General features: G+C 68.8%; 55 protein-coding genes, 1 pseudogene and 1 riboswitch (1 of these 57 cut by a window edge). Of the genes and pseudogenes, 30 read left to right on the top strand and 26 right to left on the bottom strand.

What is annotated here, in order from left to right; genetic code table 11:
- The 4 genes from Q9R39_RS09495 to Q9R39_RS09480 all read left to right on the top strand — a co-directional run.
- Window positions 1-56, top strand: partial view of a hypothetical protein gene (locus Q9R39_RS09495; RefSeq protein ID WP_058251584.1) — the 3' end only. 559 nt of this gene lie to the left of the window's left edge; only the last 56 of its 615 coding nucleotides appear in the window; the start codon falls outside the window, past its left edge; its stop codon occupies window positions 54-56.
- The gene (locus Q9R39_RS09490) at window positions 53-949 is read left to right on the top strand and encodes an ABC transporter ATP-binding protein (RefSeq protein ID WP_211540090.1); all 897 of its coding nucleotides are present in this window, start codon (window positions 53-55) and stop codon (window positions 947-949) included. Before Q9R39_RS09495 ends, Q9R39_RS09490 begins: the two co-directional genes overlap by 4 nt.
- Complete coding sequence (locus tag Q9R39_RS09485; protein ID WP_211540088.1) at window positions 946-2,175, top strand: ABC transporter permease; 1,230 nt, start codon at window positions 946-948, stop codon at window positions 2,173-2,175. The genes Q9R39_RS09490 and Q9R39_RS09485 overlap by 4 nt, the downstream gene beginning before the upstream one ends.
- Window positions 2,176-2,708: 533 nt before the next feature.
- Window positions 2,709-4,406, top strand: coding sequence for a DUF222 domain-containing protein (locus tag Q9R39_RS09480; protein ID WP_311277389.1), 1,698 nt, complete (start codon window positions 2,709-2,711; stop codon window positions 4,404-4,406).
- Window positions 4,407-4,428: 22 nt separating this feature from the next.
- Here Q9R39_RS09480 and Q9R39_RS09475 read toward each other — a convergent pair whose 3' ends face one another.
- The 4 genes from Q9R39_RS09475 to Q9R39_RS09460 all read right to left on the bottom strand — a co-directional run bounded on the left by Q9R39_RS09475 (window position 4,429) and on the right by Q9R39_RS09460 (window position 8,492).
- Window positions 4,429-5,718, bottom strand: coding sequence for a deoxyribodipyrimidine photo-lyase (locus Q9R39_RS09475; RefSeq protein WP_311277443.1), 1,290 nt, complete (start codon window positions 5,716-5,718; stop codon window positions 4,429-4,431).
- 14 nt (window positions 5,719-5,732) lie between these two features.
- On the bottom strand, window positions 5,733-6,101 hold the full coding sequence (locus tag Q9R39_RS09470; RefSeq protein ID WP_058251588.1) for an FKBP-type peptidyl-prolyl cis-trans isomerase: 369 nt from the start codon (window positions 6,099-6,101) through the stop codon (window positions 5,733-5,735).
- Window positions 6,102-6,157: 56 nt separating this feature from the next.
- Window positions 6,158-7,480: a citrate synthase gene (locus tag Q9R39_RS09465; RefSeq protein ID WP_078113443.1), complete on the bottom strand. Its 1,323-nt coding sequence runs from the start codon at window positions 7,478-7,480 to the stop codon at window positions 6,158-6,160.
- A gap of 61 nt (window positions 7,481-7,541) precedes the next feature.
- Complete coding sequence (locus Q9R39_RS09460; RefSeq protein ID WP_078113444.1) at window positions 7,542-8,492, bottom strand: carbohydrate kinase; 951 nt, start codon at window positions 8,490-8,492, stop codon at window positions 7,542-7,544.
- 125 nt (window positions 8,493-8,617) lie between these two features.
- Between Q9R39_RS09460 and Q9R39_RS09455 the strand changes: the two genes are divergently transcribed.
- The 6 genes from Q9R39_RS09455 (at window position 8,618) to Q9R39_RS09430 (ending at window position 12,386) form a co-directional block, all read left to right on the top strand.
- Window positions 8,618-9,283 carry an allophanate hydrolase subunit 1 gene (locus Q9R39_RS09455; RefSeq protein WP_265968816.1) on the top strand — a complete coding sequence of 222 codons (666 nt, stop codon included), beginning with the start codon at window positions 8,618-8,620 and terminating at the stop codon, window positions 9,281-9,283.
- Window positions 9,280-10,152 (top strand): biotin-dependent carboxyltransferase family protein, encoded by an 873-nt coding sequence (locus Q9R39_RS09450; protein WP_265968814.1) that lies wholly within the window; start codon window positions 9,280-9,282, stop codon window positions 10,150-10,152. The genes Q9R39_RS09455 and Q9R39_RS09450 overlap by 4 nt, the downstream gene beginning before the upstream one ends.
- A 126-nt stretch (window positions 10,153-10,278) precedes the next feature.
- Window positions 10,279-10,674 carry a phage holin family protein gene (locus Q9R39_RS09445; protein ID WP_035718303.1) on the top strand — a complete coding sequence of 132 codons (396 nt, stop codon included), beginning with the start codon at window positions 10,279-10,281 and terminating at the stop codon, window positions 10,672-10,674.
- Window positions 10,675-10,932, top strand: a complete 258-nt coding sequence (locus Q9R39_RS09440; protein ID WP_058251594.1) for a DUF3618 domain-containing protein — start codon at window positions 10,675-10,677, stop codon at window positions 10,930-10,932.
- Window positions 10,933-10,997: 65 nt separating this feature from the next.
- Entirely contained in the window at window positions 10,998-11,267 is a 270-nt protein-coding gene (locus tag Q9R39_RS09435; protein ID WP_058251595.1) for a DUF4235 domain-containing protein, read from the top strand.
- Window positions 11,268-11,321: 54 nt separating this feature from the next.
- The gene (locus tag Q9R39_RS09430; protein WP_311277388.1) at window positions 11,322-12,386 is read left to right on the top strand and encodes an oxygenase MpaB family protein; all 1,065 of its coding nucleotides are present in this window, start codon (window positions 11,322-11,324) and stop codon (window positions 12,384-12,386) included.
- 18 nt (window positions 12,387-12,404) lie between these two features.
- Here Q9R39_RS09430 and Q9R39_RS09425 read toward each other — a convergent pair whose 3' ends face one another.
- Entirely contained in the window at window positions 12,405-13,481 is a 1,077-nt protein-coding gene (locus Q9R39_RS09425; protein WP_078113448.1) for an isopenicillin N synthase family oxygenase, read from the bottom strand.
- Between the two features lie 44 nt (window positions 13,482-13,525).
- Entirely contained in the window at window positions 13,526-14,794 is a 1,269-nt protein-coding gene (locus tag Q9R39_RS09420) for an MFS transporter (RefSeq protein WP_311277387.1), read from the bottom strand.
- A gap of 158 nt (window positions 14,795-14,952) precedes the next feature.
- On the opposite strand from Q9R39_RS09420, the gene Q9R39_RS09415 reads away from it, so the two are divergent.
- Entirely contained in the window at window positions 14,953-15,399 is a 447-nt protein-coding gene (locus Q9R39_RS09415; protein ID WP_311277386.1) for a hypothetical protein, read from the top strand.
- A gap of 25 nt (window positions 15,400-15,424) precedes the next feature.
- On the opposite strand, the gene pdxH is transcribed toward Q9R39_RS09415, so the two are convergent.
- Window positions 15,425-16,120, bottom strand: coding sequence for a pyridoxamine 5'-phosphate oxidase (gene pdxH, locus Q9R39_RS09410; RefSeq protein ID WP_396275653.1), 696 nt, complete (start codon window positions 16,118-16,120; stop codon window positions 15,425-15,427).
- Between the two features lie 167 nt (window positions 16,121-16,287).
- Between pdxH and Q9R39_RS09405 the strand changes: the two genes are divergently transcribed.
- The 5 genes from Q9R39_RS09405 (at window position 16,288) to Q9R39_RS09385 (ending at window position 21,785) form a co-directional block, all read left to right on the top strand.
- Complete coding sequence (locus Q9R39_RS09405; protein WP_165630399.1) at window positions 16,288-17,415, top strand: citrate synthase 2; 1,128 nt, start codon at window positions 16,288-16,290, stop codon at window positions 17,413-17,415.
- A gap of 175 nt (window positions 17,416-17,590) precedes the next feature.
- Window positions 17,591-18,487, top strand: coding sequence for a hypothetical protein (locus tag Q9R39_RS09400; protein WP_277242606.1), 897 nt, complete (start codon window positions 17,591-17,593; stop codon window positions 18,485-18,487).
- A 185-nt stretch (window positions 18,488-18,672) separates the two neighbouring features.
- The gene (gene serC, locus Q9R39_RS09395) at window positions 18,673-19,818 is read left to right on the top strand and encodes a phosphoserine transaminase (protein ID WP_311277384.1); all 1,146 of its coding nucleotides are present in this window, start codon (window positions 18,673-18,675) and stop codon (window positions 19,816-19,818) included.
- A gap of 233 nt (window positions 19,819-20,051) precedes the next feature.
- A complete protein-coding gene (sepH, locus tag Q9R39_RS09390) occupies window positions 20,052-21,017 on the top strand; it encodes a septation protein SepH (RefSeq protein WP_311277383.1) in 966 nt (321 codons plus the stop codon).
- Window positions 21,018-21,785, top strand: coding sequence for a DUF6928 family protein (locus Q9R39_RS09385; protein WP_311277382.1), 768 nt, complete (start codon window positions 21,018-21,020; stop codon window positions 21,783-21,785).
- Here the strand turns inward: Q9R39_RS09385 and Q9R39_RS09380 are convergent.
- Window positions 21,782-22,081 (bottom strand): DUF2537 domain-containing protein, encoded by a 300-nt coding sequence (locus Q9R39_RS09380; protein WP_058251607.1) that lies wholly within the window; start codon window positions 22,079-22,081, stop codon window positions 21,782-21,784. The two genes, Q9R39_RS09385 and Q9R39_RS09380, sit on opposite strands and share 4 nt — an antisense overlap.
- Window positions 22,078-22,932 carry an RNA methyltransferase gene (locus Q9R39_RS09375; protein ID WP_211540756.1) on the bottom strand — a complete coding sequence of 285 codons (855 nt, stop codon included), beginning with the start codon at window positions 22,930-22,932 and terminating at the stop codon, window positions 22,078-22,080. Before Q9R39_RS09375 ends, Q9R39_RS09380 begins: the two co-directional genes overlap by 4 nt.
- A gap of 80 nt (window positions 22,933-23,012) precedes the next feature.
- Here Q9R39_RS09375 and Q9R39_RS09370 point away from each other — a divergent pair, with 80 nt between their 5' ends.
- Entirely contained in the window at window positions 23,013-24,236 is a 1,224-nt protein-coding gene (locus Q9R39_RS09370) for a GNAT family N-acetyltransferase (RefSeq protein WP_311277442.1), read from the top strand.
- A gap of 175 nt (window positions 24,237-24,411) precedes the next feature.
- Here the strand turns inward: Q9R39_RS09370 and Q9R39_RS09365 are convergent, their stop codons facing one another.
- Both Q9R39_RS09365 and Q9R39_RS09360 read right to left on the bottom strand, forming a co-directional pair.
- The gene (locus tag Q9R39_RS09365; RefSeq protein WP_311277381.1) at window positions 24,412-24,873 is read right to left on the bottom strand and encodes a MarR family transcriptional regulator; all 462 of its coding nucleotides are present in this window, start codon (window positions 24,871-24,873) and stop codon (window positions 24,412-24,414) included.
- Between the two features lie 105 nt (window positions 24,874-24,978).
- Entirely contained in the window at window positions 24,979-26,547 is a 1,569-nt protein-coding gene (locus tag Q9R39_RS09360; protein WP_165630403.1) for an NCS2 family permease, read from the bottom strand.
- 24 nt (window positions 26,548-26,571) lie between these two features.
- Here Q9R39_RS09360 and Q9R39_RS09355 point away from each other — a divergent pair, with 24 nt between their 5' ends.
- A complete protein-coding gene (locus Q9R39_RS09355; RefSeq protein WP_058251612.1) occupies window positions 26,572-26,820 on the top strand; it encodes a DUF2530 domain-containing protein in 249 nt (82 codons plus the stop codon).
- On the opposite strand, the gene Q9R39_RS09350 is transcribed toward Q9R39_RS09355, so the two are convergent.
- The 4 genes from Q9R39_RS09350 to Q9R39_RS09335 all read right to left on the bottom strand — a co-directional run bounded on the left by Q9R39_RS09350 (window position 26,817) and on the right by Q9R39_RS09335 (window position 33,341).
- Window positions 26,817-28,328: an APC family permease gene (locus tag Q9R39_RS09350; RefSeq protein ID WP_165630404.1), complete on the bottom strand. Its 1,512-nt coding sequence runs from the start codon at window positions 28,326-28,328 to the stop codon at window positions 26,817-26,819. The genes Q9R39_RS09355 and Q9R39_RS09350 overlap by 4 nt on opposite strands.
- 22 nt (window positions 28,329-28,350) lie before the next feature.
- Window positions 28,351-29,421: a phosphotransferase family protein gene (locus Q9R39_RS09345; protein WP_165630405.1), complete on the bottom strand. Its 1,071-nt coding sequence runs from the start codon at window positions 29,419-29,421 to the stop codon at window positions 28,351-28,353.
- A gap of 13 nt (window positions 29,422-29,434) precedes the next feature.
- Window positions 29,435-30,685 (bottom strand): acyl-CoA dehydrogenase family protein, encoded by a 1,251-nt coding sequence (locus Q9R39_RS09340; protein ID WP_065631957.1) that lies wholly within the window; start codon window positions 30,683-30,685, stop codon window positions 29,435-29,437.
- Between the two features lie 70 nt (window positions 30,686-30,755).
- Window positions 30,756-33,341 (bottom strand): PQQ-binding-like beta-propeller repeat protein, encoded by a 2,586-nt coding sequence (locus Q9R39_RS09335; protein ID WP_165630406.1) that lies wholly within the window; start codon window positions 33,339-33,341, stop codon window positions 30,756-30,758.
- Window positions 33,342-33,571: 230 nt separating this feature from the next.
- On the opposite strand from Q9R39_RS09335, the gene Q9R39_RS09330 reads away from it, so the two are divergent.
- Window positions 33,572-34,831 carry a DUF222 domain-containing protein gene (locus Q9R39_RS09330; protein ID WP_311277380.1) on the top strand — a complete coding sequence of 420 codons (1,260 nt, stop codon included), beginning with the start codon at window positions 33,572-33,574 and terminating at the stop codon, window positions 34,829-34,831.
- Window positions 34,832-34,987: 156 nt separating this feature from the next.
- On the opposite strand, the pseudogene Q9R39_RS09325 reads toward Q9R39_RS09330, so the two are convergent.
- Both Q9R39_RS09325 and Q9R39_RS09320 read right to left on the bottom strand, forming a co-directional pair.
- Window positions 34,988-35,558: pseudogene (locus Q9R39_RS09325) on the bottom strand (SPASM domain-containing protein); the annotation flags it as partial.
- Between the two features lie 271 nt (window positions 35,559-35,829).
- Window positions 35,830-36,411 (bottom strand): phosphatase PAP2 family protein, encoded by a 582-nt coding sequence (locus tag Q9R39_RS09320; RefSeq protein ID WP_311277379.1) that lies wholly within the window; start codon window positions 36,409-36,411, stop codon window positions 35,830-35,832.
- A gap of 111 nt (window positions 36,412-36,522) precedes the next feature.
- Here Q9R39_RS09320 and Q9R39_RS09315 point away from each other — a divergent pair, with 111 nt between their 5' ends.
- Window positions 36,523-37,254 (top strand): hemerythrin domain-containing protein, encoded by a 732-nt coding sequence (locus Q9R39_RS09315; RefSeq protein ID WP_311277378.1) that lies wholly within the window; start codon window positions 36,523-36,525, stop codon window positions 37,252-37,254.
- A 19-nt stretch (window positions 37,255-37,273) separates the two neighbouring features.
- Here the strand turns inward: Q9R39_RS09315 and Q9R39_RS09310 are convergent, their stop codons facing one another.
- The gene (locus Q9R39_RS09310) at window positions 37,274-38,413 is read right to left on the bottom strand and encodes an acyl-CoA dehydrogenase family protein (RefSeq protein WP_311277377.1); all 1,140 of its coding nucleotides are present in this window, start codon (window positions 38,411-38,413) and stop codon (window positions 37,274-37,276) included.
- Between the two features lie 88 nt (window positions 38,414-38,501).
- Between Q9R39_RS09310 and Q9R39_RS09305 the strand changes: the two genes are divergently transcribed.
- A complete protein-coding gene (locus Q9R39_RS09305; RefSeq protein WP_311277376.1) occupies window positions 38,502-39,098 on the top strand; it encodes a TetR/AcrR family transcriptional regulator in 597 nt (198 codons plus the stop codon).
- On the opposite strand, the gene Q9R39_RS09300 is transcribed toward Q9R39_RS09305, so the two are convergent.
- Window positions 39,055-41,871 (bottom strand): sacsin N-terminal ATP-binding-like domain-containing protein, encoded by a 2,817-nt coding sequence (locus tag Q9R39_RS09300; protein WP_311277375.1) that lies wholly within the window; start codon window positions 41,869-41,871, stop codon window positions 39,055-39,057. The genes Q9R39_RS09305 and Q9R39_RS09300 overlap by 44 nt on opposite strands.
- Before the next feature lie 17 nt (window positions 41,872-41,888).
- Complete coding sequence (locus Q9R39_RS09295) at window positions 41,889-42,695, bottom strand: DUF3027 domain-containing protein (protein ID WP_078113542.1); 807 nt, start codon at window positions 42,693-42,695, stop codon at window positions 41,889-41,891.
- An 87-nt stretch (window positions 42,696-42,782) separates the two neighbouring features.
- Here Q9R39_RS09295 and Q9R39_RS09290 point away from each other — a divergent pair, with 87 nt between their 5' ends.
- A complete protein-coding gene (locus Q9R39_RS09290) occupies window positions 42,783-44,789 on the top strand; it encodes an MFS transporter (protein WP_396275651.1) in 2,007 nt (668 codons plus the stop codon).
- Window positions 44,786-45,298, top strand: coding sequence for a DUF2771 family protein (locus Q9R39_RS09285; RefSeq protein ID WP_058251625.1), 513 nt, complete (start codon window positions 44,786-44,788; stop codon window positions 45,296-45,298). The genes Q9R39_RS09290 and Q9R39_RS09285 overlap by 4 nt, the downstream gene beginning before the upstream one ends.
- Window positions 45,299-45,304: 6 nt before the next feature.
- On the opposite strand, the gene Q9R39_RS09280 is transcribed toward Q9R39_RS09285, so the two are convergent.
- Window positions 45,305-45,718: a cold-shock protein gene (locus Q9R39_RS09280; RefSeq protein ID WP_004020198.1), complete on the bottom strand. Its 414-nt coding sequence runs from the start codon at window positions 45,716-45,718 to the stop codon at window positions 45,305-45,307.
- 230 nt (window positions 45,719-45,948) lie between these two features.
- Here Q9R39_RS09280 and Q9R39_RS09275 point away from each other — a divergent pair, with 230 nt between their 5' ends.
- The 5 genes from Q9R39_RS09275 (at window position 45,949) to Q9R39_RS09255 (ending at window position 49,140) form a co-directional block, all read left to right on the top strand.
- Window positions 45,949-46,158 (top strand): hypothetical protein, encoded by a 210-nt coding sequence (locus Q9R39_RS09275; protein ID WP_058251626.1) that lies wholly within the window; start codon window positions 45,949-45,951, stop codon window positions 46,156-46,158.
- A gap of 5 nt (window positions 46,159-46,163) precedes the next feature.
- Complete coding sequence (locus tag Q9R39_RS09270) at window positions 46,164-46,709, top strand: flavin reductase family protein (RefSeq protein WP_058251687.1); 546 nt, start codon at window positions 46,164-46,166, stop codon at window positions 46,707-46,709.
- Window positions 46,710-46,722: 13 nt separating this feature from the next.
- Window positions 46,723-47,811, top strand: coding sequence for a GTP 3',8-cyclase MoaA (gene moaA / locus Q9R39_RS09265; RefSeq protein ID WP_058251627.1), 1,089 nt, complete (start codon window positions 46,723-46,725; stop codon window positions 47,809-47,811).
- 11 nt (window positions 47,812-47,822) lie between these two features.
- Complete coding sequence (locus Q9R39_RS09260; RefSeq protein WP_058251628.1) at window positions 47,823-48,071, top strand: hypothetical protein; 249 nt, start codon at window positions 47,823-47,825, stop codon at window positions 48,069-48,071.
- Between the two features lie 225 nt (window positions 48,072-48,296).
- A riboswitch (cyclic di-AMP (ydaO/yuaA leader) is annotated at window positions 48,297-48,513 on the top strand.
- Window positions 48,514-48,519: 6 nt separating this feature from the next.
- Window positions 48,520-49,140 (top strand): transglycosylase family protein, encoded by a 621-nt coding sequence (locus tag Q9R39_RS09255; RefSeq protein ID WP_058251629.1) that lies wholly within the window; start codon window positions 48,520-48,522, stop codon window positions 49,138-49,140.
- Between the two features lie 169 nt (window positions 49,141-49,309).
- On the opposite strand, the gene Q9R39_RS09250 is transcribed toward Q9R39_RS09255, so the two are convergent.
- The 4 genes from Q9R39_RS09250 to Q9R39_RS09235 are packed head-to-tail and all read right to left on the bottom strand — an operon-like array spanning window position 49,310 to window position 51,066.
- Window positions 49,310-49,756 carry a molybdenum cofactor biosynthesis protein MoaE gene (locus Q9R39_RS09250; protein WP_058251630.1) on the bottom strand — a complete coding sequence of 149 codons (447 nt, stop codon included), beginning with the start codon at window positions 49,754-49,756 and terminating at the stop codon, window positions 49,310-49,312.
- Window positions 49,753-50,244, bottom strand: a complete 492-nt coding sequence (locus Q9R39_RS09245) for a molybdenum cofactor biosynthesis protein B (protein ID WP_058251631.1) — start codon at window positions 50,242-50,244, stop codon at window positions 49,753-49,755. Before Q9R39_RS09245 ends, Q9R39_RS09250 begins: the two co-directional genes overlap by 4 nt.
- On the bottom strand, window positions 50,237-50,788 hold the full coding sequence (gene moaC / locus Q9R39_RS09240) for a cyclic pyranopterin monophosphate synthase MoaC (protein WP_058251632.1): 552 nt from the start codon (window positions 50,786-50,788) through the stop codon (window positions 50,237-50,239). The genes Q9R39_RS09245 and moaC overlap by 8 nt, the downstream gene beginning before the upstream one ends.
- 5 nt (window positions 50,789-50,793) lie before the next feature.
- Window positions 50,794-51,066, bottom strand: a complete 273-nt coding sequence (locus tag Q9R39_RS09235; protein WP_058251633.1) for a hypothetical protein — start codon at window positions 51,064-51,066, stop codon at window positions 50,794-50,796.
- A 100-nt stretch (window positions 51,067-51,166) separates the two neighbouring features.
- Here Q9R39_RS09235 and Q9R39_RS09230 point away from each other — a divergent pair, with 100 nt between their 5' ends.
- Both Q9R39_RS09230 and Q9R39_RS09225 read left to right on the top strand, forming a co-directional pair.
- Entirely contained in the window at window positions 51,167-53,281 is a 2,115-nt protein-coding gene (locus Q9R39_RS09230) for a protein kinase domain-containing protein (RefSeq protein ID WP_311277374.1), read from the top strand.
- A 126-nt stretch (window positions 53,282-53,407) separates the two neighbouring features.
- Entirely contained in the window at window positions 53,408-55,780 is a 2,373-nt protein-coding gene (locus tag Q9R39_RS09225) for a protein kinase domain-containing protein (RefSeq protein WP_311277373.1), read from the top strand.
- A gap of 11 nt (window positions 55,781-55,791) precedes the next feature.
- Here the strand turns inward: Q9R39_RS09225 and Q9R39_RS09220 are convergent, their stop codons facing one another.
- Window positions 55,792-56,553 carry an IclR family transcriptional regulator gene (locus tag Q9R39_RS09220; protein ID WP_058251688.1) on the bottom strand — a complete coding sequence of 254 codons (762 nt, stop codon included), beginning with the start codon at window positions 56,551-56,553 and terminating at the stop codon, window positions 55,792-55,794.
- Window positions 56,554-56,592 lie beyond the last annotated feature (39 nt).

Raw genomic sequence — 56,592 nt, 5'->3', positions numbered from 1 at the left:
TCGAAGCACTGCCATCGGATACGACAACCATTCCCAGTGAGGAGAGTGCGCAATGACCGCACCACTGATCGTCGACGGGCTCCACAAACGGTATGGAGACCTCATCGCGCTGCGCGACATGACCTTTTCCGTCGACCCGGGTGAGATCTTCGGGTTCGTCGGCAGCAACGGCGCCGGCAAGTCCACCACCATGCGCATAATCCTCGGCGTGCTGGCCGCCGATGCCGGAGAGGTTCGCCTCGGCACCCAGCCGATCGACCTCGATCTGCGTCGTCGAATCGGGTACATGCCCGAGGAGCGAGGCCTGTACCCCAAGATGAAAGTCGGCGAACAGCTGACCTTTCTCGCACGGCTGCACGGGATGTCGGCGGCCGAGGCGCAGGACTCCGTCAAGCGGTGGACCGACCGCCTCGGCGTGGGCGCCCGCCACGACGACAACGTCGCCGACCTGAGCCTCGGCAACCAGCAGCGGGTCCAGCTCGCCGCCGCCCTGGTCCACGATCCCAGCGTCCTGGTACTCGACGAGCCCTTCTCCGGCCTGGACCCCGTCGCGGTCGACGTGATGAGCGACGTGCTCAAAGAGAAGGCAGCCGAGGGCATCCCGGTGATCTTCTCCTCGCACCAACTCGACCTCGTCCAGCGGCTCTGCAACCGTGTCGGCATCATCGCGCGCGGTGAGATGCGCGCCCTCGGCACGGTCGACGACCTGCGTGCACGCGAGGGCATCACCCTCGAGATCACCGGGCCGCGTGCCGATGTCGCGTGGGCCGACTCCCTGCCCGGTGTCCGCGGCGTCGACTACGGCGAGACGACCCGCCTGCTGATCGACCCGGATATCGCCGACGATCAGCTGATCCTGGCGACCGCCCTCCGGAACGGGCCGGTGCACCGGTTCGCGACCTCGACCCCGTCCCTGACCGACCTGTTCCGAGAGGTGGTTTCCGCATGACCACGCTACCCGACACCCCGGTGGCAACCACCGGTTCCGATCCGAGAGCATCTGCCGCACAGGCGATCCGACTCGTCGCCGGCCGCGAGATCACCACGCGCGCCAAGACCAAGTCCTTCGTCGTCAGTACCGCGCTGCTGATGATCGTGATCGTCGCCGGGTCCATCATCATCAACCTGTTCTCCGGCGGCGACGACGTCGAGAAGGTCGCCGTCGTGGGTCAGCCGGCCGCCGTCACCGAATCCATCGTCTCCATCGGTGAGGCCTCCGGCACGACGATCGCCACCGAGCCGGCCGACACCGTCGAACAGGCACGCGATCGGGTCAACAGCGGCGACGTGAAGGCCGCGCTGGTGCCCGGAGAGACGCCGGGATCGTATGTGATCATCACCAAGGACAGCCTCGAACCGGCTGTGGAGGGCCCGATCCGCACCGCGGTGTCGCAGGCGAATCTCTCTGCGGCACTGGCCGAACGCGGTGTCGATTCCGCCACCCTGCCGACCGTGGACATCTCGGTCTCGCAGACCGAACCGGACAACCCCGACGAGGGACAGCGCCTGCTCATCGCGATGGTCGGGGTGGTGCTGCTCGTCACCGCGATCATGATGGGCGGCACGATGGTCGCCGTCGGCGTCGTCGAGGAGAAGACGTCGCGCGTCGTGGAACTGCTCCTGGCGACCATCAAGCCGCTGCATCTGCTGTGGGGCAAGATCATCGGCATCGGTGTGGTCGCCCTCGGGCAGGTGGTGCTGCTCGGTGCCACCGCGCTGATCGCGGGCACCGCGACCGGAATCCTCACCCTTCCGGGCGCCGCCATCGGGATGTTCGCGGCGGTGATCGCCTGGTTCCTCCTCGGCTTCCTGTTCTTCTCCTCGCTCTACGCGGCAACCGGGGCCATCGTCTCCCGGCAGGAGGAGCTGAACTCGTCGTCCGCGCCGCTGACATTCCTCGCGGTCGCGGTGCTGTACTCCGGCATCTTCGGTGTGCAGGCAATGGATTCGACGTTGATCGAGGTGCTCAGCTGGATACCGCCGTTCAGCGCGGCACTCATGCCGATGCGCATCGCGACCGGTGACACCGATGCCGTCCAGATCATCGTCACCTTCGGCCTGATGGGCGCCGCGTGCGCGGCCGCCACCTGGATCGCCGCGCGGATCTACCAGCGGTCCATCCTGCGCACCGGCTCGCGGATCGGCTGGGGCGAGGTACTCAAGCTCGCCCGCTGAGCCTGAGGAGCGAGCTTGCGAGCGTCACCCTCCGATCCCTGAGGAGCGAGCTTGCGAGCGTCACCCTCCGATCCCTGAGGAGCGAGCTTGCGAGCGTCACCCTCCGATCCCTGAGGAGCGAGCTTGCGAGCGTCACGAAGGGTCCTGTTGCGATGCGTGACAGGACCCTTCGCCGCGCCCTCCGCTGGTCGAGCCGATACCCCCCCTGCGCTGGTTGAGCCGGCAACGAGCCGCTAGGCGAGTCGCCCCCCGCTGGTTGAGCCGGCAACGAGCCGCTAGGCGAGTCGCCCACCCCCGCTGGTTGAGCCGGCAACGAGCCGCTAGGCGAGTCGCCGTGTCGAAACCACTCGGCGACCCGACGATCTCAGCCATCGACAACCCGGGCGGCACCATACCGCAACGCCCAGAATCTATTTCGTCGACAACGATGTCACTCCTGTGGAGACTCATCCGGAATTGTCGGTGGTCGGGTTTACATTGTTTTTCAACGGATCACCTGGTCGCAGCGGGTGGGTGGACAGGCGTCGGGGGGCGTGGTGAAGGCGTGGATCGATCTACCGGGCGAGTTCGTCGCCGGGGTCGATCCTGCCCACGCCGCCGAGTCCGACATGGTCATGTTGATGGCCGGCCTCGACGCCACCCGGCGCGGCGAGTCCTACCTCGCCTGGCACCAGTATCAGACGATCGCAGCGATGACCGACCGCCTGATCACCACCAGCGCGTCCGGGTTCGTGATGGACGGCCATGCCGATTGCGCGGCCCGCATCGCCCGCCAGGCCGGGGTGTCGCGACGGCATGCCGAAACCCTGATCGATGAGGCGATCGCGCTGCGGGATCGGCTCCCCGAGGTTGCCGACACCCTGCGTGACGGGGTCCTGTCGCAGTGGCAGATCCGGTTGGTCATCTCCCGCACCGAACTGATCCCTACCGATGACCCGATCACCCCCGCGTTGGATGCCGAGATCGCCGACACTGTGCGTCGCCGAACAGGTGTGTGGGATCGGGCGCGCCTGCGGGACATGGTCGACCGCCTCGTGTTCCGCCACGACCCCGACGCGGTACGCCAACGCCGCCAAGACGCGATGGATCAACGTGGGGTGTGGACCCACGAACTGCCCGACGGCACCGCCGAACTCACCGCCGTGATGTCGGCGGAAAACGTGCGGATCTCGGCCAAAGCCGTCGCCATCCTCGCCGACACGGTCTGCAAGCGGGATGCCCGCACCCAGGGGATACGACGATCCGATGCGATGTTCGCGCTGTTGACCCGCACCAGCTTCGACTGCCAGTGCGACGATGAACAGCCGTGCACTGCCGACATCCCGGACCCACAGAGCGTCCTCGACGCGGTCCGCGCCGAGATCGTGATCCACGTGGTCACCGATGCCGCCACCCTGGCCGGGGCACCCGGGGTCGGGTTCCTCGACGAACACGGCATCATCAGCGACGAACACGTCCGTGACCTCGCCGCCCGCCCGGACGCCACCCTGACCCCGGTCACCCCCGCCCGCACCCAACCCACCTACGTCGCCCCCAGCACCAACGACGATGACCAGCGGCGGAGCGCGCAACGCCCGGCACCAGCCGACGACACCCGAGCCGACAGCGAGAATCATTCCACCGCAACGCACTTCGGCGACTCGACCGATGCCACCGCCGCATCGGTCGCAGTGGTCTACCCGGCGACCCATCCCGGCAACGGGTACCGGCCCACCACGTCGTGCGCCGATTTCGTGCGGGTGCGGGACGGGTATTGCACCGAACCCGGCTGTACTCGTTCAGCGTTCGCGTGCGATCTCGACCACGTCACCGAGTACGACCACACCGACCCCGCCCGCGGTGGGGCGACGTCGAGTGAGAACCTCAACGCCAAATGCCGTCCCGGTCACCTGATGAAGACCCACGGGGACTGGGTTGATGTGCAGTACCGCGACGACGACGGCCGCCTGGTCACCGACTACGAGACCCCCGAAGGGGTCACCCTGCCCGGGGATGCCGAAACGCTGGAAGACACCTTCCCGAACCTGCGGCGGATCCGGTTCGAGCAAGCCGCCCAAGCCCCACCCACACCACACGTCATCACCTCCGACGACAACCCGGAGCGCACGCACAGCCGACTGGACGCCAAACTGGCCCGCCGGCGACAAGAACGCGCCCGAAACAAGAAACGACGCGAGGCCGAACTCGAAGCCGACCGTCGCGACTTCCTCGAGAACCCGCCACCATTCTGACGGACTTGTCCTCTGAGGTCAGCTAGATCTGGCCGAAACGCCGGAGCGCTTCCTCACGCTCGGCCTTGTGATCGACCATCGGCTCGGGATAGTCGTCGGCGTCGACGTCACCGACCCAGCGTCGGATGTACTCGCCGTCGGGATCGAACTTTTTGGCCTGCGCCTCGGGGTTGAACACCCGGAAGTACGGCGCCGCATCGGTTCCCGTACCGGCGGCCCACTGCCAGCCGTGGTTGTTCGACGCCATGTCACCGTCGATGAGCTGCTCGAGGAACCATTCCGCTCCCCACCACCACGGCAGGTGCAGGTCCTTGACGAGGAAGGACGCGGTCACCATGCGCACCCGATTGTGCATGTACCCGGTCTCCGCGAGCTGACGCATCCCGGCGTCGACGAGCGGAAAACCGGTACGCCCTGCCTTCCACGCGTCGAAACGCTCGTAGGCCTTCTTGTCGGTGTCGAGGTCGATGCCGTCGAACTGTCGATTCCAGTTGTGCCACAAGCTATGTGGCCAGTGGAACAGCACGTCGGCGTAGAAGTCGCGGAAGGCGAGTTCGCGTAGATACGCTTGCGGCCCCTTGCCCTTGCCGAGATCGGCGGCCATCGTGCGGGGATGGATGTTGCCGTATTTGAGATACGCCGACATCCGGCTGGTGCTGTCACCCGCGGGATCGTTGCGGCCGGAGTCGTAGTCGGCGAGACCGTTGTCGACGTACTCGGCCCACCGCTCGAGCGCCGCGTCTTCACCGGCGGGCAACGACAAACCGGTCGGCGACTTCGGTACCTTGATGCGCCCGGTCTTCGTCAGGTCCGACGGGTCGACGATCTTCTTCGCAGGCACCGACGAGTCGGCGGGCGCACGCCAGCCGTGGTCACGCCACCGCTTGAAGTACGGGGTGAACACCTTGTACGGCTCCCCGTCGTCTTTGGTGACGCGACCGGGTGAGACGAGGTACGGCGACCCGGTCGCCACGAGCTCGATGTCGCCGAGCGCGTCGGCGACGGCCTCGTCGCGTCGGCGGCCGAACGGGGCGAAGTCCTCGGAGATGTGCACCCGTTCGGCGTCGACCGCCCGGGCCAGCTTCGGGATCTCGACCTCGGGTCGGCCCCGCACGACCAGCAGCTTGCCGTCGAGCTTGTCGTCCAGTTCCCGCAGGGAGTCGAACAGGAACGCGAGCCGCCGCTCGCCCGCGGACTTCTCCAGCCGCGGGTCCACCACAAAGCACACGAGGACCGACGAATCGGTCCTCGAGGCGGCCGCGGCGAGCGGCGGGAGGTCACTCAGGCGTAGATCGCGCCTGAGCCAGACCAGTTCGGTGGCGGACGTCAGCCCACTCCGAGCAGGTCGATGACGAACACGAGGGTCCGTCCCGAGAGACGGTGTCCGGCACCGGCGGAGCCGTAGGCCAGCTCGGGCGGAACCGTCAGCTGGCGGCGTCCGCCGACCTTCATCCCGGGGATGCCCTCCTGCCAGCCCGGGATCAACCGGTCCAGCGGGAAGTTGGCCGACTGGCCGCGATCCCACGACGAATCGAACTCTTCGCCCGTCTCGTAGTCGACCCCGACGTAGTGGACGTCGACGATGCCGCCGCGAGCGGCTTCCTCGCCCTCGCCGACGATGAGGTCGGAGATGGTGAGGTCGGCCGGCGGGGGTCCCGCCTGGAACTCGACCACTGGCTTCTCGGTGCTGGTCACTGGACTCTCCTTTGAGTCGGGTGTTCGGCGGTCAGGCGGTGCGTCGGAACGGTCGCTCAGCGATCGCCCATCTGCACGTAGTCGCGTTCGGTGTAGCCGGTGTAGAGCTGACGCGGACGGCCGATCTTGGTGGTCGGGTCCTCGTGCATCTCGCGCCAGTGCGCGATCCATCCCGGCAGGCGTCCCAGCGCGAACAGCACGGTGAACATGCGCGTCGGGAAGCCCATCGCACGGTAGATGACACCGGTGTAGAAATCCACGTTCGGGTACAGCTTGCGCTCGATGAAGTAGTCGTCGTTGAGGGCGACCTCTTCGAGACCCTTGGCGATGTCGAGCAGGTCGTCCTGCACGCCAAGCGATTCCAGGATCGTGTCGGCGGTCTTCTTCACGATGGCGGCGCGCGGGTCGTAGTTCTTGTAGACGCGGTGACCGAAGCCCATCAGCTTGACGCCGGCCTCCTTGTTCTTCACCCGCTTCATGAAGTCCTTGGTGTCGCCACCGTCGGCCCGGATGTCGTCGAGCATCTCGAGCACGGCCTGGTTGGCGCCGCCGTGCAGCGGGCCCCAGAGCGCGTTGATGCCGCCGGAGATCGACGTGAACAGGTTGGCCTGCGACGAGCCCACCAGGCGGACGGTCGAGGTGGAACAGTTCTGCTCGTGATCGGCATGCAGGATGAACAGCATGTCGAGGGCCTTGGCGACCTCGGGGTTGACCTCGTAGGGCTCCGCGGGGAAGCCGAAGGTCATCCGCAGGAAGTTCTCGACGAGGCTCAGCGAGTTGTCGGGATACAGGAACGGCTGTCCCGCCGACTTCTTGTACGCATACGCCGCGATGGTCGGCAGCTTCGCGAGGAGGCGGATCGTCGACAGCTCGACCTGCTCGTCGTCCTTGGGATCGAGCGAGTCCTGGTAGTAGGCCGACAGCGCGTTGACCGCACTCGACAGCACCGGCATCGGGTGCGCGTTGCGGGGGAATCCGTCGAAGAAGCGCTTGAGGTCCTCGTGCAGGAGGGTGTGGCGCTGGATCTTGGTGGTGAAGTCCTCGAGCTGCGACGGAGTCGGGAGCTCCCCGTAGATGAGCAGGTAGCTCACCTCGATGAAGGTCGACTTCTCGGCCAGCTGGTCGATCGGGATTCCGCGGTAGCGCAGGATGCCGGCGTCACCGTCGATGTAGGTGATGGCCGACTTGGTCGACGCGGTGTTCACGAAGCCACCGTCGAAGGTGGTCAGATTGGTCTCGGCCAGGAATTTGCCGAGCGCGACCGAGTCGGTGCCCTCGGTGGCCTTCAGGATCGGGAGCTCCAGCTGTCCACCGGGGTAGGTGAAGGTCGCTGAGGCCGTGTCGGACGCCTGGTCGGCTGGGACTGTTTCAGCAGACACACGAACCCCTTATTCAGATCAGAGATTTTTACAGTGACCGGGTAGGACACACAGGTACAACCTAGTCGCTTCTCAGCTCGCCCGCCCACGGAGGGTCGGCGCCGGGCCTCGAGACCGTCACCGCAGCCACGTGAGCTGCGAATTCAGCCGCTTCCCGCCACTGCTGGAGGGTCAGGGATCGCACTGCTCCGGGCGTGAGTCGACCACGCCGATCCAGGTGGTTGACAAGGCCCCCGAGCACGCTGTCCCCGGCACCGATCGTGTCGACGACGTCGACGGCCGGCGCCGGCGAACTCACCTCACCGACCGCGGTCCGGACGGTGATGCCCGAGGCTCCCGCCGTGGTGACCACCGCGGCGACGCCGTCGGCCAGCCAGTCTGTCGTCGAACTTCCCGCGGACCCCTTGTTGAGCCAGGCCGCGTCCTCGTCGGACAGTTTGACCACGTCCACCGACGACATCCAGCTCCGGAAGCGCCGACGATAGGCCTCGGGGTCCGCGATGACCGCGGGCCGGATGTTCGGGTCCAACACCACGACTCGGCCCTCGGCCCGGCATCTGCGCATCAGGTTCTCGTACACCGTGGCACCGGGCTCCAGGACCAGAGATAGGGTCCCGAAGGTCACCGCCGCCACCGTCGGCGGCAGTGCGCCGGGATCGCCGATCGCGCGATCCGCGGTGCCCTCCACATAGAAGGAGTAGTGCGCCGAACCGTCGTCGGCGATGGTCGCCAGGGCCAACGAGGTGGGCTCGTCACGACGCTGGACCAACGCGGTTCCCACGCCGGCGGCCCGGAGTGCGTCGAGGACCGCATCGCCATAGGTGTCGGTGGACACCGCGGACAGCAGAGAGACCGCACTCCCCAACCGGCCCAGCGTGATTGCCACATTGAACGGGCCACCCCCGAGGGCGGGCTGCAACGGCGCCAGAGCGCCGGCGGTCGCGTCGTGCCGGCCACCGCCCTGCTGTACGACATCGACGAGCGCCTCACCGCAGACGACGATCTCTCTCACTGTCTCTCCTCACGTTCCGCGTCGGCCATCCCGCGCCCGTCCTCTCTGAGTCTGCCACCGGACGCAGGCCCCTCCGCCCGAGTTCAATCGGTGGGACACCGTGTCGCGCGGGGTAAGTTCGTTGGATGCACGAACTGCCGGCGGGCCCCGACGCGGTGGTCCTCGACTTCTCGGCCGACGACTCACCGTCGGCCGCCGTACTCAGCGCGGTCGCGGCGCTCCGCGAAGCGATCCGGGGTGGTGAACTCCCCGAGGTCACCGACCTCGTGCCCAGCGCGCACACCGTCCTGGTCCAGGCCCGTCCCGGCCGCGGGCTGGACGAACTCGGTGTCCGCCGGGCGCTCCGGCGTCGGAAGCGCGCGGGCGATCCCGACACCCACAGCACCCACGAGATCGTCATCCCGGTCGTCTACGACGGTGCCGACCTCCCGGATGTCGCTGCAACACTGGAGATGACGACCGACGAGGTGATCGGGCTGCACTGTCGCACCCGATGGCGCGTCCAGTTCATGGGCTTCGCACCGGGTTTCGGGTATCTCGTCGCCGACGACGAGGCAGCGCATCCGTTCGACGCCGTCGGCCGACGCCGGGAGGCCCGCACGAATGTCCCGGAGGGGTCGGTCGCGATTGCCGCCGGGTACAGCGCGGTGTACCCGAGGTCGAGTCCCGGCGGTTGGCAGTTGCTGGGCCGCACCGATGTTCGGCTGTGGGATGCCGGTGCCGATCCCCCCGCCCGGCTCACTGCGGGCCGGGTGGTCCGCTTCGTCGACGCCGGACGCGACGGCACATGACCGCGCTGACCGTTCTCGCGACGGGACCCCTCGCGACTGTTCAGGACCACGGCCGACCGGGCTACGCCGATCTCGGTGTCCCCGGTTCCGGCGGAGCTGATCGTGGGGCCCTCGCGCTGGCCAATCGCCTTGTGGGCAACGCGGAGTGGGCGGCAGTCGTCGAGACGACGCTGGGCGGGTTCCGGGCATGCGTCGACGCCGACGTCCTGGTGGCGGTCACCGGGGCGGATACCGTGGTGCGCCACAACGGGGTCCCCGCGGGGCTCGCCGCGGCACTGGTACTGCGCGGCGGTGACGAGCTGGCGCTCGACACCCCTGGCTGGGGGTTGCGCAACTACATCGCCGTGCGGGGTGGGATCGACGTCGAGCCCGCACTGGGTTCCCGGTCGACCGATACGCTGTCCGGGCTCGGACCGCCACCTCTCGGCACGGACGACCGTCTGCCCGTGGGCGATGCGGCCGGCGACTGGCCCACCGCTCTGTCCGCCCCCGCCGACCGCGAGCACCCGCGTGTCGTCGTGCTGGAGTGCCACGAGGGTCCGCGGGCCGGGCATCTCGAGTTGCCGTCCGACCTGTTCGTCGGAACGTGGCTGGTCGGGTCCGACAGCAATCGGGTCGGGGTGCGGATCGACCGCGCGGAGGGATCGGCGCAGCCGCTCCTCGCCCATCGCGCCGGCGCCGCCGAGCTCCGTTCGGAGGGGATCGCCCACGGGTCGGTCCAGGTCCCGCCCAGCGGCCGTCCGGTGATCTTCCTCGCCGATCACCCGGTCACCGGCGGCTACCCCGTGGTGGCGGTCCTCGCCGCGGGCGCGGTGGACCTGGCCGCGCAGCTGGTGCCCGGATCGGAGATCCGATTTCGTCGGAGCTGATCGGAGATCCGATTTCGTCGATGCTGATCGGAGATCCGATTCCGTCGGTGCTGATCGCGCGGACACGACGTTTCGGCTTCGACCGCCGCGGGAATGCATACGAGCGTCCCGATAGGAGGTACGAGCGTGAGTGATCCGTCTGTGAACGACTTGTCGACCGTGCAACTCGTCGAACGTCTGCAACAGCAGACGACGACCCTGGTGAAGACCGAACTGCAGCACGCCGTCGCGGAGATGAAGGGCAAGGGCACCCGGATCGGGGTGGGTGCGGGGATTTCCGGCGCGGGCACGCTGCTGGTGTTGTTCGGCCTCGGCACGCTGGTCGCGGCGGCCGTGCTCGGACTGGCGAACGCCGTGCCGGCGTGGCTGGCAGCGGTGATCGTCGGCGTCGTGCTGCTGGTCATCGGCGGGGCCGCCGCGGCGATCGGCGCCAAGCGCGCGAAATCCGCTGTGCCCCCGGCACCGGAGCGAACCGTCGAGAGTGTCCAGCGTGACGTGGCGACTGTGAAGGAGCACCTGTAGATGAGCGAGACACATCCCGACCAGAATCCGACCGACGATCCGCCACCGATCGAACACCAGCGGGAGGAGCTGGCCGAGACGGTCGACGCTCTCGCGGCCAAGCTGGATGTCCCGGCGCGGGTGAACGAGGCGGCGTCGAAAACCGCGCATACCGCGCAGGTGAAGGCCCAGGAGAACCAGACCGTGTTGATCGGTGCGGCCGTCGCCGCGGTGGTGGCGCTGGGCGCGTTCATCGTGATCCGCCGCCGTCGTCGCTGACCGGCCGTCGTCGCTGAGAGTCCGCCGTAGGGCGGTTGTAGTCGAGCCAAGAGCAAGGAGCTGTCATGAGTGCCGTATCGAAGGCGATGTACAAACCGATGTCCCTCGCGACCAGCGTGCTCGGCGGTATCGCCGCCGGCGCGGTGTTCGGGCAGATCTGGAAGCGGATCTCCGACGACGAGTCGGCGCCCGATCCCAAGGATCTCGAGCGCAGCAACACCGAGGTTCTCGTGGCCGCCGCGCTGCAAGGACTCGTGTTCGGTCTCGTTCGCGCCGCCGTCGACCGCGCCGGAGCGCGCGGGTACCGGGCGGTGACCCACGAGAATCCGGAGTGACTCCCGGTAGACCTCGGTTGACACCCGAGTGAGACGAACCTATCGTTTCGTCTCATGGCCGAGGTTCTGCACGCTTCCCAGGACACCTGTCCCGTCGACGCCGCGTCGGCCGAGGCCACCTGCCCGGCCGGCGCGGCGTCGTCGGCGACACACGGCTACGAACCCCTTGGCCCGGATTCGCTGACCTGGCAGATCTGGGGGACCTGGACGGGGATGTTCCAAGGTCTGTGGGCCGGGTCGATCCAGAACATGCATCCCAAGCTGGGTGCGGCGGTGTGGGACCACTCGGACTTCTTCGGCGAACGGTGGCAGCGCCTGATGCGCTCCCTGTACCCGATCAGCGGCGTCGTCTTCGACTCCGTCATCCCGGGTGCCCGGACGGGGGAAGAGGTGCGCGACTACCACCTCACCGTCAAGGGCACCATGGAGGACGGGTCCCGCTATCACGCATTGGATCCCGACGTCTTCTACTGGGCCCACGCCACGTTCTGGTACGGCAACGTCCGACTGTGCGAACGCTTCGGCCCCTTCCTCACCGAGGACCAGAAGCGTCAGCTCTTCGAGGAGTCCAAAGCATGGTACGCCCAGTACGGCGTCTCCATGCGTCCCGTCCCGGAGACCTACGAGGACTTCCTGGAGTATTGGAACCACATGTGCCGCAACGTGCTTCGTGATCACGTGTCGGTCCGCACGGTCCTCGACATCACCCAGCTGCCGCCCCCGCCGTTCCTGAGCTTCATCCCGACGTGGCTGTGGGACCGGTACCTGGTGCCGCAGAACCAGAAACTGTTCATGTGGCTGACCACCGGGTTCTACGACGAGCCGATCCGCGAGATCCTCGGGCTCGAGTGGACCGACAAGGACGAACGTCGATTCCGTCTGGTGGGTAAGGGCATCAACCTCGTGATGCACAAGCTCCTACCCAAGCGGGCACTGCGCCACCCCCGACCGCGCGATGCGTGGGATCGCGTGCACGGCAAGGTCGCCGTGGATGCACCGATCGTGCACACGCCCAAACGCAATCTTCCGCCGGACACCGAACGCGACAACCCGATGCACTATTGCCCGGTGACAGCCGCGCGGCGAGCGTCGTACCCGGGTGTGCTCACTGCGGACTGAGACGCCCCGACCTGTCGTCTACTGCTGCCCCTGACTCCGGCGCATCGCCTGCCGGACGCGGCCCGCCTCACGACTGGCATGCGGATTGGGACGCCCCGCGCGCGAGCCGGCGAGCTTGGCGCCGATGTGCTCGCCGACGGTGATCGGCGAATAGCGACTGCCGGCTCCGACGCACGACGGCAGCGTCGTGATCATGGCGTCGAGGTTTCCGTCGTGGAAGTAGGCCGCCGATCGACGCCGCTCCACCGTGCCGTCGACAACCGGCGGCTTCACCCGATGCAGGGTCGACGTCCAGCGCTCGTTGGTCCAGCGCGCCATGAGGTCACCGAGGTTGATGAGCAGGGCACCGTCGGCGGGGGTCACGTCGTGCCATACACCGCCCTGGTCGAGGACCTGGAGACCCCTGACCTGGTCGGCCCACAGCACCGTCACGATGCCGTAGTCGGTGTGCTCCCCCATGCCGGTCAGCTCGCCGTCGAGTTCGATCTCGCCCGGGGGCAGGGCGTAGTTGTTCATCCGCAGCACGTCGAGCGAGTGGTCGGTGAATCCCTCGAAGAAGTCCGCGGGCAGGTCGAGGGCGTCGGCGAAGATCCTCGTCAGAGTGTGCGCGACGCGTCTGGCCTCGCCGAAGTACGCCGAGACCGCCGCCTGGAAGTGGGCGACCGCCGGCCAGGTGTTCGTCGCGTACTGGTCGGCCGGCAGGTCGAGTTCGGGGTACTGCGTCGCCTCGACACCGACGTTGAACGCCTCGAAGAAGTCGTTCATACGCCCTGCGGACTCGACGCCCAGCGACAGGGAGAGAGACTCCGACTTCGGTGGTGCGTATCCCCGGTTGATCTCGGGAGGCGTGCGGTAGGTCTTCTTCAGCTCGAGTGGAAGGGCGAAGAAGTCGTCCATGACCGCGGTGAACTCGTCGATCACCGCCGCCGGTATCTCGTGCCCCACGACCTGGATGAAGCCGACCGAACTCGCCGCGTCGTCGAACCTCGCCGCGACCACGGCCCGATCGGCGGGATCGCCGTTCCGCGTATACGGCGAGATGTCGATGAGCGGCACGTCGAATCCGGTGGCAGGGGCGGCGGTCATGGCGTCCATGGTGGCACCGATTGCGAGGCTGCGCTGGTCGGCGGAACCCGTTCTCAGGTCCGCTGACCGGCGCGATAGTGCACGAAGGCCGGGATCAGCAACGCCGCGATGATCGTCGCGATCACGACCGCGATGCCGCCGAATGCTGTCGCGGCGGCGACCCCGATCGAGGCGGCTGCGGCGCCATGGGCGACGTCGGCGATCCGCGGGCCGCCGGCCACCACCACGATGAACACACCCTGCAGCCGGCCACGGACCTCGTCGGTCGCGGCAGCCAGCAGGATGGTCTGGCGGAACGCCGCCGACGCCATGTCGGCCGCGCCGCCGATCATCAGCAGCACGACCGCCACGACGAGCATCGGCATGGCCGTACCGTCGGCGAACGACACCGCGATCCCGGTCCCGGTGATCGCGAGACCCCAGATGATGATGCACACGATGACGGCGAGACCCTGTCGCTGCACGCGCGCGACCCACCCCGAGAAGATCCCGCCGACGACGGCACCCGCGGCGATCGCCGTGAACAGCAGGGCGAAGGCGATCCCGCCGCCCTCGGGACCGCCGAAGTTCTCGTGGGCCATCTGCGGGAACAGTGCCCGCGGCATGCCGAAGATCATGGCGATGAGGTCGACGAGGAAGGACGCCAGGAGGATCTTGTGCCCGGCCAGGTACCGAAGGCCGTCGATGACCGAACGCAGTCCCGCGACCTTGGGCGCGGCGTCACTCTCCGGCCGCAGGGACGGCAGCATGATCACGGCGATGAGCGTCGGCAAGAGAAACAGGGTGTCCACGAAGTACAGCAGCGAGTACCCGAGCACCGGGATCAGCGACCCACCGACCAGCGGCCCGGCGATGGCACCCGCCTGCATGACCGTCATGTTCAACGACAGCGCGGCGGGCAGGTCCTTGGTGTCGAGCAGTCGTGGGAGCACCGCGGTCCGCGTCGGTTGGTTGACGGCGAAAAACGCCTGCTGAACAGCAAAGAGCACCAACACGATCCAGACATTCTGCCCGCCAACCGCGGCCTGGGCCCAGAACAGTGCACTGCAGACGATGAGACCGGTGGTCGTGATGATCAACAGGGTGCGGCGATCGACGACGTCGGCCAGCGCGCCGCCCCACAATCCGAAGACGACGAGCGGGACGAGGCCGAACACACCGGTCAGGCCGACATAGGCCGAACTGCCGGTGACCTCGTAGATCTGTGCCGGCACGGCGACCACGCTCAGCTGTGCGCCGATCACGGTCACGATGTTCGCCAGCCACAGCCGCCGGAAGTACTGGTTGCGCAGGGGCGCGGTGTCGGCGAGGAGGCGGGGCATTTCCATGATGCTAGGACCGCCCGCCGACGTCCGGCCACGCAGGCACTCCACAAGGCCGCCTGTGGACAGTGCCGTCGCATGGTCGCTGCCCTCCGCTATGGTCATTCCGCCCGAGGCGCACCTTGCACCTTGGTCGGGGCTCGGAGAAGGGGATGCACATGGGTGTTCGACGCTGGATGACGGTGGTGACGGTCGCGGTGGCCGTCGTACTCGGCCTCGCGGTTCCGGGGACGGCACAGGCCGGTCCGCGGTATCCGACGGCCGGCGATCGCATCACGGTGCAGGTCGCGTCGGATCAGCAGAGCGCGTACGGCTTCTGGTGGGTCGACGGTCACAACCGGATGTCACCTCGCGGGGGACGCGTGGGCATGAACCTGCGCGACTACGATCCGAAGACCCGGTTGTGGTCGACCACAACCACTTTCACCTCGCACATGCAGCGACAGCAGACAGCCGCGAACATCACGTCGTGGGGCGGTTATGCCCGGTGCACGATCTGGGTGAACGGCGTACGCGTCGCGCACCATGTGTATCGGGCACCGATCTTCGCCCAGGCGCAGTGCGGCATCGCCAGACTCGACCCGAACCGCCTCGACTACCGCTGACGGCCCGCCGAAGGGGTGTCGACACTCAGGGTTGCAGCCGTTCCGCGCGCCAGGAGTGATCGACGTGGGTCAGCCGAACCCGGTTGTGCAGGCGGTTCGCTCGCCCCTGCCAGAACTCGACCTCGACCGGGACGATGCGGTACCCACCCCAATTGGACGGGACCGGGACCTCGGCACCCTCGTCGAACCCGCCGTAGGCCTCGGCGAGTTCGGCGGCCTTCTGCTCGAGTTCGACGCGGCTGCCGATGGGCCGTGATTGCTCGGACGCGGCCGCCGAGAGCTGCGAACCGCGGGGTCGGAGCTCCCAGTACGCCTGGATCTCCAGGGCGCTGACGTGTTCGACCGGTCCGCGGAAGTGGACCTGCCGTTCCAGTGCGATCCAGGGAAACGTCACCGAGGCATACGGATTCGCGGCCAGGTGCCGGCCTTTGTCGGACTCGTACCCGGTGAAGAAGACAACGCCGTTCGCGTCGACCCCCTTGCACAGGACGGTGCGGGTCGACGGCCTGCCCTCGGCGTCGGCGGTGCCGAGGACCATCGCGTTGGGCTCGGCGATCCGGGCGTCGACGGCTTCGCGGAGCCAGACGTGGAAGAGATCGAGCCACGGCGGGTCGCCCCGCAGCCAGCTCGGGTCGAGGTTCTCGCGGATGCCGTCGGCACCGGCGGCGCGGTCGCCCTCGCCGATGTTCGGTGGGATGCCGCCGCCGTATCCGACGCGCATGTTCGGCAGGTCGATGGGGTCGCGCGACTCGTCCAGCACTTTCCTGACGCTACTCCGACCGTGCTCGTTACTCCGGGGTACACGCGGGGCGTCGTGCTGATCTACAGTTCGTCGTGGATTGCATCCCCGTGGATGCACGACACGGACGTCGAGTGAGGTGGGTTGCCATGGCCAACACTGTTCCCGAGGATTTCGTCGCCGGACTCGAGGGCGTGGTGGCCTTCACGACCGACATCGCCGAACCGGACAAGAACGGCGGCAACCTCCGCTACCGCGGCGTCGACATCGAGGACCTGGTCGAGAACAAGGTGACCTTCGCCGACGTGTGGGCCCTCCTGGTCGACGGCAGGTTCGGCGACGGCCTGCCGCCGGCCGAACCGTTCCCGCTGCCGATCCACACCGGTGACGTGCGCGTCGACGTCCAGGCCGCGCTCGCCATGCTCGCCCCGATCTGGGGTTACCAGCCGCTGCTCGACATCGACGACGAAACCGCCCGCGACAACCTCGCCCGCGCGTCGGTGATGGCGTTGTCGTACGTGGCGCAGTCCGCGCGCGGCATCCACCAGCCCGCGGTCCCCCAGCACGTCATCGACGAATGCGACACCGTCACCGCACGTTTCATGACCCGCTGGAAGGGCGACCCCGATCCCCGGCACATCGCCGCGATCGACGCCTACTGGGTCAGCGCCGCCGAGCACGGCATGAACGCGTCGACGTTCACCGCACGGGTGATCGCCTCCACCGGAGCCGATGTCGCGGCCTCGCTGTCGGGCGCGATCGGCGCCATGTCCGGCCCCCTCCACGGCGGCGCCCCCGCGCGCGTGCTGCCGATGATCGAGGAGGTCGAGAACACCGGCGACGCACGAGGACTCGTGAAGGGGATCCTCGACCGCAAGGAGAAGCTCATGGGCTTCGGGCATCGCGTCTACCGCGCCGAGGACCCGCGTGCCCGCGTGCTCCGCCGCACCGCCCAGGAATTGGGCGTCCCCCGCTTCGAGATCGCCGCCGCACTCGAGCAGGCCGCGCTCACCGAACTCCGGGAACGACGCCCCGACCGCGCCATCGAGACCAACGTCGAGTTCTGGGCGGCGGTCATCCTCGACTTCGCCGAGGTGCCGACGCACATGATGCCGGCGATGTTCACCTGCGGCCGGACCGCCGGCTGGTGTGCGCACATCCTCGAGCAGAAGCGCCTCGGCAAGCTGGTCCGCCCGGCCGCGATCTACACCGGCCCGAGCCCCCGTCGCCCCGAGGACGTCGAGGGCTGGGGTGACGTCGTGAAGCCGGGCCTGTAGGTCCGTTCCACCAGAATCGCTACTTCCCCCACAGATTCGCTATTCACAGATAGCGAATCTGTGGTCGAGGTAGCGACCCTGTGGAGGCCAATCGGCTGTGGACAACGTCTGAGTGAATTCCACAGGGACGCCGAGGCACCCGCAATCGGACCGGGGCGGCCTCACCATCGAGCGCATGCCCGACAATCACGTGATCCGACGGTCCGCTCTCGCAGCCCGTCTCGGCGAGGACGAGATCCGGTTGCGTCAGGAGACTGGCGCGCTGCGGAGCGTATGGCGAGGTGCGGTGCACCTCGGACCCGCGCCCGACGACGAGCTCGAACGCTATCGCCTGAAGATCCGCGGCGCCGTGGCCGTCGGCGGGAACGGACGCGTGGTCAGCCACGAGTCCGCCGCCGCGCTCCACGGCATCCCCCTCCTCCGACCGGACATGACCACAGTCCACTTCACCTCGTCCAAGACCGGTCGTACCGGGGACAAGATCCACATACACCGCGACAACCTGCCGGACGAGCAGGTGATGTCCGTCGACAACGTCCGGGTGACGACGCCGGCCCGCACGGTCGCCGACGTGGCCCGCCTGGGGACGTTCGAACAGGCAGTCTGCTGCCTCGACAGTGGTCTCCGCTCCGGCATCACACACGCCGAGATCCAGGCCGTCGTGGCGTCGAGCATCAAGATGAAGGGCATCCGACAACTGCGTCAGGCGCTCTCGATGGCCGACGCACGATCCGAAAGCGTAGGCGAATCCTTCAGCCGCGCAACGATGATCGCCGTCGGACTCCCGCTCCCCGACCTCCAGGTGACCATCCTCGACGGCGACGGCAGGTTCGTTGCCCGCGGCGACTTCGGCTGGGACGACAAGGTCATCGGCGAGTTCGACGGCAAGGTCAAGTACTCGGGACAGTTCGGCACGCCAGCGTCGGAAACGGTGGTCGACGAGAAACGACGTGAAGACGCCATCCGGCGAACGGGGCGGCTCGTCGTGCGGTGGACGTGGCAGGATCTCCTGGACCCGCATCACTTCCGTGGCCTCATCACAGATGCCCTCCGCGATGCGGGACTCGTCTGACGTGCCCGCCCCAGAAGCCCTACTCGACCCAGAGGTGCGCTACTTCCAGGTAGCGCACCTTTCGATGAAACAGCGATTCTGCATGGGGCCACCGGCGCAGAGATCGCCGCTGCACCACCCGGCTGCCGACACCTAACCCGAGGCGCCCCCACAGGTGGCGAGGGCCACTCCCTAGAATTGCCGTCATGAGCGAAGCCGCCACCGCATCCATCACCCTGCCCGCCGAGCTGCTGCCGTCGGACGGCCGCTTCGGTTGCGGGCCGTCGAAGGTTCGCCCCGAGCAGTTGCAGTCCCTCGTCGACACCGGCGCGTCGGTGTTCGGCACCAGCCACCGTCAGGCACCAGTGAAGAACGTCGTCGGCTCGATCCGCGAGGGTCTGTCGAACCTGTTCTCGCTGCCCGAGGGCTACGAGGTCGTGATCTCCAACGGCGGCACCACGGCATTCTGGGACGCCGCGGCGTTCGGCCTGATCAAGCAGCGTTCGCTGCACCTCACCTATGGCGAGTTCTCGTCGAAGTTCGCGACGGTCTCGAAGAAGGCCCCCTTCCTCGACTCCCCCGCAGTCATCTCGACCGACCCCGGCACCGCGCCCGACCCGGCCGCGCTGACCGTCGACGACTTCGGCGGCGTCGACCTCATCGGCTGGGCACACAACGAGACCTCGACGGGCGTCGCGGTGCCCGTCGTCCGTCCCGCCGGTTCGGATGACGCGCTCATCGCCATCGACGCCACCTCGGGTGCGGGCGGCCTGCCCGTCAACGTCGCCGACGCCGACGTCTACTACTTCGCGCCGCAGAAGTGCTTCGCCGCCGACGGCGGGCTCTGGGTCGCGCTGATGAGCCCGCGCGCGCTCGCACGCATCGCCGAGATCGCCGAGACTGATCGCTGGTGCCCGGAGTTCCTGTCGCTGCCGACCGCCGTCGACAACAGCAGCAAGAACCAGACCTACAACACCCCGGCCGTCGGATCGCTGCTGCTGTTCGCCAACCAGATCGAGTGGATGAACAACAACGGCGGCCTCGACTGGTGCGTCTCGCGCACCGCCGATTCCAGCTCGCGTCTCTACCAGTGGGCCGAGGCCAGCGACTTCGCGACGCCGTTCGTCAGCGAGGTGGCCAACCGCAGCCAAGTGGTCGGCACCATCGACTTCAACGACGATGTCGACGCCGCGGCCGTCGCGAAGATCCTTCGCGCGCACGGGGTCGTCGACACCGAGCCGTACCGCAAGCTCGGCCGGAACCAGCTGCGCATCGGCATGTTCCCGGCCATCGAGCCGGAGGACGTCAGCAAGCTCACCCAGTGCATCGACTACATCGTCGAGCGCCTCTGATCGCCTCCTCGACAACTCGTCGCCGGCGCGCCGCACAGATCGTTGCGGCGCGCCGGTGGCGCTTCACCGAACCGGTAGCCTGGTTCCCACAGACCACATACGACGCATCGATCGCTGGCGTCGCTTGCGCCCCACGCGTGCTGAACTGCGGTTTTGCCGCGTGTCCCACAGTGAACCGGCAGATCGGTGAGTTAATGTGACCCCAATGCGTGCACCGACCGGAGGAGGAGCAGATGCGTGAGCTCCGCGTCGTCGGGGTGGAAACCGACGGCTCCCATGTCATCTGCCAGGACCCGCAATCGGGCGAGAAATTCCGCATCGCCTCCGACGAACGCCTCCGCGCCGCCGCCCGCGGCGACATCTCACGACTGGGACAGATCGAGATCGAGATGGAGAGTGCATTGCGGCCACGCGAAATCCAGGCACGAATCCGAGCGGGTGCAACCGTCGCCGAGGTGGCGGCCGCAGCCGGGGTGGGTGTGGACAAGATCGAACGCTTCGCCCACCCGGTCCTCCTCGAGCGCAGCCGCGCCACCGAACTCGCCGGCGCCGCGCATCCCATCCGCCATGACGGCCCGGCAGTGGCGACACTGGTCGAGTCGGTCGCCGAGGGACTCCTCGCCTACGGCCAGAATCCCAACGACGCCGACTGGGACGCATGGAAGGGCGACGACGGGTACTGGGTGGTCCAGGTCGCGTGGAGCGTCGGACGCACCGACAACCTGGCGCACTGGCGCTACCAGCCGGGATCGCACGGTGGCAGCGTCGACCCGCTCGACGACCTGGCCGACGAACTCACCCATCCCGAGACCATCGCGCCCCGTCGTCGGCTGACCCCGGTCGCCACCCCCGAAGTCGCTGTCGAGACGACGCCGGACGGACGCGAAGAGGTCACCATCGACGCGGCCTCGATCATCGGTGCGCAGCGCGCCCGGCACGACCGCCGCACCGCGGCCGAGGACGACGGCGCCGTGCCGTTCGACTTCGGATTCGACGACGAGCCGTCCGCCGCCACCGCCGAAGCCCCGGACACGGACGACACGGCGGCCACGCCCACCGCCGACGACGCCGACGCCGACGAATCGGTGCCCGCACCGTCGTCCGGCCCCGAACGTCCACGCCGCAAGAAGGCACGTAAACCGGCGGTCCCGGCGTGGGAGGATGTCCTGCTCGGCGTGCGCAGCAACGGGAACAGCTGAGTGTCCTCCGCGCGCGCGGCCACGGTCTGGTTCATCGACACCGACGACCCGGCCGCGATTCTCCGCTCGCGTCCGGCCAACGACTCCCAGCACGCCCAGCAGGTCGCGACGACCGTCTTCGGTGACAGCGTCCTGGTCCCGCTCGTCGACACCGATCTCGCGTCCGCTGCCGCGGTCCGCGACACCCACGTCTACGCCGGGTTCTACGGCCCGCTCACCGTCGTGTCGTGTTCGCTGTTCGAGACGACCACGCCGTCGACGCTGACCCGCGCGCTCGCACGGATCCGCCCCAGCGCGACCACGACCCTCCTCTACACCGAGCCCGACTCCTCACTCGGAGTGTTCGCCCGGTGGGAGTCGGGGACGCTCCGACGCTCCTTCGCCGCCGACCCGGTCACCATCCACGAGGACCACGGCCTGCCGTTCACGTTCGAGAAGCCGTTCTGGGGTGGCGAACACCCGCTCAGCCACGCCGAGGGCGTGCCCACCGCACCCATGTCGCTCCCCTTCCATCCCGCGCACCTCGCCGAGGAATCGAACCGTGCGTGGCTCGGGTTCCGCTACACCCACCCGCTCGCGGAGTCCGACCTCGACCCGGCCCAGATCACCGTCACCTGCTTCGCGTTGCACCCGACCGAATACGAACCGACCGCGGCCGACTACGAGAACTACCGCGCCGCAACGGCTTCGCGCGCCCGGGAGCGGACGGGATCGCCCGGTCAAGACGCTCGCAAGCGCGGGCGTATCCGCGAGTACTTCGGGTTCTAGGGTGCGGGGCGTCCCAGCGCCAGCAGCGCGATCGACGACGCGACCCCGGCGAGGAAGCCGAGAAGCAGTCCCCACACGACCCACCGCCACACGGGCCGCGCCCGGAACTCCCAGAGGGTCCATCCGAGTCCGCCCGCGACGACCAATACGGCGGCGATCCCGAGGAACCGCAGGATCTCGCCGATGAGCAGGTAGACGCCGACCAAGACGAATGCGGCGAACAGCGCGCACGAGGCACCGACGATCAGCCCCAGGGCCCACGGCGTCGGTTCGACACCCTCCCGCTCGACGGTCACGATCCCATGGTGCCCGACCGGGCGCGCTCGTAGAACGCAACGGCCGCAGCGGTCGCCACGTTCAGCGAGTCGGTGCCCCGGCTCATCGGGATGCGCGCCTTCACGTCGGTGGCCGCCATCGCCGACGCGGTGAGACCGGGGCCCTCCGCACCGACCAGGAAGCCGACCTTCTCGGCGGTGACGGCTTCGGCCAGGGTCACGGCGGCGGGATCGGGCGTCAACGAGACCAGCTGGAAGTCGCGTTCCCGCACCACGTCCAGGCCGCGCGGCCAGTCGTCGAATCTCGCGAACGGCACGAGCAGTGCATGGCCCATCGACACCCGCACGCATCGGCGGTACAGCGGGTCGGCGCAACCCTGACCGAAAAGCACTGCGTCGACACCCAATCCGGCGGCGTTGCGGAAGATCGACCCGATGTTCTCGTGGTCGTTCACACCTTCGAGGATCGCAACGGTCCGCGCGCTCTCGAGGACCTCCGGCACCGTGAGCACGGGCGGTCGGCGCGACACGGCGAGCACGCCGCGGTTGAGGTGGAAGCCGACGATCTCGGCCATGACCTCGGCGGTGGCGCGGAAGAACGGGACACCGGCCAGCCCGGGATCACGGAGATCGGCGTCGAGCTCGTCGAGGCGTTTCGCGACACCGAGGAAGGCGTGGGTCGCGAACCGTGACGCGATCATCCGCTGGGCGACGAGAACACCTTCGGCGATGACCAGACCGCGGCCCGGGCGCCCGCCGGGCAGAACCGGGAGATCGGGCCGGCGGTCGACGGAGTTGAGGTCGCGGAAGTCGTCGACGCGCGGGTCCTCCGGGTCGTCGATGTCGATCACGTTCACTGCGAGCCCGGGCACCGCAACAGTCTGCCACCCGGACGAAACCGGCAGCGCACGGGTGTGAAACTGTGGAGGGCGTGACCAGCGATTCGACTCCGATGTCACGTCTGTCCCTCGCCCGCGCCACCGACGCGGACTGGGCCGACATCATCACCACCGATGCCCGCGCGTTCGCCATGCGCAACCCGCTGCCCGACGACGAGGTCGCCGATCTACGCGGCAAGGTCGCCGACGACGACGTCGTACTGGTGCGCGACACCGGGTTGGACAGGCGGCCCCTCGTCGGGGTGGCGATGTTCTACCGGATGTCGATGTCACTGCCCGGCGGTGGCGTGTCCGACGCGGCCGGACTGTCGTGGGTCTCGGTGGCGTCGACCCACCGGCGGCGTGGCATCCTCCGCCGCATGCTCACCGAACTCGTCGAGCAGTGGGAATCGGAGAAGTACACCTTCGGAATCCTCACCGCGAGTGAGGGCACCATCTACGAACGCTTCGGCTTCGGACCGGCATGCTTCGCGAACTCGGTGTCGCTGAGCCCGGGCGCGGAGATGCGCGCGGCCCAGCCCGACGATGCCACCGTCCGGTATGCCGACGCCGACGCGGTGGCCGCCGCGATCCCCGACCTCCACGCACGGTGGACGCTGACCACCCCGGGCGCGCTCACCCGCACCCCCGCCTGGTGGAATCCCATCCTGGCCGACCGGGCGTCGGAGCGGCCGCTGTCGGCGAGCGGTCTGCACTACCTGCTGCACGCCGACGGCTACGCGAGCTACCGCATCTACAAGGACGAGACCGGCGCGGTGCGCGGCGAGGTCAACGAGGTCTTCGCGGTCACCGACGACGCACACACCGATCTGTGGCGCGTCCTGATCAGCCTCGACCTCATCCCCTCGCTCACCGCGACCATCCCGGTCGACGACCCGCTGTCGCAGAAACTCGTGAATCCGCGGTCGGTGTCGGTCACCGGGACCGCCGACACGATGTGGCTGCGCATCCTCGACGTCCCAGCCGCCCTCGGCGCCCGTCACTATGCCGCCGACCTGGACGCCGTGATCGAGGTGACCGACGAATTCCGCGGGCACGGAGGCGTTTTCGACATCTCGGTACGCGAGGGCGGGGCGATCGTCGCGCCGGCGAAGTCGGGAGCGACGCCCACCGTCTCGCTCGACATCTCGGTGTTGTCGAGCATCTATCTCGGCGGGATCCGGCCCTCGGCCTTCGCGGCGGCGGGACGCCTGCGCGTCGACTCCCCGGCGACGCTGCGCGCGCTGGACCACGCGTTCATGACCGACCGCGCCCCCTTCTCGGGCACGTTCTTCTGACCCTTCGAGACGTCCCTCCGCAAGCTCCGGGACTCCTCAGGGAGCGGTGAGACGTCCCTCCGCAAGCTCCGGGACTCCTCAGGGAGCGGAGAGACGTCCCTCCGCAAGCTCCGGGACTCCTCAGGGAGCGGAGAGACGTCCCTCCGCAAGCTCCGGGACTCCTCAGGGAGCGGGATCAGATCGCGCGTGAGCGCGGGACGTCGGTGTCGGCCTGCCCGAGGATCTTGTTGGCGATGCGCACGGCCTCGCGCAGGATGTCCCGCTCCTCGGCGGACAGTTCCGCGAGGCGGTCGCTCAACCATGCCTTGCGGGCGAGTTCGTCGGTCACGACTTCGACGCCTTCCGGGGACAACGTCACGATGGCCTGACGGCCGTCGGTGGGATGGGGTTCGCGCTTGATCATCCCGAGATCCGACAGCGAGGCGATGACCCTGGTCATCGACGGCGGGCGAACCCGCTCGGCGGCCGCGAGCGCACCTGGTGTCATCGGGCCCTCGTGGTGCAGCGTGTTGAGGGCGGACAGCTGAGTGAGCGAGACCAGCTTGTTCTCCCGCCGACCTCGGAGTCGGCGCGCCAGGCGCACCACGGCGAGGGACAGGTCGCCGGACAGACTTCCGTCACCATAAGGTGCATGCATTGCCAAATCGTAGGCCAGGAAATCGGCCTCGCTGCCCGTCCGCGACGAAATTGAACCGGGTGGACGACACCGAAACGGGCAAACCCGGACAGACGACCAAGTCCGTCAGCCGATGAGGTCGGAGATCGGTCCGCGCGCGAAGTAGGCGACGAAGATCGCGGCGACGAACCAGAGCAACGGATGCACAGTGCGGGCCTTGCCCGCCGCGGTCGCCATCACGACCCAGCTGATGAAGCCGATGCCGATACCGTTGGCGATCGAGTACGTGAACGGCATCGAGACGACGGTCAGGAAGGCCGGCAGCGCGTAGTCGAGCCGTTTGAAGTCGACGGTCGTGAGCTGGCCGATCATCATGGCGCCGACGACCACCAGCGCGGGGGCGACCGCCTCGAGCGGGATCACCTCGTAGAGCGGCGTCAGGAACATCGCCACCAGGAACAGGATTCCGGTCACCACGTTGGCGAGGCCGGTGCGCGCACCTTCGGCGATACCGGACGCGGACTCCACGAACACCGTGTTCGACGACGCCGAGGCGGCACCGCCGGCGATGGCGCCGGTCCCCTCGACGACGAGCGCTCGGCCGATACCGGGCAGGTTGCCCTTCTCGTCGGCCAGCCCGGCCTCCTTGCCGAGGCCGGTCATCGTGCCCATGGCGTCGAAGAAGTTGGAGAGCACCAGCGCGAAGACCAGCACCGACGCCGCGAGCACACCGATCCGGGTGAACGCGCCGAACAGGTCGACGTCACCGACCAGGCTGAGATCGGGCAGACCACCGAGGGCATCGGGGATGTCGGGCACGCTGAGACCCCAGCCGGAGGGGTTGTCGACGCTGGACCCGTAATCGAAGATCCGCTCCAGCACGATCGACAGCACCGTCGTGATGGCGATACCGATCAACAGGCCGCCGGGGACCCGACGCACCACCAGGACGCCCATCAGCAGCACCCCGACCGCGAAGATCAGTGTGGGGATCGTGGAGATCGAGTTGTCGCTGCCCAGCTGCACCGGGACGGTGGTGCCGGCGGCGTCGGGGATGCGCTTGACGAATCCCGCGTCGACGAAACCGATGAAGGCGATGAACAGACCGATGCCGGCCGCGATCGCGGCTTTCAGTTCCGCGGGCACCGCGTTGAACACCGCGGTGCGGAATCCGGTGACGGCCAGCAGGACGATGATGATGCCGTCGACGACCACCAGACCCATTGCCTCGGGCCAGGTCACCTGCGGCGCGATGGACACCGCCAGCAGGCTGTTGATCCCGAGACCTGCCGCGATCGCGAACGGATAGTTGGCGACCAGGCCGAACAGGATCGACATCACGCCCGCGACGAGCGCGGTGACCGCGGCGACCTGCGCCAGCGGCAGGACGTTGCCCAGGACATCGGTGTTCTTGTCCCCGCCCGGGATACCGCCGATGATGATCGGGTTGAGCACCACGATGTAGGCCATCGTGAAGAACGTGACAAGGCCACCGCGGAACTCGCGGTTGATCGTCGAACCGCGTTCGGAGATCTTGAAGAACCGGTCGAGCGGGCCGCGCGGCACCGCGGAATCCGGCCCCGGGGTGGTCGCGGGGAAGTCGGGCTCCGTGGGGAGGTTCCCTTTCGACATGTCCGCACCCGGGGTGTCGGAGGACCTCAGATCGCGAGACTCACTCGGCTCATCGTGTGGCACGTTCCGAAAGCTACCCTGTTGTCCATGTCCACGACACTCGAGATCCCCGAACTCCCCCGCGCGTTGCGCGCCCCGGAGCCGGTGATCGTGGTCGGGATGATCGGGTGGGTGGTGGCGACCGTGATCGTCGCCCTCACCGATCTCGGTGGCGACCGCGCGCTGCCGGTGTGCCTGGTGGGCCTGGCCGTCGGTCTGCTCGGGACGACGATCGTCCTCGTCCAGCGTGCCGGTGTCCGACGCGGTGATCGGGGCGCGCAGGAAGGCCTCGACTAGTTTCTGTCCGGTTCTGCCCTGTCCGGTTCTGCGGCCGCGGCGAATTCGTCGACCCCGGGTTCGTGTTCGAGGACGCGACCGGGTCCGAACAGCAGGGCGACGAAGTAGAGGCCGCCCGCCGCGATCAGCCCGAGCACGATCAGGGTCGGCACACGCGCGTCGTCGGGCGTGACGAGTACGAACAGGGCGACCCCCACCCAGATCAGCGCGGCGACCGCGACCGGCATCTCGAGGCGTCCGAGACTGAACCCACCGGACTTGCGCTCCAGACGCTTTCGGACGACCAGGTACAGCACGACGGTCCCGCCGTAGATGAGCGCGGGCAGGATCGTCGACGCGATGATCAGCTCGATCAGCGCCGCCCCGGGCAAGGCCACCATCAGCACCACCCCGACGCCGAGGATGAGCAGCGTCGCCGGTACCGGGGTCTGGGTCCGGGGGTTGACCCTGGCCATCAGCCGGTGCGCCGGGAAGCGCCGGTCGCGGGCCATCGCGAAGACCTGCCGGGCGCAGGCCGCCATCACCACCATGCCGGCGCCGAACATCGCGAAGACGATGCAGGCGAGCAGGATTCGTTCGGCGACCGGCCCGAGTTGCTCCCGGATGATGGCGGCGACCGGCGACCCGTCGGCCGTCACCGCCTGGACGTCCTCGATCGCCGTGGTCAGGATGATGAGGAAGACCAGTCCCAGGACCGCGGCGGCCACCACTGATCCGACGATCGCCCGGGGCACGCTGCGGAACGGATCCTTCGCCTCTTCGGCGAGGTTGGCCGCGGAATCGAACCCGACCAGGGTGGTGAGTCCCATGACCATCGCGGCCATCACCCCGCCACCGATCGCCCAGTAGTCCGGCGCACCGGCGGCCATCCCCTCGGACACCAGATTGCCCGGGTGACCGCTTCCGCTGAACACCATCACCGCCGCGAGCACCAGGATCAGGATCGCCACGATCGCCAACTCGACCGCGACCGCGCCGGAGGTGAACAGGCCGAGCAACCGGGTCGAGGCGATCACCAGCACGGCCTGGATGACGAGCACGACAAGGGTGATGACGCGGGCGACGTCCTCGTCCTCGGCCATCCCGGCGAGCGGCATCAGCGCCTGACTGGCCAGCGCGTTGTCCATGGCGACCACGCCGATCGCGAGGTACCAGAAGCTCAGCCAGCCGAAGAACCAGCCGATCTTCGGGTTCGCCAGCCTCGACGCCCACTGATACGACGACCCGCTCAGTGCGATTCGGGCGGCGAACTGGGCGACGACCAGCGCGATCAGGGTCTGGCCGACCGCGGCGACGATCCACAACCAGATCCCGACCGGACCCGCCGTGGCGAGCACGCTGCCGTAGGTGGCGAAGATCCCGACCGCGACGGAGATGAACGCGAAGGAGATCGCGAACACCGCGAACCCGCCGAGCGTCCGGCGCAGCTCCGGACGGTACCCGCTGGTGCGGATCTCGTCGGGTGATCCGCTGCCGGCACCCGCCGGGGTGACCACGTCCTCCGCCATGGCGGTCCCTTTCGTCGGGCGATCACACGAGCAGGTCGTCCAGCCGTTGCGCGATGATCCCGACCGCGTATCCGAGACGTTCGAACGCCTTGTTGGTGGTCTGGCCGTGGTAGTAGCGGTAGTAGATCTGCTGGGCGATCACCCCCGCCCGGAACAGTCCGAACACCTCATACCAGCGCCAGCGTTCCGGTGTCATGTCGAATCCCATGCGCTCGCAATAGTTCTCGACGAACTCGGCACGACTGAGCATGCCGGGCAGGTGCGTCGGGACACGTCGCATGAGCTGCATGGCATCCGGGTCGTCGGCCTGGATCCAGTAGGCCATCGAACCCGCGACATCCATCAGGGGATCGCCGAGGGTTGCCATCTCCCAGTCCAGGATGCCGATCACCCGCGTGGGATCATCCTTGTCGAGGACGACGTTGTCGAGCTTGAAGTCGTTGTGGATGACGCAGTTGGCGACGTCGTCGGGCTGGTTGTCGGCCAGCCACGTCATCGTCGACTCGAAGTCGGGCACGTCATCGGTGTGCGCGTTGCGGAATCGCGCCGACCAGCCCTCGACCTGCCGTCGCACATAACCCGGCCCCTTGCCGAGATCGGCGAGTCCGGTCGTGCTCGGATCGACCGAGTGGACCTCGACCAGGGTGTCGATGAAGTTCAGACAGAGCCGGCGTGCCTGCTCGGCGTCGAGCGGGACGTCGGCGGGCCACTCGGTCCGCGGGATGACACCGTCGATGCGGCCCATCACGTAGAAGTCCGCGCCCAGGACCGACTCGTCGTCGCAGAAGGCGATCATCGGCGCGATGTAGCGGATGGCGGTCGCGAGTTCGGACTGGATCCGGTACTCGCGTGCCATGTCGTGCGCGCCCCGCGCCTTGGTACCCCGGGGCGCCCGGCGCAGGATCAGGTCCCTGGCCGGATAGCGCAGCAGGTACGTGAGATTCGAAGCGCCACCGCCGAATTGACGGACCTCCGGCACGGCGTCGAGACCGGTCGGGTCCGCGGCGTTGGCCTCCAGCCACTTGGCCATCGCCTCGACGTCGAATGCATCCTCGGTGCGGACCTCGCCCGCACCGGCCACCTCGTTGGTCATCCTCGTCCCCCGATCAGCGGTACTTGCCGAACTCGATGCGCGCAACCACGTTGCGGTGCACCTCGTCCGGGCCGTCGGCGAGTCGGAGCGACCGCGCGCCCACCCAGGCCTGCGCGAGCGGGAAGTCGTCGGTGAGACCGGCGCCGCCGTGCAACTGGATGGCGAGGTCGATGACGTCGAGTGCCATGTTGGGCACCTCGACCTTGATCTCGCTGACCGCCGACAGGGCTTCGCGGGACATTCCCTGGTCGAGCAACCAGGCCGCGTGGTGGACGAGGAGTCGCGACCGGTTGATCGCGATGCGAGCGTCGGCGATGCGCTCGCTGTTGCCGCCGAGCCGGGCGAGTTGCTTGCCGAACGCCTCCCGCGAGAGTGCGCGACGCACACCGAGTTCCAGCGCCCGCTCGGCGAGTCCGATCGCCCTCATACAGTGGTGCACACGACCCGGACCGAGCCGGCCCTGGGCGATCTCGAAGGCGCGGCCGGGTCCGAGCAGGATGTTCGACGCCGGGACGCGCACGTTGTCGAAGCTGACCTCGCCGTGGCCGAACGGCTCGTCGAAGTAGCCCATGGTGGTGAGCATCCGGTCGATCGTGACCCCGGGGGCGTCGATCGGGATGAGCACCATCGTGTGCCGCGACTTCCGGTCGGCCTCGGCGTCGGTGACGCCCATGAAGATGAGCACCTTGCAGTCCGGGTGGCCGACGCCGGTGGAGAACCACTTGGTCCCGTTGATGACGACGTCATCGCCGTCGAGTACGGCGGTCGCGGCCATGTTGGTGGCGTCCGACGACGCGACGGCCGGCTCGGTCATGCAGAAGGCGCTGCGGATCTCGGCGGTCAGAAGGGGTTCGAGCCACTGTTTGCGCTGCTCGTCGGTGCCGTAGCGCAGCAACACCTCCATGTTGCCGGTGTCGGGGGCGTTGCAGTTGAAGATCACCGGCGCGAGCCCGGACGATCCCATCGCCTCCGCGATCGGCGCATACTCGGAGTTGGTCAACCCTGCCCCGCCGTCGGTGCCGAAGTCGGCGGCGTAGCGGCCGGCGTGCTCGGCGGGCAGGAAGAGGTTCCACAGACCCTCCGAGCGGGCCTTCTTCTGCAGTTCGGCGATGATCGGCGACGGCGTCCACGGGTTGCCGTTCTCGTCGCGGCGGGTCTTGATGTCCCGATGGATCTCGGGTTCGACCGGCTCGATCTCGGTGGTCACGAAGGTGCGCACGCGTTCGGTGAGTTCGGCCGACCGCGCTGACGGAGAGAAATCCATACCCGACCGTATCGCGATGAACCGATTACCCGTCATCGTTCCGAACAAACCGGCGCGGCGTCGGGCACCGTCACTTCCAGTACAAGGTCGTCCGCTCCGGTCCGGCCGTGGTGCTCACCAGTTTCGCGAAGCAGTTGTCCGGGCCGAATCCCTGGGCGCGACACCAGTTGTTGGCCTCGACCGGGCCCGGGAAGGTCGCCGCGGCCACCGTCACCCACCAGCCGCGGTACGAGAACACCGGCCACTCGTCGCTCCACAGGAGCCGAACGTCGTTGAACCGCAACCGGAGTGCCAGGAACTCGTCGAGGATGGCCTGGTCGGTCCAGGTCCGCCCCTCGGCGACGAGACCCGGCCGTTTGGAGCTCAGCTGCGCCACCCACCGGTTGTTCAGGTTCGCCACGATGAAGGCCCGATCGGCGTCGGCCTGCAGACGGAGGGCGCTGACGCTGCTCGCCGTCACGTCGGCTCCGGCCGGGAACGACACCCCGGTGGCGGTCGACGACGCGGCCGTTCCCGACTGCGGAGTCGCGAGCTTCGGCGCGGCCCCGGAGGTCGGGCCCTTGTCGCAGTCGACGAGGTAGCGGCCGCCGCCGGCCGCGCTCCCCTGGGCACCGAGCGTGTCCGGCAGACGGAAGAAGCTCCCGGGCGGATAGGTGAGTTCCATCGTCAGCGCCTCGCCCGCCCCGTCGAGCGAGGGCACCGCGACCGGCGCCCGCTGGAAGTCGAAGTTCCCCGACGCGACGATGCCGCTGCCGTCGGAGATGGTGATGCGTGTCTGCGGCCCGTACAGGACGTCGCCGCCGGGACACTTCGCGGTGACCTTCATCGTCACGCCCAGCCCACCCGCCGACGTGCGGAACGACTGCGGCGTGAACACCGGGGGCGCCCCGCACGGCGTGACGTACTCGGGTTCGCCGCCGTCGGCGGTGCCGGCCTCGCGAGTCGTGCCCGGGACGATGGCCTCCGGACCGGTGGGCGCGAAGCCGGTGATCGTGGTCGCGGTCATCGTGATCAGGCGGTCGCCGACGGCGAACGTCAACGGCGGACGCGGTTCGGTGACACCCGCAGCGGGGGCATTGCCGATCGTGGACGGGGGCACCGACCACACCGGCGCACCGCCCACCAGATCCAGGGCGGTCACGCCGCCGTCGGCCATGGGCGCGATGAGGCGTTCGCCGTCGGTGACGGCGTGGCCGGTCGACCCGTAGACCGGCCCGGTCGGAGTCGTCCACAACGTCTGGCCGGAGATGGCATCGACTGCGGTGACAGCGTCGTGCGTCGTCCACACGACTTCACGGTCATCGGCCAGCACGACGGTCGGCGAGGTGTGGGCCGGGAGATCAGTCGTCGTCCAGATCCGCGCGCCGTCCGCGACGTCGGTGTATGCACCGTCGATGAGCACACGCCCGCTCTGAGTCGGAGTCATGACAGCAGCGGACTCCACGCTCATACCCGCCAAGTCGCTGGTGGTGCCGTCCGGCCGGACCACGACGACCGGACCATTCGTCGGTGTGCCGCTTGTCATGCTGCCCGTCACCACGAGGATCGATCCGTCCGGGCGTGGCGACATCCCGGTCCGGCCCGGACTCGTGAAGATCTCCCGGCCGTCGTCGGCCGAGATGACGGCGACCACGCCGTCGGCGCTCGCGACGAGCTCGTCGGTGGCGATGAACTGCGAGGCGTCCCCGCTCGGAAGCGCTTCGGGCAGGTCGATCGTTCGCTGCCACTCCACGCCTCCTGGTGTCACCTTGTGGAACACGACCTGGCGTTCGTTGCCACCACTGAAGTCGCGGACGAACGCCGCTCTCCCGTTGAACGCGATCCCGAACGCCTGCGGCGGAGCGGGAGCACGGCCGATCTCGCGACCTGTCCGGACGTCGACGAAATACGCGGCGCCCCGACCCAGGCAGGCGATGGTGCTGTCCACGATGGAGGCCGAGCACCCGGACACGGGTTCGTCGAACGACCACGCCCGGCCGGACTCGGCGTCTATCCCGATGGGCCGCAGTGCCGGGCCGTTCGTGGAGTCACCTACCTGCACGAGCGTCACCAATGTGTGGTCGTCGTGGACCGCACCGAGCGTCATGTAGTTCGACTCGAGCGGTAGCCCGGAGACGTAGGCAGTGCCACCGACTGAACTCGCATCGACGCTCCAGGCGGGACTCGGCGCGGTCGGGAACGAACCGGTGAGCTGACCGGCGACGGGGTCCGGCGCGTCGTCGGAATTGCCACTTGACGAGGACACCTTCCACCACACGACGCCCCCGAGGACCAGCGCGAGGACACAAACCAACGCGACGCCCGTGATCAGGTACGCGCGCCGATTGGACCTGCGCGGGTACCCGGGCTGGGGATATCCGGGCTGGGGGTACCCCGGTGGTGGATAACCCGGCGGTGGGTAGCCCGGCGGCGGGTAGCCGTACTGGGGCTGTCCGGGTGGCGGCGGATAGCCAGTCGGCGGTTGTTGATACGGCGGTGGGTACTGCGGCGTCGGGCCCGTCTGCGTGGCGGCGTAGGGGTCCGGCGCCGGGGCCTTGTTCAGCGACACCCCCGGGACCACCGTCGGGCGGGCAGGTTGGATCGTCGTCGGCGACTCGTCCCGGTCGGCTGGTCCGGGCACGGTCGCGTCACCGTCGGGTGGCCCCGCATTCGACATCCGTCCAGTGAATCCCAGTCCGACGCGGTTCGACTGTCCCCCACCCGGGGGAATTCTCGTCATTCTCGACAGCCCCCGCCGAACCGACCCACCCCTTTTGTGGCCCGGACGCGCAACGGGTGTGACAGGAGTTCATCACTGTCAACGATCAACGCGCATTCAACGAAATCGACTGCACAGTCGACAATTTCGGGATCTCGAGCCTGTGGAGAAACCTCGAAATCGAACGAATGTTCCGGTACCTTGGAGTCATGCCAGAGCTCGCCACTCTCCTCGATCAGCTCATCGAAACCACACCACCCGCCGATGACCCCACGGGCAGAGCGACGTTCGACGCCCTCGAGACGCTGCGTTTGATCCGCAACACCGTCGACCACCAGATCGTCACCCACACATCGCAACTCGACGAACTCCGTATCGCCCAGAAAGCCGGCAGCACCACCAAGAAGCTGCTGATCGAGTCAGGCCATGCGCCGGCCGCCGCTCTTCGCACCATGCGGAGTGTCGATGCCCTGCCGACGTTGCCGGCCCTGGCGCGTCACGCCGCCGACGGGCGGCTGTCAAGCGAGATCGTCGATGCCATCATTCGTGGAATGAACCAGATCGAGAAGTGCTGCGCCGACGGCATTTCCGATGACGAGCGCTCCGAGTACGAGATCGAGCTCATCGCCCAAGCACTGTCGGGCGCGACACCGGCAGAAGTGCTCAAGTTCGCCCGAGCCGTCGCCAACGGCCTTGCCGACGCTTCCGATACCGGAGTCCCCGCCGCCGCCGACCCATCGCTGAACTCGGTGAACGCCCACACCACCGACGACGGCCGCGTCGAAATCCGGGCCGACCTCACCCAGATCGTCGGCGAGAAGTTCCAGGCCATGATCGACGAACGATCGTGTCCACGGCCCGAACCCGACGGCGCCGAAGATCGTCGCACCGCCGAGCAGCGCCGTGCCGACGCTTTCGAGTTGATCCTCGACCAAGCCGCGATCGGCGCGACCATCGATACCGTCGGAAGTCCACGCACGCAACTGATGCTGACCATCCCCGCCACCGGAGAACTCGCAACGCTGCCGTGGACCGGGACGGTCAGCCATGCCACCGCGAAACAGGTCTCCTGCGACGGATCCCTGACCGAGATCGTCCTCGACAGTGAGGGCGTACCGCTGCAGATGGGTCACACCCGTCGGTTGTATCCGGCACACCTCCGCAAGGCAATCATCGTCCGCGACGCCTGCTGCATCAAATGTGGTGCACCACCGTCCCATACCCAGGTCCACCACATCAAGTCGTGGGCCGACGGTGGACCCACCGACCTCGACAACGGCTGTTTGCTGTGTCAGCGCTGCCATACGCAGGTCCACCACCACGGCTGGGACATCGTGATGGGTTTCGACCGTCATCCCTGGCTTGTCCCACCCGCGACCATCGATCCGCGGCGCCGACCACTGCCCGCTTACAACAGACGCACCATGCGACTCGACGACGCCGCCTGACCGCTGCCGCCACAGACCACCAGACTTTCGCGTAGCACCTTCCGCACCCGGGCCACACCCGGGACCGCATCAGTCCCTTGACAACTCCACAGTGGCACCCCAGTCGAATTCACCCCGCTCGCAACCAGGCCGAACCCGGGTCGAAAAGCTAGGCGGGTTGGCGGTCGGTTTCGTGCGGTAGCCGGCGAGGAGTTCCTCGCCATAACCCTGCACGCACTCCGGGTCGGGGTTGGCGAGCGGGAGGCCGGTGAAGAACTTCGCGGCCATGCAGCCGCCGCGGCAGGCGTCGAAATGCGCACACTTAGTGCAGGCGCCGGCGTGCGGTTCGCGCAATTCGGTGAACAGGTCCGCCGTCGGACAGGATGTTCCCGGCGAGGAAGTTCTCGTGGATCGCGAACGGGCACGCGTACACGTCGCCGACCGGGTCGATGAGGCAGACCACGCGTCCCGCACCACACAGATTGAGGCCGGGGAGGCCGCCGCTGGAATCGGAACCGAACGCCGACAGATGGAACGAGATCTCCTCTCCCATCACCGTTGTCGTCATCTCGCGATCGGACTGCGCACCGACGGCATGCGGCGCCCAGCCCAGTTCGGAGAACGCGCGGACGTTGTCGTCGACGGTGACACCGGCCTGCGTGCCGGCGACCAGCGACGAGTACACCGATTTGGGCAGCCGCTTTTTGGCGCGGCGCTGCGCCTCGGTGACGGTCGCGTCCCACCAAATCCTGTGACGAGAACCCGCTCGCCGGGTTCACCCCGCCGCGCGGTAGATCGCCCGCGGAACACCACGGGGCGCGCCGTCGTCAGAACCGGCGCCCCGTCTCCATGAGAGCCAACCGGTCTCCATGTATGGATCAATGAGTAGGAAGAACATGTCTGCCAACCCCTGGGCCCGAAATCCTCGCACAAGCAGGGGGCAATATGAGTCGCATGTCGAACCAAACTGCCCCCGCTTCCGGAGATGTCGCGGCGGATGGTCCGGGTGAACGCGTGACCTATTGCCGGTTCCCGACGAGACCACCGGAGCCGCGGCGTGATTCGTACCGGAGCAGTATCCAGGTACAGAACACCACCCAGATCGCCCCGAACAACCATCCGGCCACGACGTCCGTGGCCCAGTGCACGGCGAGTTGTATTCGGGTGAGGCCGACGAGGATCGACAGCACGGGGGCGATCACGAGGATCCAGCGATGCGCCCGCACCCAGGGCGAGCAGCGAAACGCGGCGACAGCGAACAGCCCGAACACGACCATCGTCATCATCGCGTGCCCGGAGGGGAACGAGAAGGTGTCGATGTTCAGTAGACGGTCTTCGACGGGTGGCCGGTCCCGCGCGAACGAGTACTTGAGTGCCTGCATCAGACCGTATCCGAAAAGCACTCCGGCGCCGACGAAGACCGCGTCGACCCGGTGCCGGGTCACGGCGAGTGTCACCACGACCGCACATGTCAGCACCAACATCGTCACCGTGTTGCCGAGCACCGTCACCACTTCGGCGATCGAGACCCACGGCTCCGAACGGTTCTCGACCACCCAGTTCAGGATGTTCTCGTCGATCGTCGTCGGAGAGGGGAACATCCCGCCACCCTATCCAGGCGTCGCTCAAGTCGCCCTCAAGCACATCGCAAGCGTCACCGCCCACTGTGGTCCTCGAACCCGCCCGACCACGTATCGATGAGGACCCCCGCGATGACGACCCACCCCGCCCACCCCGCCCACACCGCTCACCCGATCCAGCTCCGGCTCCCCGGCCAGGCGGCCGCGCCCGACGGACCGCTCGACCCGTTCATGATGTACGTCCTGCACCACGGATTCCGGCGAGACCTCGCCGACTTCGCCGCCACCGTTCCGGCCACCCCCGTCGACGACGCGGGGACCTGGCGTGCGCTCTCCCGTCGATGGGCGATGTTCGCCCATGCGCTGCACCACCACCACACCGGCGAGGACCTGGAACTGTGGCCGCTGCTGCTCGAGCGGTGCGACAACGCCGAGGCGGAGGTCCTGCAGGCGATGGAGGACGAGCACGACGAGATCGACCCGCTGCTCGAAGAGTGTGCGGCCGGCTTCGCGCGGATGGCCGAACGCGCCGACGAACAGACCCGGGCCACCCTCGCGGACGCGCTGCAACGCGCCCAGGAGGTCCTCGGCAGACACCTGGCCCATGAAGAGACCGACGCGATCGCCATCGTGCAGCGCCGCCTCACGCCGCAGGACTGGGACGCCTTCGAGGAGAAGATGAGCAAGCGCTCCGGTCTGGCCGAGACCCTGCGGACGTGCCCGCTCATGGCGAAAGGGCTGACCGGTCCCGACCGCGAGGCGGTCTACGCCCGCATCCCCGCCATCCTGCGGCTGATGATCAGACTCGGCGGACCGAGATTCCGGCGCCTCGACGACCGCGCGTTCTACTACAACCCGCGCTGAACACCGACGGCCGGCGAACTCACCGCGCCAGCGACCGACCGATCACCAACCGCTGGATCTGGTTGGTGCCCTCGAAGATCTGGGTGATCTTCGCTTCGCGCATGTAGCGCTCGACCGGGAAGTCGCGGGTGTAGCCGTAACCGCCGAACACCTGGACCGCATCGGTGGTGACCTTCATCGCGGCGTCGGTGGCCACCAGTTTGGCGGTCGCCGCCGCTCGCGTGTAGTCGATGCCGGCGTCGCGGCGTCGAGCGGCGTCGAGGTAGGTCGCGCGGGCCGAGTCGACCGCGGCGGCCATGTCGGCGAGCACGAACGACAGCCCCTGGTGGTCGATGATCTTGCGGCCGAACGCGGCTCGTTCCTGCGCGTAGTCGACGGCGGCGTCGAGCGCCGCCTGCGCCAGGCCGGTGGCCACCGCAGCGATGCCCAGGCGTCCGGAATCAAGCGCGGAGAAGGCGATCTGCAGCCCCTGCCCCTCCGCGCCCAGCCGGCGTCCCTCCTCGACGAACGCGTCGTCGTAGGTGGCGCCGGTCGTCGGGACCGCGTGCAGGCCCATCTTGTCCTCCGGCTTGCCGAAGCTGAGCCCCTCGGTGTCCCGGGCGACGAAGAAGCAGGACACCCCCTTGGAACCCTCACCGGTGCGGGCGAAGACGTTGTACACATCGGCGATGCCGCCGTGCGTGATCCACGCCTTCGAGCCCGACATCGAGTAACCGCCGTCGGTCGGTGCGGCGCGGCACGCAAGCGCCGCGGCGTCGGAGCCGGCCTGGGGTTCGCTCAGGCTGTAGGCACCGATCAGCTTGCCGTTCAACAGGTCCGGCAGCCACTGCTGCTTCTGCTCGTCGGTGCCGAAGTTGAACAGCGGATGGCAGGCCAGCCCGTGCACGCTGACCGCCACGGCGACCGCAGCCCAGCGCGCGCCGAGCTCCTCGAGCACCTGCAGGTAGACCTCGTACGGCTGGCCCCCGCCGTCCCACTCCGTCGGGTAGGGCAGCCCGAGCAACCCCGCCTCACCCAGTTCGGCGAACAACCCGTCCGGGTACTGACGGTCCTTCTCGTGCTGATCGACGATCGGCGCCATGCGCTTGTCGGCGATGTCGCGGACCAGCGCGATCAGGTCGCGCGCCTCGTCGTTGGGGAGCAGGCGATCGACCGGCATTCCAGACCTCCAGGGTTACGAAACTAGTACTCAGGTCTTCTGCACAGTACTATTTCGGGCAGCGTTCGTACAGCGGAAGGGAGCACGCATGGCCACCCAGGGTTTCGCCACCCGCCGACGGGCCGCGCTGTTCGACGCCCTTCTCGAGCTGATCCTGCGCGAGGGGTTCGCGCACCTGTCGATCGGTTCCATCGCGGCCGAACTCCGTTGCTCGAAGTCGACGCTGTACACCCTCGCCGCCAGCAAGGAACAACTGGTCACCGCCACCGTGACGCATTTCTTCTGCAGCGCGACCGAACAGGTCGAGTCACGGGTCGCGGCGTCGTCGAGTCCGCGCGAACGGGTCATCGTCTACCTGGTGGCGGTGGGTGAGGCACTCGCACCGGCCTCGGAGGCGTTCATGCGCGATCTCGACGCGTTCGAACCGGCACGCGCACTGTACGAGCGCAACACCGCGGCGGCATCGTCCCGGGTCCAGGCGCTCATCGCCGACGGGGTGTCGGCCGGCGAGTTCCGCAACGTCGACGCCGCGTTCGCCGCCGACCTCGCCTCATCCATGATGACCCGGATCCAGCGTCGCGAGGTGTGGGCCGCGACCGGACTCGACGACGCGGCCGCCTACCGCCAGCTCGCGTCGATCCTCACCGCGGGGATCGACGCCGGCCCGGACGCTCGAGGTGGGTGACACCCGCGTCGTCGACCCACCATTCGACCCGCACTTCCCGTGCGACATCGGGGCCGTCTCCGCCGTCGTTGCTGCGCAACGCGATCCACAGTTCGTCGTGTAGCCGGACATCGCCGTGCGGGATCTCGATCCCCCGCGACGCCCCGAAGCGCACCACCGCGGGGTGCGCCCAGCCGACTGCCTCCCCCGGCGCGGACACCGTCGCCGAATACTCCTCGCTCGCGAGCGGCAGGTCGAGCAGCGTGCCCAGCAGGTCGGCGTCGGCCGAGACCACGGTGGGTCCGGCGAGTACCGCCTCGTCGTCGGCCAGCGTCTGCAGGAACCACGGCCGGTCGACGAGCACCGCGCGGTCGGCGGTTGTGCCGGCGAGGGTGCGCACCCGCTCGGGCACCTCGACGTCGTGCGCATCGACGATGCCGCTCCGGCACGCCGCGACGACGGCGGCATGCACGGACACCGTTGCGCCCGCACTGATCACACGCTCCCGATCGCCCAGCCGGGCCAGCAGCAGCGTCGCGTCGTCGGCGGAGTCGGGTTCCAGCCGGGCGAGGGTGCCGGCGAGCTCGTCGGCATACGGGTGGTCGAGGGGATCGATGATGTTCTCGAGAACCTCATCCGACGGCGACCGGTACTCCCCCAGCAGCAGACCGTCGATCTCCGCATGGCGTCGTAACCACCACGCGGTGTAACCCGTCCGGTCGGCGAGCAGCGGCCGGACCCGTTCGTCGGTGGCCATCATGGTCAACGCCTCCGGCCAGCGCCGGTCCTCGATCAAGTCGAGATCCCGTACTGCACTGAGCTTCTCGGGCGCGTCCGGGAGGGTGGCCCACCAGTCCTCCTCGTCGGGCAGGTCATGCTCGGGCGCGACGGGCAGGTCGTCGTCGACGGTCACGAAACCCCAGCCGACGCCGATCCGCCGCAGTTCCTCGACTCCGCACTCGGCGACCACCTCGGCGTCGACCACACCGAACGGGTGATCGTCGACCAAGACCTCGAGCAGCGGGCTGCCCGGCAGCAGGAGTTCGTCGGCCGGCCGCAACTCGCCGTCGGCGTCGGGGAGGGCGAGCGCCGAGAGCCACGAGGGAACCGGTGCTTCCGGATCGGCTCGCAACACCGCACACACCTCGACGGCGAGCCGGTCATCGTCGGGGCCGGCTGCATCGAAGTCGACATCTTCGACGAGGCTGCGCAACGCCGGGTCCGAGACTGCCTGCGCGACCGTCAGATCCGCGACGCCGAGTCGGGTCAGCAGTTCGTGGCGCGCCTCGGGATGCACGGTGGGGATCCACCGCATGGGGGTCGAGATCCGGTCACTGACAAAGAGTCCACGCACCCCGATCGCCATCCGTCCGTCCGATCTCGGGATCGGCAGGGCGCCGAGTTCTTCCACCTCGCGGCCGGTCGACACCAGGGGCGCAAGGGCGGCGTACAGGTCGTGCCACCACGACGGTTCACGTTCGACGCCGACGAGACGTTCGGCGAGCTCCGCGAGCCCGAGCTCCGACACACCCAGCCGGCCCAGCGTCGGGAGATGTTGTGTCAGCGACAGATCCGGGTGGATCAGGTCACCGAACAGGTCGCCGAGGATCTCCGCGAGCCGATCGGTCAGACCCACAAGGATCACCCCGCGCGGTGGCACCAGGTCGGCACCGGCCGCCGCCGGAAGCCACGCGACATCCCGCAGTTCGCGACGGACCGCCTCGATCAGGCGCGCGTCGTCGGGATTACGCGCGAGATGCAGTTCGGGTACCAGTTCGACCCTGCGCACCGGTTCGACGAGCCGGACGAGATCGACGTAACCCGCTGCTGCGTCGCCGATCTCGGCACGTGGATGGAGGTGCCGTCGATCTGGCGTGAGTGCCAGGTCGGTGATGCACCGGCACGGCAGGCTGAGTTCGATGTCGGTGGGCGTGGGGGCGCGCAGGACCTCGCCGGCCGCCGCGGGCTCACCGTCGGCGTCGACGAGCCAGCGGGTGCCGCCCCGGGCGACCTCGAGCCACCGGCGCGTCGACGGCAGGCCGATCGCGTCCGGCGCACCGACGACGGACACCGTCGTCACGACCGAGCGCGCGGCATCGTCGTCGACGTCCGGCCCCGCCGACCGTTCGGCCGACACCTCGACATCACCGACGCTGATCCGTTGCAGCGCAGTCAGTTCGACGACCAGATCCGGTGCCTGGCCGAGCATGGCGTCGAGGAGCGGGCCGGGTTCCTCGCGGAGGTGCAGGACCACCTCGGTGTCGAAGCCATCGGTCGGCGTCTGATCCGTCGGCCACACCAGCCGCAACACCGGCACGTCCGCGGGCCCGTCGACGGAGATCCCGGCAGCTCGCGCGGCGTCCATCGAGTCCGCCCGGTCGAAGACCACCGACCCACTGCGCGAACGGATCTCGATGCGATCGGCGACCGTCGCGGTGGCGGTGAAGCCGACCCCGAACCGCCCGATCTGCCGGGCGCCCGAGTCGTCCGCGGTCTTCGCCGACACCCGCAACGCGGCGAGTGAACGCACCCCCGCATCGGTCAGCGGGGCGCCGGTGTTGGCGACATGCAACTCGGTGCCGTCCACCCAGACCGCCAGCCGCCCCGCGACACCGGCCGCCGCGGCCGCGTCGGCGGCGTTCGCGGCCAGTTCGGTCAGCAGTCGATCCCGGTAGCCGACGGTCACCAGATCCGCTTCGGCGGCCGCGTCCTCGGCCAACCGGGTCGGCGACGCCGCCCACGCATCCAGGGTCGACGACCGCAATGTCGCGGTGCCGAACGGATCGTCGGTCACGGTCGGTTCGCGCCGGATCAGGTCCGGGCCGGTTCCGCGTCCCGGGAGATCTCGACGACCTCGATCGCGCCGTCGTCGTAGGCGTCGTACGCGGGCGATCCGTTCCCCTTGGGGCCCTGCACGTCCGAGTGCGCACCGCATCCATATTCGGCCGACACCACGCGCCCGTCGGCCGCCAGTTCGTTGGTGCAGGCGCCGAAGCCGGCGCGCAGCGCACCCGCGAGCGGGACGTAGAAACCACAGGTACAGCACGAGTACGGCGCGGCCTGCGCCATCTCCGAGCCGGGACCGAAGTCGCCGTCGTACCAGCGCTGCGCAGCCTCGGCGCGTCCCTCCGGGCTCAGGAGTCTCTTGCGGCCGAGCCCCAGCTCGCCCGCGACCTGACCGATGTCGTCGGGTTCCACGGACTCGGACTCGAATCGGAACTCGTCGCCGGTGTCGATCTGGTTCGGCACGAGACGCGGGTCGTCGGGTTCGGCGGCGAGCAGATCGCCCGGTGCGAGATCGCCCGACGCGACCCGCTCCGACCACGGCACCCACGGCGGCGCGAGCAGCGAGCCGTCACCGGGAAGCAGCACGACCTCGCTGAGCGTGATCTCGTCGCTGCCCGGGGAACCCGCCAGCACGACGCACCACTGCCACCCCCGGTAGCCCGTGAGCTCGGCATCGAAGTAGTGAGCGGCGGCCCAGTCGCCCTCGGCGACACTGCGCCGGTGCGCTCCGGGCCGCTGACCTTCATCGAGCAGCGCGGAACGCGCGATGTCGACGGCTGCCAGCAGCCGTTCGGTCTCACCGTGCCGTTCGCCGTCACCAACCTGAGTCACCGCTCCAGTGTGCAATACCGCCGACGTGTGCCACACAACCGACCCGCTTCAAGCGACCACAGCCGGAGATGAGGAACAATCGTCTGCGTGATCCCACGGAGTTCCCGACACGACGAGGGGCGCGGGGCCCCCAGGGGTCCCGCCGACCAGCACCCTCGGCAACCGCCACCCGCCGGTCGTGCACGACGCGCCGCGCAGCACCCCGGTTCGACGAACTATCCGGCCGACGAGACGCGGCAGATGCGGACCCGGCGACCGGCGCCGGGATGGGGAGAGCCGCCGTCCGGGCCGGGTCCCGGCCGCAACGCCTACCTCCCCCCGCCGACCCACAACCCGCATCTCCCGCCGCTCGACGACCGCGCCCGTCCGCCGGCCGACGAGGCGACCCGGGCGATGCCGACCGACCACGGGCCCCAGAACGGTGGAAGCCGTACACCCAAGAAGCTGACGGTGATGCGGGTCGCGGCGATGCGGAGTCGCGAGCTGACCGGCAGGGGGATCGGCAAGATCCACCGGGCGGCCACCGCCGACGGCGCCGACCAGTCGGGCCTGACCGCGCTGACGCTGCCGGTGATCGCCAACTTCGCCGCCGACGCCGCGATGGCCGTCGCGCTGGCGAACACGCTGTTCTTCGCCGCCGCGACCGGTGAGTCGAAGACCAATGTGGCCTTGTACCTGGCACTGACAATCGCGCCGTTCGCCCTGATCGCTCCGCTCATCGGCCCGCTCCTCGACCGACTGCAGCGCGGCCGCCGCATCGCCATGGCCACGACCTTCGGCCTGCGCGTCGTCCTGGCCCTGCTCATCATGGCCAACGTCCAGTGGAACGACATCACCCAGCAGCTCGAATACGACCCATGGGTGCTCTATCCGTGTGCCCTCGGTCTGCTGGTGCTGTCCAAATCGTTCGGCGTCCTCAAGTCGGCCGTCACGCCGCGTGTGGTGCCGCCGACCATCGACCTTCCCCGGGTCAATTCACGGCTGACCACTTTCGGCCTCATCGGGGGCACGGTCGTGGGCGGCGCGGTCGCCGCGGCCATCGAGTTCCTCCTCGGCCAGCTGCTCCCGCTGCATCTGCCGGGTGCCATGGTGTGGCTGGCCGTCGTCGCGGCCGCGGGCGCCTATCTGTGCATGCGCATCCCGGCGTGGGTCGAGTCCACCGAGGGCGAGATCCCGACGACCCTCACGTACCACGGCGAGCCCGCGCGGTCGGCTCCCGGCGACTCCGAGCAGCCGACGAGCGCTCGCGACGGCGCGAAGATGCTCGCGGCGAAGATGCGCCAGCCACTCGGACGCAAGGTCGTCGCCGGGTTGTGGGGCAACGGCACGATCCGCATCCTGACCGGCTTCCTGACGCTGTTCGTGGCGTTCTACGCCAAGGCCCAGCAGGGCGACGCCTCGGACTGGACCCAGCTGCTTCTCCTCGGCGCGGTCGGCGCCGCCGCCGGCGTCGGCAACATGATCGGCAACGGCGTCGGCACCCGCCTCGAGCTGAAGAACCCGCCGGACATCGTCGTCGGCGCGACCGCCGCCTGCTTCGTCGTCGCGGTCCTGGCCGCCATCTTCGGCAACATCGCCGCGGCTGCCGTGGCAGCCCTGGTCGCCTCCGGCACCAGCGCGATCGGGAAGGTATGCCTCGACTCGTCCATCCAGGACGACCTGCCCGACGAGTCCCGCGCCTCGGCGTTCGGCCGGTCGGAGACGGTGCTGCAGCTGTCGTGGGTCTTCGGCGCCTCGCTCGGGGTGCTGCTGCCGCCGACCCTGTGGATCGGGTTCACGGTCGTCTCGGTACTGCTCGGCCTCGGGCTGCTGCAGACGGTGATGACCACCCGCGGCAAGTCACTGGTCCCCGGTCTGGGCGGTCGACGCCCCGACCACGCCGCGCCCACCGTCGCCTTCCGCGCGGCAGAAGCCCGATCGGCCACCCGGACCGGTCCGGCGGACGCCGACACCCGACCGCACGCCGCGCGGCCCTCGACCGCCCGCATGCCCACCCGGACCCCGTCGACCGCCCCGTTCGAGACCCGGGGTGAGCGCCCGTACAGCCCCGGCGATCACCCGCCGCCCAACCAGACAGGACAACGTCGTCAGTGATCAGCAGTGGTGAGAAGAAGGCTCTGTCGATCATCGCGATCGTCGTCGTGCTGTTCGTCGCGGTGGTGGGGACGTCGGTGTTCCTGCTGACCCGCAACGCGGCGCACGACGATCAGCCCTACCTGCACGTCGCGGTCGGCGACGAATTGCACACCGTGGACCCGCGCTGGTGGTGCGATTTGATGCTGACCGCGTGCGATCCCGAGATCACCGCGCCGAACGAGACCGCGACGGTGCCGGTGCCGGTGGGTTCGACGATCATGCTGACGGTCTCGAGCGAGATCGCGCAGGGTCCGTGGAACCTCGCGGCGGTCTATCGGACTCCGCGCGGGATCGTCGAGGACGAGCAGCAGCAGGGTGCGGACGACACCTTCACCCTGACGCTCCGGTCGGAACCGGACCGGGTGCTGGTCGGGTTCACCGTGATCTCGGCGTCGGCGCGGCTAACCCCCGCCGACGACGTCCTGCCGCGCGGCGAGCTCGCGGTTCAGACCGCGCCCGCCGCGTAGTCGGTCCTAGGAGTCGAGCTCCCGCGCGACGGCACGCACGACTTCGGAGATCCGCTGTGCGGTCTTACGGTCGGGGTAACGCCCCTTGCGCAGGTCCGGCTGGACCTTGCCCTCGAGCAGGGTGATGAGGTCGGCGACCATCCCGTGCAGTTCGTCGGGGGTGTGCCGCTTCACGTCCTTGCGGGCGGCTTCGCGCACGTTCTTGGAGACGCTGGGTGCCGGTTCGAGCACCTTCACGCTCAACGCCTGCGGGCCGCGACGACCGGCGGCCATGCCGAACTCGACGCGCTGGCCCGGCTTGAGCGCCTCGACTCCGTCGGGCAACGCTGCCGAACGGACGTAGACGTCCTCACCGCTCTCCTGGGAGAGGAAGCCGAAGCCCTTGTCCGCGTCGTACCACTTCACCTTGCCGGTCGGCACTGTGCTCACCCTCATCTGTTCTAGATCTGTCGAAAAACGACCCGTCACGACAAAAGACGCCGTCACCCATCTCGCGGCCCGGACGGCGGAAGACCGTGCGAGCCCAGACGGATGCAAGGCGCCTGCTTCGGACCATCCTAGCCAACGCCCCACCGCGCGGTCACACCATTACCCGGCGGGCACGGATCGCGCGGCGTCGCACCGGCGCGCGTTGCACTACCGTGGCGGGTATGCAGAAGACATCCTCCCCGCGGTTGCTGCAGGCTGCCGGGGTCGTGTTCATGATCGGAATTCTGGCAATCGTGGCGTTGTTCCTGACACCGTTGGTGACCGGCGGCGACACCGCGCCGACCGCCGTCTATCTGCTGACCATGTGCGCACCGCTGGGCTTCGTCCTGGGCCTGGTGTACGCACTCCGTGCCGGACGCCGAGCCAGGTGAGGACCGTGACCACAACCATCGACACCACCCCCGATCTCTCCCCCGTCTCCGACGGGCGGGCGCTGCGTGACGCGTACAGCTGTTTCCCGTCGGGCGTCGTGGCGGTGTGTTGCGAACAGCGTGACGGGGATTCGACCACGCTGATCGGAATGGCCGCGAGCTCGTTCACCACCGTGTCGCTCGACCCGCCGCTCGTCTCGGTCTGCGTCCAGAACACCTCGACGACCTGGCCGCGGATCCGTACCGCACCGGCCATCGGGGTCAGCGTGTTCGCCGGCGACCAGATCGAACTCTGCAAGCAGCTCGCCGGGTCGTCGGAGCACCGGTTCGACGGCATCACGCCGCTGAGCACCGATCGCGGGGCGGTCTTCGTGCCCGACGCGGCCGCCCACCTGTCGTGCACGATCCACAACGAGATCCAGGCCGGCGACCACACCGTCGTGTTGCTGGAGATCGAGACCTTGCGCGCCGATCCCGACATCGAGCCCCTGGTCTTCCACGCCAGCACCTTCCGCGCCCTGGAGGCGCGCACGGACCCGACCCGGAAGTGAGTCGCCCAGCACCATGAGCACGGTCGGCCTCGGACTGCCGCTGCCCCGCTCCCCGCGGGAAGCAGCGACCTCCGACGCGCCCACCGACGGGCCGTTGCTCGACACCTTCGGTCGGGTCGCGAAGGATCTCCGGGTCTCGGTCACCGACCGCTGCAATCTGCGGTGCTCGTACTGCATGCCGGCCGAGGGTCTCGACTGGATGCCCACCGACCAGGTGCTGTCCACCGACGAACTGATCCGGGTGCTCACCGTCGCAGTGCGCCACCTGGGAATCGAGCGCATCCGATTCACCGGCGGCGAACCACTGCTGCGCCGCGACCTCGAGGACGTCATCGCCGCCGTCGCGGGCCTCCCGCAGTCGCCCGAGATCGCGATGACGACGAACGGACTCGGACTGACCCGGCGGGTCGGCGGTCTGGTCGACGCCGGCCTCGGCCGTATCAACATCTCGCTGGACACCATCGACCCGGCCCGCTTCGCCGAGATCACGCGCCGGGACCGTCTGTCCGATGTGCTCGACGGCCTGGCGGCGGCCCGCCGCGCCGGGCTCGACCCGGTCAAGGTCAACGCCGTGGTACCCGACCGCAGCGACCTGCCCGGAGTCCCCGACCTGCTCGCCTACTGTCTCGAGCACGGTTACGAGCTGCGCATCATCGAACAGATGCCACTCGACGCCGACCATGCGTGGCAGCGAGCACAGATGGTGACCGCACAGGAGATCCTCGCGACCCTGCGGAAGCGGTTCACCCTGCTGCCCGACCCTGCGCCACGTGGGAGCGCGCCCGCCGCCACGTGGCTCGTCGACGGCCACCGCGGCGCGCACGGCCCGGCACGCGTCGGGGTGATCGCGTCGGTCACCCGGCCGTTCTGCGGGGACTGCGACCGCACCCGGCTCACCGCGGACGGATCACTGCGCAACTGCCTGTTCGCGACGTCGGAAACCGACGTGCGGCACGCGTTGCGCACCCTCCCCGACGACGAGATCGACGCCGCCCTCGCGCGCCTGTGGCGCGCGAACATGTGGGCGAAAGCGGCGGGCCACGAAGTGAACGCGGCGGGCTTCACCCAACCGGATCGGCCGATGTCGGCGATCGGCGGCTAGGCTCGCGTCCGATGCAGCTCACAGTTCGTTTCTTCGCGGCCGCGCGCGCCGCGGCCGGTGCCGAGGAGAAGGTGATCGACGTCGACCCGTCGACCCCGCTCGGCGCCCTCGAGGGCATCCTCGCCGCCGGAAACCCCTCCCTCGCCACGGTTCTCGAACGCTGCTCGTATCTGCGCGACGAGATCGCGTTCTCCGATCGGACGCGTGCGCTCGGCACGTGCACGACACTCGACGTCCTCCCCCCGTTTGCCGGTGGCTGACGCCACACCCGGCCTGTGACCTTAGTCACATCACGGTGCGGTAACAGGATGGGCACGGGACGGCCACTAACCCGTTGAACTGGGATGACGGCCGAAGTGGGTCGGAAGACCCGGATCCGGGCCGAAAATCGCTTGCGTCCAAGCAGGTGATTCAGTCCAACGAACGACGTACTGTTCGAAGCGTCCTCCTCGGAGGTCACGACACAGCAACCAAGACATAACGTCCCACCGGCCGCGCCGAGCCTCGTTCCGCCGGTGGGAACGACAAGCAATCTAGGAACGAGGACGGGGGACCCAACCTCATCCCCTGAGACCGGGCACCACACCAGGTGTCCTCGGGGTTAAGTCCCGGAAGTCGCGGCGACCACCACGACGACCCGGGACCGAGCACCTCTCGCTCGAACCCGACAGCTGACTTCGTAGGCGCGTGGAGAGAGGAAACACAGACATGTCCGGACGTCATCGCAAGCAGACGACCAGCACGGCCGCCAAGACCATCACCAAGGTCGCCCTCACCGGCGCGGTCCTCGGCGGCGGAGCAGCCCTCCTGGGCACCGGTACCGCCAATGCGGCCACCGACGCCGAGTGGAACCAGGTCGCGCAGTGCGAATCCGGTGGCAACTGGGCCATCGCGACCGGCAACGGCTACCACGGCGGCCTGCAGTTCTCCCCGAGCACCTGGACCGGCCACGGCGGCGGCGAGTTCGCCCCAACCGCCGATCAGGCCTCGCGCGAGGAGCAGATCGTCGTCGCCGAGCGTGTGCTCGGTTCGCAGGGCAAGGGTGCCTGGCCCACCTGTGGCACCGGCCTGTCGGGCTCGACCCCGCGCAGCGCGCCGACCGACACCCCGCGTGAGATCGCCCCGGTGCTCCCCGGCGGCAACGGCAGCGTCGACCTGGCGAAGACCACCGAGGACGTCGCCAACCAGGTCACCGACGCCCTCACCGAGGCCGGCGTCAGCCCCGAGATCAAGAACCTCTGGCAGGCGGCCAAGGACAGCGGCGTCACGCTGAACCAGGACCAGATCAAGCTGTTCAACGACAACAAGCACCTGCTGCCCAACCCCTGATCGCCGCTCGACGCCTGATCTGGGACCCAGACGAAGGGCCCCGCACGATGGACCATCCGTGCGGGGCCCTTTTCCATTGGTTTCGACAAGCTCAACCAGCGGGGGTCAGCTCAACCAGCGGGGGGTCAGCTCAACCAGCGGGGGTCAGCTCAACCAGCGGGGGGCGGGGTCAGGCCGAGTTGACCCATTCGTCGGTGCCGTCGTCGAAGAACTGGTGTTTCCAGACTGGCAGGCGGGCCTTGACCTCGTCGACGAGGCGCGAGCAGGTCTCGAACGCCGCCCGACGATGGTCGGCCGCCACCGCGACCACGAACGCGATGTCGCCGATGACGAGGTCGCCGACCCGGTGGGACACCGCGACCGCGCGCACCCCGTGGACCGCGGAGACCTCCGCGACGACCTCGGCCAGGACCTTCGTCGCCGTGGGATGCCCCGAGTAATGCAGCGCGGTCACGGTGCGGCCGCCGTCGTGGTCGCGGACCGCGCCCACGAACCCGACCACCGCACCGGCTTTACCTTCGGCGGCGTCGATGACCATCGCCTCGTGGTCGGCCAGCGTGATCGGCTCGTCGACGACCGCGGTGTGCACCACGTGCGAGCCGGCCTCTCGGGTCATCGGTGGTCGCCTCCGCGGATCTGATCGAGCGCGTGGTGGACGACGCCGGCGAGGACGCCGAGCCCGTCGCGGACCCCGCCGGTCGAACCGGGCAGGTTCACGACGAGGGTCGTCCCGGCGATTCCGGCGAGTCCGCGTGAGAGGACCGCGGTGGGCACCGTCGGCAGCCCGGCCGACCGGATGGCGTCGGCCAGACCCGGGATCTCGACGTCGAGGAGCGGGCGGGTCTGCTCCGGAGTCCGGTCCGTGGGCGTCAAACCCGTTCCGCCCGTGGTGATGACGAGGTCGACCTCGGCGTAGATCGCGGCGCGGAGGGCCTCGCCGACCGGCGGGCCGTCGGCGACGACGTCGCACTCGTCGACGGTGAAGCCCTGCTCGACCAGCCAGGCCTCGATGATCGGTCCGGACCGGTCTTCGTAGACACCGCTGCTGGCGCGGTTCGACGCGACGACGACGCGCGCCACGCGAGGAGTTCTCTGGTCAGTCATGAGCCGGGTCAGACGGTTCGCGGTACCAGTCGCCGGATTTGCCGCCGGTCTTGGCGAGCAGGCGGATGCCGTCCATCTGCGCCCGTCGGTCGACGGCCTTGACCATGTCGTGGAGTGTCAGCCCGGCGACTGCGACCGCTGTCAACGCCTCCATCTCCACACCCGTCTGGCCGGAGGTCGCCACGGTCGCGGTGACCTCGATCGTGTCGGCGCCGATCGCGAAGTCGACCTCCACCGACGACAACGCCAGCTGATGGCACAGCGGGATCAGCTCGTCGGTGCGTTTGGCCGCCATGATCCCGGCGATGCGCGCCGTGGCCAGCACATCTCCTTTGGGCAGCCGCGACTCGCTGAGGAGACCGATCACCTCGGCGGTGGTGTGGAACGTGCCGGCGGCGACGGCGCGACGCTTCGTCGTCGGCTTGGCGCCGACGTCGACCATGCGGGCCGTTCCGGACTCGTCCAGATGACTCAACCGGGAGCCGCCGGCCGGCCCGGTGTCCCGGGCGTCCGACCCACCTTCGTCAGTCCCGGTGGGCGGCATCGACGTCAGCGGTTGACGATGGTCTTCGACTGCACGAACGGCAGGTCGTCGACCGGAAGCGGGAACTCGGTGTCGCCGAACGGCGACAACGCACCCGAGATGTGGGTCGCGAGTTCGGAGACCGCGTGCTCGGCGGCATCGCCGTTCTCGTCCTGCGGCCAGCCGTTGTCGACGTAGTGCTTCTTGCCCTTGGCAGATTCGACGACCTTGCCGGTGCCGGCCCCCGCTTCGCCGGAGGAGGGTGTTTCAGCGCCAGATTTGTTTGCCACGTCGTGCATTGTGCCATGCCGTTCGAATGAACAAGACCCGTGTCCGGGGCGGAAGTCCCGTGCCGGGGCTATGGTCGTCGCAACACAGGTCACGCCCCAGGAGGCGCCCATGGTCGCCCAACCGGTCCAGGTCGCCGGCTACCGGGTGATCACGCGGCTGGGGAGCGGCGGAATGGGCACCGTCTACCTGGTCGAGAATCCGCAACTTCGTCGGCGCGAGGCCCTCAAGGTGATCTCGATCGCCGAGACCGTCGACGAGGAGTTCGCGCGCCGGTTCAGTCGCGAGGCACAGACCGCGGCCGCCCTCGACCATCCGTCGATCGTCACGATCTACCACTACGGCGTCGCCGACGGCGACCCCTGGTTCACGATGGCCTACCTCGACGGCCGTGACCTCCGACGCGCCTCGCTCCGCCCGGACGAGGTGGTGGCCGTCGCCTCCCGGGTCGCCGACGCCCTCGACTACGCACACGAGCACGGCGTGATCCACCGCGACATCAAACCGGGCAACATCATGGTCACTCGCCGCGCGATTAACGACGCCCTCGACCGCGTCGTCGTGCTCGACTTCGGGATCGCGAAGCTCACCACCGCGAGCACCCTGACGGCGCCGTCGTCGTACGTGGGCACCCTCGTCTACGCCGCGCCGGAGATCCTCGACGGCAAACCCGCGGGCCCCGCATCGGATCAGTACGCGCTGGCCTGTACCGCCTACGAATTGCTCTCCGGCGCAACCCCGTTCGATGCCGACACGCAGACCCGTCACATCGTCGCCAAGCTCACGACACGCCCGGCGCCGATCAGCACCTACCGCCCCGAGCTCGCCGCCCTCGATCCCGTCTTCGACCGTGCGCTCGCGCGCGGCCCCCTCGACCGCTACCCCACCTGCGGTGCGTTCGCCGCGGATCTGCGCGCGGCGCTGGGGCGAACCCACTCCGACAACCGGCCACCCGCGCCCGTGGCTACGACCCAGGTCATCACCCCGCCTCCACCGGCGAAACCGACCCCACCGTGGGTCGCCCCATCCCCCGCGCCCCCGACGCCCTCCCACCGGCGACGGTGGCCGCTCGCCCTCGCCGCGGTCGCCGTGGTCGCGGTGCTGGCCGTCGTCGTCGCGATCGGGGTCCTCACCCTCGGCGGCGGCGATGGCGGGGACGCGTCCGACGCCCCGTCGTCGCCGATCGCGGCGGCCGATGCCGGCGCCCAGCTCAGCGCCGGACTCGGGGCCACGTGTTCGATCCGGCACGGAACCGCCTATTGCTGGGGCGACAACGCGGCCGGCCAACTCGGCGACGGCACGACCGACACCCGCCAGACGCCCACGCCGGTCGCCGATCTCAGCGGCGTCACCGCGATCAGCACCGGCGGACCCAACAGCTGTGCGATCGCCGAGCGACTCGCGTACTGCTGGGGAAACAACGACTACGGGCAGATCGGCGACGGCACGACCGACGCGCGGCTGACGCCGACCCGGGTCGCCGGTCTCGCCGATGTCACCGCCGTCTCGACCGCCAACTGGGCCACGTGCGCGATCTCGGCGGGCTCGGCGTACTGCTGGGGCACCAACGACTTCGACCAGCTCGGTGACGGTTCGACCGCGAATCAGTACCGGCCGGTCCGGGTCGCCGGGCTCGACGACGTGACCGCCATCAGCGTCGGTGTGAACTTCACGTGTGCCGTCGCAGCCGGCGACGCCTACTGCTGGGGCCTCAACGACAACGGACAGGTCGGCGACGGCACGACCACCAACCGGGCCCGCCCGACCCGGGTCGCCGACCTGGACGGCGCGACGTCGGTCTCCGCGGGCGCCGCGACCGCCTGCGCGATCGCCGGGGCGAGTGCATATTGCTGGGGCGACAACGCGTTCGGCCAACTCGGCGACGGCACCACCTACGGCCGACGCACGGCGACGCCGGTGTCCGGCCTGGACGGAGTCGAGGCCATCAGCACCGGCACGTCGAACACCACCTGCGCACTCGCGGCCGGGATCGCGTACTGCTGGGGCGCCAATGCCTGGGGCTCGGTCGGCGACGGCACCCTGACCGACCGGCCGGCACCCACCCGGGTGAACGGATTGTCCGATGTCGGCGCGGTGTCCACCGGCGAACGGACCACGTGCGCGCTCGCGTCGTCATACCTGTGGTGCTGGGGTTTCAACGCCACCGGACAGCTCGGCGTCGGGGGCACCGACGACCGTCTGACCCCCACTCAGGTCACGTTCTAGCGTCGGCTCCGTCATCCGGTTGAAGGGTGCCCCGGACCTTTCCCGGTTCGGTATCGTCCCTGCATACGTCTGCGAGAGCAGCCATTTGGCAGCCGCTCTCCCGCCAAGCCAGAAAGAGGTGACGCCGTGCCGTTGAGTCCCGGCACCCACATCGCCGGTTATCGCGTGGTCTCCCAGCTCGGCGCGGGCGGTATGGGCGAGGTGTACCTCGTCGAGAACCTGCAACTCGAGCGGCGGGAGGCCCTGAAGGTCATCTCCACGGCGGTCAGTGCCCAGCCCGGGTTCAACCAGCGCTTCACCAACGAGGCCCGCACCACCGCGAAGCTCGACCATCGCAGCATCATCACCATCCACCAGTACGGCATCGAAGACGGTTCGCCCTGGTTCTCGATGAGTTACGTCGAGGGCAAGGACCTCACCGAAGAACGTCTGACGCCGGCGGAGGTGTCGACGGTCGTCGGACAGGTGGCCGACGCCCTCGACTACGCGCACCGCCACCACGTGGTGCACCGGGACATCAAGCCCGCCAACATCCTGGTCACGCGCGATCCGGCGACGAACGCCGTCGAACGCGCCCTCGTGCTCGACTTCGGCATCGCCAAGCTCGCCGGCTCGGCCAATCTGACCGGCACCCATTCGTTCATCGGGACGGTCGCCTTCTCGGCCCCGGAGACACTCGAGGGCGCCGACGCCACGGCCCGGTCGGACCAGTACTCGCTGGCCTGCACGGCCTACGCGATGCTCGCGGGGCAGCCGCCCTTCGTCGGACAGTCCGAACCGTCGGTGATGCTGGGCCACATCCAGCGCCCGGTTCCCCACATCGGCCAGCTGCGCGGCGACCTCGCGCACCTCGACCCGGTGTTCCAGCGCGCCCTGTCGAAGAATCCCGCATCCCGCTACCCCGACTGCCGCAGTTTCGCAGCCGCCTTGAAGTCGGCGCTCGAATCCCCTGCTGCACAGGGCAACACGATGATCGCGGGTTCGGTTCCGCCGCCCACCCTCGTCGGCGGTGGCACCGGCGGCCCGTCCACGGGTCACCCCTCGGCACCCCAGCAGCAGTTCGGCCCACCCCATGGCCAATACACCCCGCCGCCGCAGCCGACGATGACCGGACCGTCGGGCCCGCAGCCGCTGATGAACAAGCCGTCGGGGCCCCAGCCGATGTACTCCTCGGCCCCTCACCTCTCGGGCCCGCACGCGCAGCCCGGGCATCCCCAGGTCGGCTACCCGGGTATGCCGCCGGTCCCGCCGAAAAAGAAGAAGCGGACCGGCCTCATCGTCGCCGGCGTCCTCGGCGCCGTGTTGCTGCTGGTGGTCGCCGCCGTCGTGGGACTCGCTGTCCTGGGCAGTACCGTCGCCGACCCGGAGAAGGCGACCGTCGCGCAACCGGTGGTGAGCACGAACTTCGGCAGCAGCTGCGCCGTGGTCAACGGCAGCGTGCACTGCTGGGGCGACAACGACTCCGGTCAGCTCGGCGACGGTTCCACGACGCCGCACACCCGACCGGTGGCGGTGACCGGGGTCGCCAACGCGACCGCGGTCACCACCGGCGGCTACCTCACCGGCGAGAACGCCTACGTCTCGACGGCCTGCGCCATCGCCGCCGGCGACGCATTCTGTTGGGGCAACAACCATTACGGCGAAGTCGGCAACGGTTCCAGCGGTTCGACGGTGGACTCCGCGACCAAGGTCGGCGCCATCTCCGACGTCAAGGCGATCTCCACCGGCTGGGGCACCACCTGCGCGGTCGCCGGCACCGACGCCTACTGCTGGGGCAACAACGAATACGGCCAGCTCGGCACCGGCGGTGGCACCGACCCGGTCTCGGCACCGACGAAGATCCCCGGGCTCGGCGTGGTCACCGACATCACCACCGCCTACGGCACCACCTGCGCGGTGTCGGACGGCTCGGCGTTCTGCTGGGGCGCCAATGACAACGGGCAGATCGGCGACGGCAGCACGACGGCGCGCTCGGCACCGGTGAAGGTCGGCTCGCTGACCGATGTCACCGACATCACCGTCGGCGGCTATCACGAGGCATCCGACGACGACGATCCGAACACGAACACCAGCACGTACTTCCAGACGACCTGTGCGGTCGCCGGTGGCGACGCGTGGTGCTGGGGTTCGAACGCCTACGGCCAGATCGGCGACGGCACCACCGAGACCCGCCAGGCCCCCGTTCAGGTCGGCAATCTGAGCGGCGTCTCCGCCATCTCCACCGACTGGGGCACCACCTGCGCGGTCTCCGACGACCGGGCCTTCTGCTGGGGAGACGACGACCGCAGCCAGCTCGGCTCGTCCGGCGGGTCGGTGAAGATCCCCCGCGAGGTCTCGACGCTGACCGACGTCACCTCGATCTCGACCGGCAACGGGACGTCGTGCGCGATGGCGGCCGCGTCGGTGTACTGCTGGGGATTCAACAACGACGGTCAGGTCGGCGATGGTTCCAGCGGCGACGGCGCCAACCGCACGACGCCCACGAAACTGACCATCTAGCCGCCTCGCCCCTAGGACTCGCGCGATCCGATCAGCGCCTCGGACACGGTCTCCGCGGCCGTGCGGAGCGCCCCGACCGCGCGGGCCCGGAGCCCGTCGTCGAATCGGGCGACCGGCCCGGAGATCCCGACCGCCATGGGCGTGGGCGCACCGGGGACGGCGACCGCCATCCCGCAGACGCCGACCTCGTGTTCCTGTTCGTCGGTGGCGACCCCGCTCGCCCGTACCTGCTCGACGGCCGCGAACACACCCGACAGCGACGTGACGCTCCACTGGGTGGCGGGGGTGAGCCCGGCCTGCGTGACGTGTTTGAGGATGCGTGCATCGTCGAGTTCGGCGAGCACGGCCTTGCCGACCGCGGTGTTGTGCATCGTGACCCGACGGCCGACCTCGTTGTTGGTGCGCATGCTGTGCGGGGACGGAACCTGGGCCACGTAGATGACCATGTCGCCGTCGAGGACGGCGAGACTGGCGGTCTCGCTGAGTTCGCCGACCAGGGAGGCGAGGACGGGTGCGGCGACCGCGCCGAGCTGCCGGTTGGCCACCTCGCCGAGTCGGATGAGCCGGGGCCCCAGGGCGTACGACCGGTTCGGGAGCTGCCGGACATAGCCGATTCCCACGAGTGTCCGCAGCAGCCGGTGGATGGTCGGGGGCGGCAGCGGGGACTCCGCCGACAGATGGCTCAGTGAGCACTCGCCGCCGGCGCGGCCGATGAGCTCGAGCAGTTCGAATGCGCGCTCGACGGATTGCACACCGCCGGAGTTCCCCGCCATCACCACCTCCACAGTCCGACATCACGCTACGTTCCATGA

It is taken from the genome of Gordonia sp. AC31 (genome assembly GCF_031844505.1).
GTDB classification, from domain to species: domain Bacteria; phylum Actinomycetota; class Actinomycetes; order Mycobacteriales; family Mycobacteriaceae; genus Gordonia; species Gordonia hongkongensis.
This window is presented reverse-complemented; position numbering and strand designations above follow the sequence as displayed.

What these genes read in the sequence shown, in the direction of transcription:
- Q9R39_RS09490 (WP_211540090.1), top strand. Translation starts at nt 53, where the DNA reads ATGACCGCACCACTGATCGTCGACGGGCTCCACAAACGGTATGGAGAC.
- Q9R39_RS09485 (WP_211540088.1), top strand. Translation starts at nt 946, where the DNA reads ATGACCACGCTACCCGACACCCCGGTGGCAACCACCGGTTCCGATCCG.
- Q9R39_RS09455 (WP_265968816.1), top strand. Translation starts at nt 8,618, where the DNA reads ATGCACGAACTGCCGGCGGGCCCCGACGCGGTGGTCCTCGACTTCTCG.
- Q9R39_RS09450 (WP_265968814.1), top strand. Translation starts at nt 9,280, where the DNA reads ATGACCGCGCTGACCGTTCTCGCGACGGGACCCCTCGCGACTGTTCAG.
- Q9R39_RS09440 (WP_058251594.1), top strand. Translation starts at nt 10,675, where the DNA reads ATGAGCGAGACACATCCCGACCAGAATCCGACCGACGATCCGCCACCG.
- Q9R39_RS09435 (WP_058251595.1), top strand. Translation starts at nt 10,998, where the DNA reads ATGAGTGCCGTATCGAAGGCGATGTACAAACCGATGTCCCTCGCGACC.
- Q9R39_RS09430 (WP_311277388.1), top strand. Translation starts at nt 11,322, where the DNA reads ATGGCCGAGGTTCTGCACGCTTCCCAGGACACCTGTCCCGTCGACGCC.
- Q9R39_RS09425 (WP_078113448.1), bottom strand. Translation starts at nt 13,481, where the DNA reads ATGGACGCCATGACCGCCGCCCCTGCCACCGGATTCGACGTGCCGCTC.
- Q9R39_RS09420 (WP_311277387.1), bottom strand. Translation starts at nt 14,794, where the DNA reads ATGCCCCGCCTCCTCGCCGACACCGCGCCCCTGCGCAACCAGTACTTC.
- Q9R39_RS09415 (WP_311277386.1), top strand. Translation starts at nt 14,953, where the DNA reads ATGGGTGTTCGACGCTGGATGACGGTGGTGACGGTCGCGGTGGCCGTC.
- pdxH (WP_396275653.1), bottom strand. Translation starts at nt 16,120, where the DNA reads ATGCGCGTCGGATACGGCGGCGGCATCCCACCGAACATCGGCGAGGGC.
- Q9R39_RS09405 (WP_165630399.1), top strand. Translation starts at nt 16,288, where the DNA reads ATGGCCAACACTGTTCCCGAGGATTTCGTCGCCGGACTCGAGGGCGTG.
- Q9R39_RS09400 (WP_277242606.1), top strand. Translation starts at nt 17,591, where the DNA reads ATGCCCGACAATCACGTGATCCGACGGTCCGCTCTCGCAGCCCGTCTC.
- serC (WP_311277384.1), top strand. Translation starts at nt 18,673, where the DNA reads ATGAGCGAAGCCGCCACCGCATCCATCACCCTGCCCGCCGAGCTGCTG.
- sepH (WP_311277383.1), top strand. Translation starts at nt 20,052, where the DNA reads ATGCGTGAGCTCCGCGTCGTCGGGGTGGAAACCGACGGCTCCCATGTC.
- Q9R39_RS09370 (WP_311277442.1), top strand. Translation starts at nt 23,013, where the DNA reads ATGTCACGTCTGTCCCTCGCCCGCGCCACCGACGCGGACTGGGCCGAC.
- Q9R39_RS09365 (WP_311277381.1), bottom strand. Translation starts at nt 24,873, where the DNA reads ATGCATGCACCTTATGGTGACGGAAGTCTGTCCGGCGACCTGTCCCTC.
- Q9R39_RS09355 (WP_058251612.1), top strand. Translation starts at nt 26,572, where the DNA reads ATGTCCACGACACTCGAGATCCCCGAACTCCCCCGCGCGTTGCGCGCC.
- Q9R39_RS09350 (WP_165630404.1), bottom strand. Translation starts at nt 28,328, where the DNA reads ATGGCGGAGGACGTGGTCACCCCGGCGGGTGCCGGCAGCGGATCACCC.
- Q9R39_RS09345 (WP_165630405.1), bottom strand. Translation starts at nt 29,421, where the DNA reads ATGACCAACGAGGTGGCCGGTGCGGGCGAGGTCCGCACCGAGGATGCA.
- Q9R39_RS09340 (WP_065631957.1), bottom strand. Translation starts at nt 30,685, where the DNA reads ATGGATTTCTCTCCGTCAGCGCGGTCGGCCGAACTCACCGAACGCGTG.
- Q9R39_RS09335 (WP_165630406.1), bottom strand. Translation starts at nt 33,341, where the DNA reads ATGTCGAATGCGGGGCCACCCGACGGTGACGCGACCGTGCCCGGACCA.
- Q9R39_RS09330 (WP_311277380.1), top strand. Translation starts at nt 33,572, where the DNA reads ATGTTCCGGTACCTTGGAGTCATGCCAGAGCTCGCCACTCTCCTCGAT.
- Q9R39_RS09320 (WP_311277379.1), bottom strand. Translation starts at nt 36,411, where the DNA reads ATGTTCCCCTCTCCGACGACGATCGACGAGAACATCCTGAACTGGGTG.
- Q9R39_RS09315 (WP_311277378.1), top strand. Translation starts at nt 36,523, where the DNA reads ATGACGACCCACCCCGCCCACCCCGCCCACACCGCTCACCCGATCCAG.
- Q9R39_RS09310 (WP_311277377.1), bottom strand. Translation starts at nt 38,413, where the DNA reads ATGCCGGTCGATCGCCTGCTCCCCAACGACGAGGCGCGCGACCTGATC.
- Q9R39_RS09305 (WP_311277376.1), top strand. Translation starts at nt 38,502, where the DNA reads ATGGCCACCCAGGGTTTCGCCACCCGCCGACGGGCCGCGCTGTTCGAC.
- Q9R39_RS09275 (WP_058251626.1), top strand. Translation starts at nt 45,949, where the DNA reads ATGCAGAAGACATCCTCCCCGCGGTTGCTGCAGGCTGCCGGGGTCGTG.
- moaA (WP_058251627.1), top strand. Translation starts at nt 46,723, where the DNA reads ATGAGCACGGTCGGCCTCGGACTGCCGCTGCCCCGCTCCCCGCGGGAA.
- Q9R39_RS09260 (WP_058251628.1), top strand. Translation starts at nt 47,823, where the DNA reads ATGCAGCTCACAGTTCGTTTCTTCGCGGCCGCGCGCGCCGCGGCCGGT.
- Q9R39_RS09255 (WP_058251629.1), top strand. Translation starts at nt 48,520, where the DNA reads ATGTCCGGACGTCATCGCAAGCAGACGACCAGCACGGCCGCCAAGACC.
- Q9R39_RS09250 (WP_058251630.1), bottom strand. Translation starts at nt 49,756, where the DNA reads ATGACCCGAGAGGCCGGCTCGCACGTGGTGCACACCGCGGTCGTCGAC.
- Q9R39_RS09245 (WP_058251631.1), bottom strand. Translation starts at nt 50,244, where the DNA reads ATGACTGACCAGAGAACTCCTCGCGTGGCGCGCGTCGTCGTCGCGTCG.
- moaC (WP_058251632.1), bottom strand. Translation starts at nt 50,788, where the DNA reads ATGCCGCCCACCGGGACTGACGAAGGTGGGTCGGACGCCCGGGACACC.
- Q9R39_RS09235 (WP_058251633.1), bottom strand. Translation starts at nt 51,066, where the DNA reads ATGCACGACGTGGCAAACAAATCTGGCGCTGAAACACCCTCCTCCGGC.
- Q9R39_RS09230 (WP_311277374.1), top strand. Translation starts at nt 51,167, where the DNA reads ATGGTCGCCCAACCGGTCCAGGTCGCCGGCTACCGGGTGATCACGCGG.
- Q9R39_RS09220 (WP_058251688.1), bottom strand. Translation starts at nt 56,553, where the DNA reads ATGGCGGGGAACTCCGGCGGTGTGCAATCCGTCGAGCGCGCATTCGAA.